The sequence below is a fragment of the Streptosporangium sp. NPDC006930 genome, from assembly GCF_040635605.1.
In the GTDB taxonomy this organism is placed as follows: domain Bacteria; phylum Actinomycetota; class Actinomycetes; order Streptosporangiales; family Streptosporangiaceae; genus Streptosporangium.
The window spans coordinates 113,595-171,265 of record NZ_JBEYID010000001.1 but is presented as its reverse complement, the minus strand read 5'-3'; the positions used below and the strand labels follow the sequence as shown (position 1 = coordinate 171,265).

Here is a 57,671-nt window from a genome sequence, read left to right as displayed (position 1 = left end):
GTCCTCATCCGCCAAGCCTGTTTGCCCGTACTACACCGCTATGACAATCCGCACTGCGCGGAGTAACTCCTCACTGCTGTTGAGATTAAGCGTCAGAGAGGTAACGAGCAAGCAAAGACCCGCTGTCAAGCTGCTTCGAACTAGTCGAGCGGATAGCCCGAATCATCCGCGAATGATGATGTTTCCGCGCCCTCGTCCTCCAGAACTTCGCGGATGACACGAAACGCCAGGCCGGGACCGTATCCCTTCCGGGCGAGCATGCCGGCCAGCCTGCGAGTCCTGACCGCGGGCTCCAGGCTTCGGGTCGAGGAGAGCTTGCGCCGAACGAGGCGACGGGCGGTTTCCGCCTCCTCCTCGGGATCGAGCTGATCCACCGCCTCCTTCACGGTCTCCTCTTCCACCCCGCGGTGGCGGAGCTCCGAGGCGAGGGCCTTTCTGGCGAGGCCCCGCCCGGCGTGGCGCGAACTCACCCATGCCGCGGCGAACGCCTCGTCGTCAATGAGCCCGACCTCGGAGAAGCGGTCCAGCACGGCGTCCGCCGCCTCCTGGGGCACCTCACGCTTGCGCAGCGCCTCCGCGAGCTGGGCTCGGGTGCGCGGCGCCATGGTCAGCAGCCGCAGACAGATGCCTCGCGCCACCGCCTGCGGGTCGGCCTCGGACTTCCGGCTCTTCCCAGCCCACTCGGCCGATCCGTCGGACCCGTCTGGTCCGTCGGGTTCCTTGGGAAGGAAGCCCGGGGTAGCCCTCTCTGAGCGCCGCCCGCCACGCCGGGAGGCACGTTTCCTCCGGCCTCGGGGTGCGTCGCCCGCGGGTTCCGCGGTCTCCTCGCGGAACCCTTCCTCGGAAGCGGACGAGCCGAAGTCGCGCCCACGCCCCCTCGGTGAGGCCGCCCGAGGTTCGTCGGGCCAGGCACCCCAGTCCCTCGGCCCGGCCTCGTCGGCCGGACCGGAGTCAGGTCCAGTCGTCATCGATCAGCCCGGACTCAGGCGTCACCCGGCTTGGGAGTGGCGGCCTTGGAACCGCGACCGGACGCGGCGGAAGCCGCGGCACCGGACGCACGACCGGACGCGGCGGCCGGGGCCGAAGCCGCAGGGGCGGGCGGCGGGGCGGCCGGGCTGTCAAGGCGCGGGCCGACGCCCAGCTTCTCCTTGATCTTCTTCTCGATCTCGTTCGCCATGTCCGGGTGGCTCTTGAGGAAGTTTCGCGCGTTCTCCTTGCCCTGGCCGAGCTGGTCACCCTCGTAGGTGTACCAGGCGCCGGACTTGCGGACGAAACCGTGCTCGACGCCCATGTCGATCAAGCCACCCTCGCGGGAGATGCCGACGCCGTAGAGGATGTCGAAGTCGGCCACCCGGAAGGGCGGGGCCATCTTGTTCTTGACGACCTTCACCCTGGTGCGGTTGCCGACCGCCTCCGTGCCGTCCTTCAGCGTCTCGATGCGGCGGATGTCGAGACGGACCGAGGCGTAGAACTTCAGCGCCTTTCCACCGGTCGTGGTCTCGGGCGAACCGAACATCACGCCGATCTTCTCGCGGAGCTGGTTGATGAAGATCGCGGTGGTGCCGGTGTTGTTGAGCGCACCGGCGACCTTGCGCAGCGCCTGGGACATCAGGCGGGCCTGGAGACCGACGTGGCTGTCACCCATCTCACCCTCGATCTCGGCCTTGGGCACCAGTGCGGCGACCGAGTCGATGACCAGCAGGTCGACGGCGCCGGACCGGATCAGCATGTCGGCGATCTCCAGCGCCTGCTCACCGGTGTCGGGCTGGGAGACGAGCAGCGCGTCGGTGTCGACGCCCAGCTTCTGGGCGTACTCCGGGTCGAGCGCGTGCTCGGCGTCGATGAACGCGGCGATGCCGCCGCCGCGCTGGGCGTTGGCCACCGCGTGCAGGGCGACCGTGGTCTTGCCCGAGGACTCGGGACCGTAGACCTCGACGATGCGGCCGCGCGGAAAACCGCCGATGCCGAGGGCCACGTCGAGCGCGATGGAGCCGGTGGGAATCACCTCGATGGGAGCCCGGGTCTCGTCGCCCAGGCGCATGATCGAGCCCTTGCCGAACTGACGCTCGATCTGAGCGAGTGCGGTCTCAAGCGCCTTCTCGCGGTCGTTAGCTGCCATGGGAGCCCCCTGAAGGGTCGCGGGTTGGATCGGTTGCCAGAAAGCTACGGGGTGCCGCCGACAATTTCGGGAGGGCACGCCAGGAGTGGTGGCCTGTTCAATATAGCCGAACGACTGTTCGATCGCCGCCCGTTGGCACCACGGGTTGCGGGAGTCGCGAAGCATCGCGGAGGTCACCCGCGCACGACCGGGCACGGACGGACACGAGCGGGCGCGGACGGCGGAGCCGCCTGTGAGGTGTGCGCGACGCCAGGCGCGACAGGCGCCATCGGGCACGAATGGATGCGAAAATACATGAACAGCCGGTAACTGACACAGAACGCCACAAGTTGGCGCAACCAGGCACGGGCGGCGGGGCCGCCGACGAGGCGTGTGGTGCCAGGTGTCGTGGGCACCGGCAGCGGGAGAACCGCCCCGCAGGGCACGGCACCCATCCGAAAGGCGACATTTCCAAGAATTACCTTGAGCCTGTTGTAACCGGGCTGACCTGGGGTGATCCTGAGGGGAAACGACCCGAGGTGCCCAACGTGCCCAACGCGTTCACACAGCAACGCCTAGCCCATCTCGACTCCCTCGCCGCCGAACTGCGACAACGAGGGATGGTGAGCCGCACCCTCGGCGGCGCCGCCCCCGTGCTGTGGGTGTGGCATCCCGACAGTCACCGGCAGACGATCGTCTTCGCCACACCGGTCAAGGACGGCTGGCTGTTTCTGTGGGCACCGGACGGTGAGGAGAGCGCCGACGATCCCGCGCACGCGGCCGAGGTGGTGGAGAGGCTCCTCGTCCCGCTTCCCGAATCCTGACCGGCTCTCAGCGGAGCCTGGGCGAGACGTCGGTCACCCCGCACACGGCGTGCCAGACCTCCTTCGCCCCCACGCCGTCGGCCAGTGCCTGGATCACGGTCCGGCCGCCGAGATCGGCGATGACGTAGTCGTTGGCCCATGAATCGGCGTACTGGTCACCGAAGTGTGACTTCATCCGCTTCCAGAATTCCGACAGGCGCATACCCCAAGTATGGGTCCACTCCGGGGTACGGGAGCCCGTTCCGAGACGCCGCCGAACCGCGAACCACCCGGTCTCCCGGTTTCCCGTCCAGGTCCGACGGGACCGGGACAGGAGACGTACGGGGGAAGGGCCGTCACCGGTGAGAGCGCGGGCGGCCAAGGTCGGGGGTGAGGAGGCGGAGTCGTCAGAGCACGCGGGAGCCGTACATCTCTCCGAGGGGGTCCGCGAGCAGCTCCAGGCGGGCGCCATCGGGGTCGGCGAAGTAGATGGACGCGCCACTCTCGACCTGGTGCGGAACTCCCGCCGCCTCCAGCTTGCCCCGCAAACGCTCCCACGTGGAGGGATCGACGGAGATGGCGATGTGGTGGAGCCCGCCGAGAACCTCTTTGTAGGGGCCGAGGTCCAGGCCGGGGAAGTCGAAGAAGGCGAGGAGGTTGCCGTTGCCGATGTCGAAGAAGAAGTGGTTCGACCCTCGGTAGTCACGGTTCTCGAAGATCTCCGTGAGCGGGAACTCCAGGAGGTCCTGGTAGAACGCGATCGTCGTCTCGACGTCGGAGGAGATCAGCGCGAAGTGGTGCAGCCCCCTCGCGCTGCTCGGCGGACGGTGCTCCCTGAGGTGCTCCGCCTTGATCCGCTCGCGTGTCGCCTCGATGGCCTGATGGTCGATGCTCACCGTTAGCTCACCACTCAATGCGTCGTGTGTTCGTCAAAGTCGTGTCCGTGACGGCAGGGAGCCAACCTATCCCGGACGGCATGTCATGGCCGCAGGGCGTCGGGAACACCCCCGGGGGCGTGATCTCCCTCGCTCCGGCCGCGAGGCCGGTTCGTGTGTCCGCAGGTGACGCGCGGTCTGTCCACTCCCGCCCGCCGGTCGGCGGTGGCGGGTTCTGTCGGTGGGGCCGTGCAGTATGGGCGGTGACCCGGTTGGCCGGCCGGACCGGGAGCTAGGGGGCGGCGATGAGCGAGACAACGGGCGCGGGCGGAGCGCTCGATCACTTCACCCGGATGACCCGAGACTGGTTCACCGGGGCGTTCTCCGCGCCGACCGCCGCGCAGGAGGGGGCATGGGCGGCGATCGCCCGGGGTGACAACACCCTGGTGGTCGCGCCCACCGGCTCCGGCAAGACGCTCGCCGCCTTCCTGTGGTCACTCGACCGGCTCGCCTCCGACCCTCCCCCCGACGCCGAGATCTCCGGTGCGGGTCGGGCGGGCGGTGCGGGCGTGCGGAGCGGGCGGGGGCGTTCTCGCGGGGACGGCGAGCCGGCGAGGCGGTGCCGGGTCCTGTACGTGTCGCCGCTCAAGGCTCTCGCCGTCGACGTCGAGCGCAACCTCCGGGCCCCGCTCGCCGGCCTGAGGCAGACCGCGCGGCGGCTCGGTCTGCCGGTGCCGGAGATCTCGGTGGCGATCCGGTCGGGCGACACCTCCCCCGAGGAGCGGCGCCGGTTCGCGACCAGGCCGTCCGACATCCTGATCACCACCCCCGAGTCGCTGTTCCTGCTGCTCACCAGCCAGGCCCGCGAGGCGTTACGCGACGTGGAGACGGTCGTCGTCGACGAGGTGCACGCGGTGGCGGCCACCAAGCGCGGCGCGCACCTCGCCCTCAGCCTGGAGCGGCTCGACGCCCTCCTGCCCAGGCCCGCCCAGCGGATCGGCCTGTCCGCGACCGTGCGCCCGGTGAGCGAGGTCGCCGCCTTCCTGGGTGGGTCGCGCCCGGCGACAGTGGTCCAGCCGCCCTCCGACAAGGAGATCGCGGTCGAGGTGGTCGTTCCGATCGAGGACATGACAGAGCTCGACACGCCTCCCCCCTCCCCCGCCCCCGACGACGACCGCTGGCTGACGGAGACCCCGGCCAGGCGGTCGATCTGGCCGCATGTGGAGGAGCGGCTGTTCGAGCTGATCGGCGACCACGCTTCCACGATCGTGTTCGCCAACTCCCGGCGGCTCGCGGAGAGACTGTGCACCCGCCTCAACGAGCTGGCGTGGGAGCGACGGGACGACGGCGGGGAGCGGGCGGCGGCGGAGGGCGCGGGAGCGGAGCCGGTGCACTGGGCCGAGGGGTTCCCCGCGCCACCGGCCTCCATCTCCACCCCCGCGGCGATGATGGCGCAGGCAGGTGCGGCCAAGGGGGTCGTCCCGGAGATCGTGAGAGCCCACCACGGTTCGGTGTCGAAGGAGGAGCGCTCCCAGATCGAGGAGGCGCTCAAGTCCGGGCGGCTGCCCGCCGTGGTCGCGACCTCCAGCCTGGAGCTCGGCATCGACATGGGCGCGGTCGACCTGGTGGCGTGTGTCGGGGCACCGCCGAGCGTGGCGAGCGGCCTGCAGCGGATCGGCCGGGCCGGGCACCAGGTGGGAGCCGTCTCGCGCGGCGTGATCTTCCCCAAATACCGGGGGGACCTGGTCCAGACGGCGGTGGTGGCCGAGCGGATGAGGAGCGGGGAGATCGAGGATCTGCGCTACCCGCGCAACCCCCTCGACGTGCTCGCCCAGCAGATCGTCGCGATGACCGCGCTGGACGAGTGGACGGTCGACGAGCTGGAGGAGGTCGTGCGGCGGGCCGCCCCCTACCGGACGCTGCCCAGGAGCGCGCTGGAGGCGACGCTCGACATGCTCGCCGGGCGATACCCGAGCGAGGAGTTCGCCGAGCTGCGGCCGCGCATCGTCTGGGACCGGGTGACCGGTACCCTGCGGGGCCGTCCCGGAGCCCAGCGGCTCGCGGTCACCAACGGCGGCACGATCCCCGACCGGGGGTTGTTCGGCGTGTTCCTGGTCGGTGAGAAGTCCTCCCGGGTGGGCGAGCTGGACGAGGAGATGGTCTACGAGTCGCGGGCCGGGGACGTGTTCGTGCTGGGCGCGACCTCCTGGCGGATCGAGGAGATCACGGCCGATCGGGTGCTGGTCACGCCCGCCCCCGGCCAGCCGGGAAAGCTCCCGTTCTGGCACGGCGACACCGCGGGGCGGCCCGCGGAGCTGGGGAGGGCCATCGGCGCGTTCCTCCGCGAGATGTCGGCGGCGGGTGCGGACACCGAGGTGGGAGGCGGGGGCACCCGGAGCACGGGGGCGGGAGAGGCGAAGGCGGAAGACGGAGCGGCGGAGACGAGAAGCGCCGGAGCGGGAGACACGGGAGGGACGGGGAAGGCCGGAGCGGTAGGCACGGGGGCGGGAGAGAAGAAAGCGAAAGCGGGGGGCGGAAAGACGGGTAAGGCTGAAGCGGGCGACACGGCGCGGGAGGCCGCCCTGGAGAGGATCAGGGCGGCGGGACTGGACGAGTTCGCCGCGGCCAACCTGCTCTCCTACCTGGCCGAGCAGCGGCAGGCGACCGGCTACGTGCCGGACGACAGGACGTTGCTTGTCGAGCGCTTCCACGACGAGCTGGGCGACTGGCGGGTGGTGGTGCACTCCCCGTACGGTGCCCGGGTGCACGCGCCGTGGGCGCTGGCGATCGGGCGACGGCTGCGGGAGCGCTACGGCGTCGACGTGCAGGCCGTGCACTCCGACGACGGGATCGTGCTGCGCGTTCCCGACACGCTCTCCGACCCTCCCTCCGATGTCGCGATCTTCGACGCGGACGAGATCGAGCGGATCGTCACCGAGGAGCTGGGCGGCTCGGCGCTGTTCGCGGCGCGGTTCCGCGAGTGCGCGGGAAGATCCCTGCTGCTGCCGCGCCGCGTGCCGGGCAGGCGGTCACCGCTCTGGCAGCAGCGGCAGCGCGCCTCGCACCTGCTGAGCGTGGCGGGCCGCTACGGGTCGTTCCCGGTGGTGCTGGAGACGATGCGCGAGTGCCTCCAGGATGTGTTCGACGTGCCGGGGCTGGTCCGGCTGATGCGTGACATCGAGGCGCGGCGGGTCCGGCTGGTGGAGGTCGAGACCGGCCAGGCGTCGCCGTTCGCGGCGTCGCTGCTGTTCAACTACATCGGCGCGTTCATGTACGAGGGCGACGCCCCGCTGGCCGAGCGACGCGCCCAGGCGCTCGCGCTCGACACGAGCCTGCTGGCCGAGTTGCTCGGCCAGGCGGACCTGCGCGAGTTGCTCGACCTCGATGTGATCACCGACACCGAGCGGGAGCTGGCCCGGCTGGACAGGCCGCTGCGCGACGCCGAGGACCTGGCCGACCTGCTTCGCTCCCACGGCCCCCTCGTGGCCGAGGACGTCAGCGTGCGCGAGGGCGACCCCGCGTGGCTGACCGCGCTGGAGGGCTCCCGGCGGGCCATCAGGGTGCGGGTGGCGGGGCAGGAGCGGTGGGCGGCGATCGAGGACGCCGCCCGGCTGCGCGACGCGCTCGGCGTGCCGCTGCCCGTGGGGGTGCCGCACGCGTTCCTGGAGCCGGTCGACGACCCGCTGGGCGACCTGCTCGCCCGGCACGCCCGTACGCGCACCCCCTTCCTCGCGAGCACCGCCGCGGCCAGGTTCGGCCTCGGTGTCGCGGTCGTCACCGACGCGCTGCGCCGCCTGGCCGCCTCGGGGCGGGTGGTGAGCGGGGAGTTCAGGCCGGGTGGCCGCGGTGAGGAGTGGTGTGACGCGGGGGTGCTGCGGATGCTACGCCGCCGGTCCCTCGCCAGGCTCCGCAAGGAGGTGGAGCCGGTCTCCTCGGAGACCTTGGCCGCCTTCGCGCCCGCCTGGCACGGCATCAGCGGCTCTCCCCCACAGGGCAGGCCGCCGATCGACGCGCTGGTGGGCGCAATCGAGCAGTTACAGGGTGCGGCGGTGCCCGCGTCGGCGTTGGAGACGCTCATCCTGCCCTCGCGGGTGCCCGGATACGACCCGTCGCTCCTGGACGAGCTGACCGCCTCGGGCGAGGTGGTCTGGGTGGGGCAGGGGTCCCTGCCCGGCGGTGACGGCTGGGTGTCGCTCTACTTCGCCGACACCGCGCCGCTGCTGATGCCCGGTCCCGCCGACATCACCCTGACGCCGGTGCACGAGGCGGTGCTGGAGGTTCTGGGCGGCGGGGGCGCGCTGTTCTTCCGCGAGCTGGGCAGCCGGGTCGGCGCGCTCCTGACCGGTTCCGTCCCGGATGACCGTGCCCTGTCCGCCGCCGTGTGGGATCTGGTGTGGTCGGGCCGGATCACCGGCGACACGCTCGCGCCGCTGCGGGCCGTCCTCGGAACGGGACGTCCCGCGCACCGCCCGGCCCCGACCAGGCGCCGTCGGGCGGTGCTGCCGACGAGGAGCGGCCCGCCCACCGTGAGCGGGCGCTGGTGGGCACTGCCCGCCCTCGCGGAGGACGCCACCCAGCGCGCCCACGCCCAGGCCGAGGTGCTGCTGGAGCGGCACGGCGTGGTGACCAGGGGGGCAGTGACCGCCGAGCGGCTGCCGGGCGGGTTCGCCGCCGTCTACCAGGTGCTTCGCGCCTTCGAGGAGAGCGGCCGATGCCGCAGGGGTTACTTCGTGGAAGGGCTGGGCGGCGCCCAGTTCGCCCTTCCCGGCGCCGTCGACCGGATGCGCTCCACATCCCTCTCCCCCACCCGGCCGGACACGGCGCCGGCGCCCGATCCGTGGAGCACACGGAAGCCGGAGAGGGCGGAGGGAGGCACCCGGCGGGCGGTGGTGCTGGCGGCCGCCGACCCGGCCAATCCGTACGGCGCGGCCCTGCCATGGCCCGCCCGTCCCGGGGAGGTGTCCCACAAGCCGGGCAGGAAGGCCGGGTCCCTGGTGGTGCTCGTCGACGGGCGCCTCGTCCTCTACGTCGAGCGCGGCGGCAAGAGCCTGCTCTCCTTCTCGGGTGACGATCGTCTCCAGCCCGCCGTCGACGCCCTCGCGCTCGCGGTGCGCGACGGCGCCCTGGGCAAGCTCACCGTCGAGCGGGCGGACGGCACCGCCGTCAACGACTCCCCCCTGGGCGCGGCCCTGGAGTCCGCCGGGTTCCACCCGACCCCGAGAGGGCTGCGCCTGCGGGCGTAGTCCGCCGTGACCTGTCGTCCGGTCCCACCCCACGTCGACGCGCGTGTCCCACGACCTGTCATCCGGTCCCGCCCGTGTCGGCGTGTGTGCTCGGCGAGGTGATTGCAGTCGCCCACCACTGGTTCGCAACCGGAGGTTGGGACATTGGCCACGTTGTCAGATCGAAAGGGGAAACAACGATGGCCAAGGCCAAGCCTGAGCTGTCCGCGCTGTCTGAGCTGTCCGGGATCGGCACCGAGCTGGAGGAGAGCCAGCTCGCGCAGGTCAACGGTGGTTACTACTGGGATTTCTACCACTGGGAGGACTTCGCCCCCGGTGGCTGGGCGTACTGACGCCGCGCGTGTAGCCGGACAGACATGAGAGACGGGGCGTGGTCGTCGACCGCGCCCCGTCCGTGTTCTTTCACCCGTTCCTTCCGGCCCCTCCGAAAGAGGGCCGGGGTTCCGCCGCTCAGGACGGGGTCATCGTCTTCCTGATCAGTTTTGGGAGTAAGCCATCCGGCGGACTCCCGGTGGTAGCCGCCGACAGGTGAGCACTCTGTGTTCCCGGACCTTGAGTCCTGATGAAAGGCCGCGCCTCTGCCGGCCGGCCGGGAGAAGTGATCGCTTTCAGCGTGGAGACCCCGCCTTCGGGCGTGGGGAGGACGTCATCTCCGAATCGAGATCACCTCGGCGGTCGGCTCGTCGCGCTCGCGTTCCTGACGCTCGCGCTCCTGGCGCCTCTGGATGGCCTGGAAGCCGACCAGATCGTCCGGGAGCGCGTCGGGGACGTCGGTGTCGAACCTGGACAGCGTGCGGGTCCGCATCGCGACCAGCGCCGTGACCACGATGGCGACGGCGAACAGCACGTACATCAGGCCGACGCCCCGGCCCTCGCCGGTGCCGAGCACGAGACCGACCGTGTCGGCCAGCGGCCCTCCGGGGAGCATCAGTGGTTCGAACAGCTCGCTGCCGTACGGGGCGACCAGGCCGAAGCCGACCGGCAGGGTGGACCAGGCGACGAGCGTGTTGAGCGCGATGACACGACCGTGGAAGCGTTGCGGCACCTTGACCTGGATGATCGTCGCGTAGACGCCGTTGAGCATGGTCAGCCAGAACGACATGCCGAAGGCGCCGATCCCGATCAGGATCAGGTTCTGCTGCAGACCGGTGACCAGGCAGAAGACGCCCAGTACGAGGGTGGAGAGCATGACGCCGCGCAGCCGCTGCCGTCGCGGGCCTCCCCAGACGGTCATGGTCAGGCCACCGAGGAAGACGCCGAGACCACCGAAGAAGGAGATCCGGCCGACGTCGTCCAGAGTGGCGAAGCCCAGGACGAGCGGTGAGATGAGCAGGAACAGCGGGGAGAGGAAGATGTTCAGCACCGCGAAGAAGAACAGCATGCCGCGGAAGCCCCGGTTGCCCCAGGAGAACTTCCAGCCCTCGACCATCTCGGCGACCAGCGACTCCCTGCGCTTCCACGCCATCGTCTTCGGGAAGCGGACGAAGAGCAGCACCCCGATCGCGAAGATGTACGCGGCGACATCCAGGACGAGGATGCCCTCCAGCCCGATCGCGGCCATCAGGCCGACCGCGGCCAGCGGGACGACCAGCTGGGCGGTACCGGTGACCATCTGGACCACGCCGTTGGCGTGGCCGAGGAAGCGTTTGGGGACCAGTTGCGGGATGGCGGAGTTGTAGGCGAGACGCTGGAAGGTCAGCGCGATCGACAGCAGCACCAGGAGCGGGTAGATGTGCCAGATCTGCAGGTTGCCGGTCCACAGCAGGATGCCCAGTGTCAGCTGGGTGCCGAACGCGCCGATGTCTCCGGCGATCATGATCTTGCGCCGGTCGTGGCGGTCGACGAGGGCTCCGGCCAGGGGGGAGACCAGCATGCCGGGAACCAGCGCGAGGACGGAGAAGAGGGCGAACCTGGCGAGCGAGTCGGTGGTGATGTAGATCCACAGCGGGATGGCGAACTCGGTGAGCGACGATCCGACGATCGAGACGAGCTGCCCGGCCGCCACGACGGCGAACCGCTTCATGCTGGGCGGAGGTCCCGAGCGCGCCGGGGTGCCCGTCGCGAGCGGGTCTGTCGTTCCCGGTGGCGCGCCGCCCGTGCCGGAGCCGGGAAGAACGGACGTGGCGGAGTCAGGACCGGCTGGAGCGGACGCGGCCGGTCCGGCACCGGTGATCGCGGGTGCCATCGTCGCAGGAGCCACTTCGGCAAGGTCGTCCTGGGTGGAGACGCCGCCGAGCCACCAGGTGGACCGGTCGGTGCGGGCCAGCTTGGCCGTGTCACCCGAGGCGATGGCCCGGTGGGTGCCGGTGACGATGGCGGCAAGCTCTTCCGCCCGATATTTCAGGAAAAAGTGTCCGGCCTCATCGAGGACGACCACGGCCGTCGAGCCCGTCAGGAGGTGCCACTCGCGGTAGCGCTCCTGATAGAACTCGGTGGCCGGGTCGCGGTCGCCCGCCACGGAGATGATCGGCGCCTTGAGCGGCTCGACACCCTCCTCGAAGAGGCGGGTGAAGTAGCGCTCCGCCTCCTTGGTGCCCTTGCGACGGTTGTCGATCATCAGCTTGAGCTGGTCGCGTTCCAGGTCCTCCACGTCGAGACCCGCGGCCTGCAGGGCGTTGGCCCAGACCTGGTCGCTGCGGAGGCGGTCGGTCAGGTTCGACAGCTTGGCCAGCATCGAGGTGGGGCGGGCGAAGGGGAAGATGCCACCGAGGTAGATCGCCTCGACCTGGCGGCCCGCGGCCTCCAGGCGGCGGGCGATCTCCACGGTCAGCATGACGCCGAGCCCGCAGTGCCCGTACAGCGCGAGAGGCCCGCGCACGTCCTTGAGGATCTCCTCCACGCAGCCCTGCGCGACCTCCGCCACCGGCCGGGTCTCCTCGATCAGCCCCATCTCCTGGCCGGGGACGGCGACCGCGTGCAGCGCCCAGTTCTGGGGCAACCTGTCGGCCAGCGGCTGGTAGATGGCGGCGCTGCCACCGCCGTACGGCACGCAGACCAGGGTCGAGGTGGCCGCGCGGGCCGGGGTGAGCCGGTGCAGGAGCATGCGCGGGCCGTCGTCGGCCGTCTCGACGAGCCGCGCCAGCTCGCGGACGGTCCGGTGCTTGAACAGGTCCAGGATCGTGACCTGGCGCCCGCCTTCGGGAATGGCTTTCCGAAGGCGGGCGACCACCTGTGCGGCGAGCAGCGAATGACCGCCCAGGTCGAAGAAGTCGTCCAGCACACCGACCTGTACCAGTCCGAGAACCTTTGCCCACACTTCGGCGATCGCCTCTTCGAGAGGCGTCTGTGGCGGGACGAATCCGGCTTCCTGGTCGGGCCGCGCCTCGTCGGGTTCGGGCAGCCTGGCCCGGTCGACCTTGCCGTGCGACTTCAGGGGCAGCTCGTCCAGCCAGACGAACCGCCCGGGGATCATGTACTCGGGGAGCCGCTCACCGAGCCGCGCCCGCAGCTCGCTGACGCTGATCTGGTCTCCGGCGACCTCGCCGACCACGTACGCGACCAGCCGGTCCCCGCGCAGGTCGACGACGGCGTGGGCGACCCCCGGCTGGTCGGCGAGCACAGACTCGATCTCCGGCAGTTCCACCCGGTAACCCCTGACCTTGACCTGCAGGTCGCGGCGGCCGAGGAAGCACAGGTCGCCCGAGGGCAGCCACCGGCCGAGGTCGCCGGTCCTGTACATGCGGGCGCCGGGCCCGCCGTACGGGTCGGGCAGGAATCTCTCGGCCGTCAGGCCGGGCCGCCCGAGGTATCCGCGGGCGAGCCGGTCGCCGCCGAGGTAGATCTCGCCGGTCATGCCGGGCGGGACCAGTCGCAGGTGCTCGTCGAGCACGTAGACCGCGGCCCCGGGCAGCGGCCTGCCGATCGGCAGGTTCAGTGCCCGCTCGTGCTCGTCGGTGACGGCGTGGGTGGAGATGCCGACCGTCGCCTCGGTAGGGCCGTAGTGGTTGACCACCGTGGTGTGCGCGGTCAGCTCGCGGGCCCAGCTCCACCGGGAGGCCTCGCCGCCGAGGACGAGGAGCTTGCGCGGGAGCAGCTGGGCGGGGTCGTCCACCGCGGCGAGCAGCGAGGCGAGGTGGGAGGGGGTCATCTTCAGGTAGTCGGTGCCGCTCAACAGCCCGGCGAGCTCCTCGGCGGGAGCCTGCGGGTCGGCCAGGTGCAGCTCTCCGCCGGTCATGAGCGACAGGTAGAAGATCGTCACCCCGAAGTCGAACGAGAGCGACTGCAGCAGGGTGTAGACCCCGCCGGGTTCGACCTCGAAGCGCTCCTCGACCCCGGCGAGATAGTTGAGCACCTGCCGGTGCTGCACCCCGACGCCCTTCGGCCGCCCGGTGGTCCCCGACGTGTAGATCACGTACGCGAGGTGGTCGGGCGACACCTCCGGTGGTTCGAACCCGGTCTCCTCAAGCGCCTCGGAGTCCAGGCGGATCGTCGGCGCGCCGGCGATGCCGGGAAGCAGGTCGCTCAGGGCGGAGGTGGTCAGGACGGCGACGGCTCCGGCGTCGGCGAGCATGTACGCCAGCCGGTCGCGGGGCTGCTTGGGGTCGAGGGGCACGTAGGCGCCACCGGCCTTCAGCACGCCGATGACGGCCGCCGCCAGGTCGGTGGACTGTTCGAGGAAGACGCCCACCCTGGTGTCGGGGCCCACGCCGTGGTGGTTCCTCAGCAGGGCGGCGATCCTGGTGGAACGCTCGTCGAGCTCGGCGTACGTCAGCGAGCCGCCCGCCGTCGACGCCGTACCCGGACCGGAGCCGCCGCGCGTCGCGGGCACCGTGGTCGAGACGGGTGAGCCCTCGTGGACCACGGCCGTCGCGCCGGGCGTGAGCGCGGCCCGCGCGGTGACGAGGTCGTGCAGCAGGTCGTGACCGGACGACCGGAGAGCGGGACCCGAGCCGAAGCCCAGGATCCTCTCCCGCTCCTCGTCGGAGAGCAGCGACAGCTCCCCCACCCGCGTGTCCGGGTCCGCCACGATCGAGCGCAGCAGCGTCTCGAAGCGCGCCGCCAGCAGCTCCACGGTCTCCGGGTCGAAGAGGGCGGTGCTGTAGGCGAGGTGGCCGACCAGCCCGTCCGGGCTCTCGAACAGGTAGAGGCCGAGGTCGAAGCGGGTCGTCCTCGCCGGGAGCGTGAGGTAGGAGACGCGCCCGTCCTCCTCGCCCGCCTTGAAGTTCTGCAGCGCGAACGTGACCTGCGCGAGCGGCGATCGGCTCACGTCACGGACCACGTTCAGTTCGTTGACCAGCTGGTCGAACGGGAGCTCCTGGTGCGCGTAGGCGTCCAGGGCGGTCTCACGCGTCCGGGCGAGGAAGGTGGTGAACGACGGGTCGTCGGCCAGGTCCGCGCGCAGGACCAGGGTGTTGACGAACATGCCGACGACCCCGTCCAGCTCGGGCAGCCCGCGCCCGGCGACCGGGGAGCCGACCGCGAAGTCCGTCTGCCCCGAGTAGCGGGCCAGCAGGACCTGGAAGGCGGCGAGCAGCGTCATGTACGGCGTGGCGCCGGCCTCGGCGCCCAGCTCGGCGAGCCGCCTGGTGAGGTCGGCGTCCACCCGGACGTCGAGGGCGGCTCCCTCGTGGCGCTGCTCGGCGGGGCGGGGCCTGTCGGTGGGCAGCTCGATCGCGGGCAGCCCGGCGAGCCGGTCGCGCCAGTGGTCGATCTCGCGGCGGTGGTCACGGCCTCGCTGCCAGAGGGCGTAGTCGCCGTAGCCGACCGGCGCGGGCGGCGGGGTACCGCCGTCGTGCAGGACGAGCAGCTCGCGGATGAGCAGGTCGCTGGACCAGCCGTCGATGACGGTGTGGTGGGCGGCGATGAGAAGGACGTGGTCGTCGGGCGCGATCCTCACCAGCACGGTGCGGAAGAGCGGGCCGTGTTCCAGGTCGAACGGGACGGCGAGGTCGGCGTCGAGCAGCTCGATCGCGGCCTCCACGCCGTCCGCCTCGACGACGCGCAGCGCGGCCGGACCCGGCTCGTCGATGACGAGTTCCGGGGTGCCGTCGTCGGTGGTGAGAAACCGCGTCCGCAGGGCCTCGTGGCGCGCGACGAGCTCGTCCAGCGCCCGGCGCAGCGCGTCTTCGTCCAGCTCACCGCGCAGACGCACCGCGACGGGGACGGTGTAGGTGGTGGTGCCCGGCCGGTACTGCTCGAGGAACCACAGGCGTTCCTGGGCGTGGGACAGGGGCGGGACGGTTCCGGAGGCGCGGCGGGCGATGGTGGCCCGTGACTCCCCGCGGCTCTTGAGCCGCCTGGCGAGCAGCGCCTTCTTGGCGTCCGACAGTGTTGTCTCGGTCACGCTTGTAACTCCATCCGGAGGGCCGCGAGGAAGAGCGCGGCGTCCCGTCCGTTGATCAGTCGATGGTCGTAGGCGAGGCCGATGTTGGCGACGGTTCTCATGGTCACCGTGCCGTCCTCGGCGAGTCGCGGTTCGGGCTGCGGCGAGGTGATCGCGAGAGCGCAGACCGTACCGGGGAAGATGAAGGGGATCGCGAGGATGACGTCGGCGTCGGTGTGCAGGGTGACGGCGATGTTGGCACCGGTGAGGTCCTTCTCGCGGAAGTCCCCCTCGGTGGCGGCGAGCCGGTAGCGCATGAGCGCGTCGGCGATGGCCTTGAGCGAGCCGGTGTCGTGGACGACCGGCACGTACAGGCCCTCTCCCATGTCGAAGGTGACGCCGACGCGCGGGGCGTCGGCCGGATGTACCCGGTCACCGTCGACCGAGGCGAAGAACAGCGGGAACGCCGGGTGCAGCGCGGCCACGGCCTGGACGAACAGCTCCGCCGGCCCGACCGGCCTGCGTACCTCCCTGCTCAGCCCTCTCGCCCGCTCCAGCAGCGGGCCCACCTCGAACTTCACGACGGTGTACGCGGCGGGGATGGTCGCGTGCGAGGTGGTGACGGCACGCGCGACGGCACGTTGCACCCGCGAGAGGCGGTGCGCGCCCGTGTCCGCGGCCGGTTCCCGCGCGTCCTTCCGCTCCTTCCGCGCGTCTTCGTGCACGCCTTCGTGCACGCCTTCGTGCACGCCTTCGTGCACGCCTTCGTGCACGTCGGAGGCCGTCTGCCCGGTACGGCGGTGGACCAGGGCCTCCACGTCGGTCCTGCGGATGACGGCGAGGCCCAGGGACGCGACCTCGGCGTGGGAGACGCCGAGTTCCTCCATCGCCACACGTGCGGGAGCGGTGACGACCGGCTCGGCCACCAGCGCGTCCCGCTGCCGCGCCGCGTCCTCGGAGACCACCGGGCCGGGCACGTCGGTGACCGGGGCGGGCACGTCGGTGACCGGGGCGGGCACGTCGGTGACCGGGGCGGGCACGTCGGTGACCGGGGCGGGCTGCGGGACCGCCTCGGCGGTGATACGGGCGAGGAGCGCGCCCGGAGCGATCCAGCTGTCAAGGGCGGCGACGTGGTGCAGGTAGCCGCTCTCCCCCGCCTCCAGTTCGTCGGCCGCCTTGGAGGTCTCCAGTACGGCGATCGGCTCTCCCGCGACGACGGGCTTTCCGTTCCCGACGAGCCACTCGACGACCAGGTATTCGGTGTCGTTGTTGTTGAGTTTGGGAACGTGGATGTCAGCCACGCAGAGCCTCCCGTACGGCGTTGTGGATCGTGGACTCCCCGGCCAGGACCTCGTTCTCCAGGTGCGCGGCGGTGGGGATCACGGAGTCCCGCGAGTGGACGAGGCGGACGGGTCCTCGCAGGCGGTCCCAGAGACGGGCGTGCAGGAGGTGGGCGACCTCGCTGCCCCAGGTGCCCCCGGCGGTGCTCTCCTCCGCGACCAGGACGACGTCCCCGAGGTGGGGCAGCAGCGTGTCGACGTCCAGCGGGTAGAGCCGGGAGGGGACGAGCAGCCGGGTGGAGATCTCCTCCTCCACCATCAGGGAGCGCATCGCGCCCAGCACCCGGTGGACCATTCCACCGGGAGCGATGACCACGCAGTCGGGACGGTCACCCGCGTCGCGGATGTCCACCACGGCCAGGTCTCCGTCGCGGCGCATCAGGAACAGCGGGTCCACCCGTTCCATCTGCCGGGTGTAGAGGACCTTGTCCTCGAAGAACACGCACGGCTCGCCCCGTTCCAGCATCGCCGCGAACACCGCGCGGTTGTCATGGAAAGGGGACATCTCGTACAGCGACAGTCCCGGCATGCCGACGAAGTGCTTCTGCAGGCTCTGGCTGTGCGTGGGACCGTAGCCCCGGCCACCACCGGTGGGGCAGCGCACCACCATTCGCAGCGGCAGCCGCCTGCCGTACATCGACACCGACTTGCCGGCGAAGTTGCACAGCTGGTCGAAGGCGAGCGCCACGAAGTCGCCGAACATGATCTCGGCCACGGCCGTGTTACCGGCGAGCGCCAGTCCCGCCGCGACGCCGGTGAGCGCGCCCTCGCTGATCGGGGTGCCGATCACCCGCTCGGGAAAGCGGGTGGAGAGCCCCTTGGTGATTTTGAAGGCGCCGCCGTACGGGTCGAGGATGTCCTCGCCGAGCACGTAGGCGGTGTGGTCGTCGTCCAGCAACCCGTGCAGGGCCGCGTTGAGGTTCTCCGCTACGCGCACGATCCCTCCCAGCGGGAGAGGGGGCGCGCGGCCACCTCGTCGGCGACGGCCTCGACCTCGGCCTTGACGACGCCGTCGAGCCGGTGGAAGTGCTCGGGGTGGTCGTGGGCGTAGCGGGCGTACCAGTCGTTCTCCCTGGCGGCCCGTACGACGTCGGCCGGGCGGATGTCGTCGCCCTTGCTGTGCGGCCCGAGGCGGTGGGTGACGAACTCGACCACCAGAGGCTGTCCCTCGCGCACCCGCGCGATCTCGCGTTCCAGCGAGAGGCGGATCTCGTTGACGTCGGTGGAGACGACCAGCCGGTGCGCGATGCCGAAGGCCGCCGCCCGGCCGGCCACCGTACCGGCCATCTGCGAGGCGGTCGGAGTGGACTGGGCGATGCCGTTGTTCTCCACCACGACGAGCAGCGGGAGCCGCCAGAGCGCGGCGAGGTTCAGCGCCTCGTAGACCGCACCCTCGCCCCAGGTGCCGTCGCCGATGTGGACGCAGGCGAGGGTGCCGGGCTCGGAGCGCTTGAGGTGCAGCGCGACACCGGCGGCGACCGGCATGCTCTCACCCTGCACGCCGGTGGACATGTAGCGGTCGCGGTGGATGTGCTGGCTGCCGCCGACACCCTCGCAGACCGCGCCCTCCCTGCCCATGATCTCGGCGAGCAGGCCGTGCGGGTCGCGGAATCTGGACAGGTAGTGGCCGTGTCCCCGGTGGTTGCTGAAGACGTGGTCGGCCGGGCCGAGCAGGGATCGCAGCGCGACCGGGACGTACTCCTGGCCGAGGCAGGTGTGCGTGGTGCCGTTGAGGTCGCCCCTGTCGTACAGCTCCAGGAGCTTGAGCTCGAAGTGCCTCACCAACAGCAGAAGCTCCAGGTCGTCGTCGGCGAGGCGGGAGAGACGGAGGCCGTCGAGGATCTCAGTCATCGCCGAGGGAGTCCACGATGCCGGCGATTGTCGGGTTGTCGAAGAAGTCGTCGAGGGAGACCTCGATGTCCAGGCGCTTGCGCATGCGGGCGATGATCTGCGTGATGGTGAGGGAGTGGCCCCCCAGATCGAAGATGTCGTCGTCATCGGCGATCGGCGATATGCCGAGCACCTCTTCCCAGATCTCGCGTACCTGGTCGTTCAGCGTGGTGACGGAACCCATCTCGTCCTCCAGAATTTCGTGCAGTGTCAGGTTGGGGTTGTGCGTGGCGCGTTCCAGAAGGAGACGCAGGTCGTCGGCGACCCTGGCGGCGTCGGGCACCGTCTCGGGGTCGTGGCGCAGGCTGATCTCCAGCCCGCCGGGGCCGTCCACGCACTGCAGGTGCAGCGCGCCGCGTACCGCGTGGTTGAAGACGGTCCACTCCACCGACGCGTCGAGCCCGGTGAACACCGGGTCCGCGTCGCGGCGGGTGCGGTAGCTGACGGAGACGGGGACGAGCGCGGCGTGCGGTCTGAGGCGGGGCATCGCCCGGGAGAGCGGCACCTGGCGGAAGCGGTAGATCTCCCTCAGTTCGGTGCGCAGCGCGGTGGCGAACTCGCGGAAGGTCGCCTCGGGGGACGGACTGGAGGCGACCGGGAGTTCGTTGACGAACAGGCCGATGTGTCCCGCGGCCTCGGGGGGCCTGGTCGACAGGTCGACGGCGGTGGTGACCGCGGTGTTGCCGTAGCCGAGAAGCAGGGTGTGCAGCCCGGCGAGCAGCACCTCGAACCGGGTCAGGACGGGGGCGGCGGAGAGGTCCCGCGACGGGTCCGACTCGATCGACGGGTTCACTGTGAACCGCAGCACCCGGCCCTGGGCCGCTCGCCGGGATCTCAGCGCGCGGCCGAGAACGACGGTCTCGCCGGGATCGCGCCAGCGGGGCTTCCAGAACTCGCGCGCGGCGGGAAGCAGGGCGGCCACCCGGTCGCGCTCGGCCCGGCCGTGGTCGATTTCCGGCAGCGGGGGCGGCGGCTCGCCGTTGTAGAAGGCGGCCAGATCGCGCACCAGGACGTCCTTCGACTGCCCGTCGAAGATCAGGTGGTGGGCGACGAAAAGAAGGAGGTTTCGTCCGGGGCCGATCTCGAACAGGGTGAACCTGGCCAGCGGCCCCCTCTCCAGGTCGAACGCGCGCAGGATCTCCTCCCCCACCGCCTCCCGCACGGCCCGTCCGTACCGCTCGCCGTCCTCACCGCTCTCACCGTCGTGGGAAGGCGAATGCGGCGAGGTCGAAAGGTCGCGCGTGTCCCGCGCCGCCCCTGTGGCGACGTCGGCGGAAGAGGAGATCGTCACCCGGCGTACGGGAACCTCGGCTCCCGGCACCAGCCGCAGCTCGTTGTCCACCTCCGTCACCACATCGCCCAGCATCGGATGCCGGGCGACCACCGCCGCGCAGGCCGCCAGGAGCGCGCCGGTGTCCAGATCGCCGCATAGGTGGACGAGTATCGGCATGTGATAGGCGGCGCCCCCGCCCACGGCCTGCTCGGTCACCCACATCCCCTGCTGGGTGAACGTGACCTCCGGCATACCCGCGGACGCGTTCCCCCGCGATGTCTCCGAGGTGTCCTCCACCTCGTTCCGCGAGGCGCTCTCGGATGGAAGAACGGCCATCACTCGCTCCCCATCGTCCGGCGCAGGGCCTTCTTGTCGACCTTGCCGCCGGCGTTGCGCGGCAGGGCGTCGACCGTGATGACGTGCGCGGGCAACTCGTGCGGGGCGAGGCGGTCCTTGAGAAAGATCCGCAGATCCTCGGGCGCGAGGGCCTCTTCGGTGACGAGGGCCACCGCGACGACGGTTCCGAGCACGGGGTGGGGAACCCCGAACGCGGCGGCCTCGATCACGGCGGGGTGCCGGTAGACGACCTCCTCGATATGGATCGTGGAGACCTTGAAGGCCCCGGACTTCACCACGTCGCTCTCGCGGTCGACGAGGTAGAGGTAGCCTTCGGCGTCGATGTAGCCGAGGTCGCCCATCCGCACCCAGCCGTCGCGGAAGGTCCCGCTCTCGGGGTCGCCGTAGTAGGCGCGCGGCGCCGCGGGGGATCGCATCCAGACCTCCCCGGTCTCTCCCGCCTCCAGTGGCTCCCCCTCCACGGTGGCGATCCTGACCCGTCCCCCGGCGATGGCGCGGCCGACGCTTCCCGGCCGGTCCGGGTCGAACATCATCACCGTCTGAGCCGGGGCCGCCTCGGTCGAGGTGTAGTAGTTGGTGATCGTCGCTCTGGGGAAGGCCGTGGTCAGCGCCTGGGCGACGGCCGAGGGCAGCGGCGCGGCGGCCGAGCCGAGCAGCAGCACGCTGGACAGGTCGTGCCGTTCGGCCACCTTCGCGTTGATCAGCTCGATGGCCATCGCGGGGACGAGGAAGACCGTTCCCGCGCGGTAGGACTCGATCAGCGAGGCGAAACGGGCCGGGGTGAAGCGCGGCAGCGTCACGACGGCCGGATGGGCGTCGAGCGCGTTGATCAGCATCGCCTGTCCGGCGTTGGTCCCGATCGGGAAGGCGTGGACCAGATGCCGGGAGTGCGCGAACGGGCGGCGTTTGGCACCGCAGCCGTAGGCCAGATTGGCATGGGTCGCCGAGACCCCCTTGGGACGGCCGGTCGTACCGGAGGTGTAGAGGATCTGGGCGAGATCTCCGGGCTCCGGAGGCGCGATATCGGCCTTCTCATAGGAGGTTTCGACGTTCAGACCGTCGACCGTGGCGCTCCAGCCGACCTCGGGCACCGCGAGACCCGAGGCGTGGACGACGCCGGTCGCGCGGCAGTTCTCCAGCATGAGACGCAGGTCATCGAGGGCGAGGCGGTCGGAGAGCGGTACGCCCACCGCCCCTGCCGCCAGAACCCCGCAGAACGCCACGGCGTAGTCCGCCCAGTCCGCGGCCCCGAACACCAGACCCACCCGGTCGCCTCGGGTGACGCCCCGTGCGACCAGGCTGTTCGCGAGCGCGGTGGACCGCTCGTGCCACTCGCGATAGGTGAGCTGAGCCGAGCCGTGCACGATCAGCGCGACCCCCTCGGGGTCAGCGAGGGCTCGGTCCATGAGCAACCGGGGGACGGTCAGGTTCACCAAGTGAACCTCCCATTAAAGATCGGATGTATGCGCGTTCGATGTGTGCGAGCACCGAAGGCACAACAGGAAAGAATCTTTACTATTTAAAATCGAGCGCTAGTCTTACATGATCGTAAGGCTCAAACAAGACTTTGGGGAGGGGGTTCACAAAGGAACTGAACACACGCGAAAGTGACCCTTGCGCCCTTAGGGCGAAGGTGTAACACTGACGACCGCGGAGCTAACTGAAAGGTTTCTTTCCAGAAAGAGACCTTTCCCGATGCCCACTTAACTGGTCAAATAGGCACAGAGTGGGTCTTTTGCGTACCAACCTCCAACGCGATTGCGTGAACTAACGGGCCCGTGGCCGACAAAGGAGCCCTTTGTGTTCCCACCGAAGACCGTTCCAACCGGTCAAACAGGGATGGAATACCCCCTGTCGTACGGTCAGCAGCGGCTTTGGTTTCTCCACCAACTCGATCCCAGCGACTCGGCCTACAACACATCCTATGTTTACAGGTTGAAAGGTCACCTTGACAAGATCGCTTTGGCGGCCGCCTTCACTGCCGTGGCGGCACGGCACGAGAGCCTGAGGACCCGGTTCCGTGAAGTGGCCGGGGAGGCCGTCGCGATCGTCGAGCCGCCGTCGCCGGTGACGGTCGAGCGGCTCACCGTCACCGGCGAGCAGGAAGCCGCGGCCCTGGTCTCGACGCTCACCAACACGGCCTTCGACCTGGCCGCCGCGCCGCCGTTCCGCGTCTCGCTGATCGAACTCGGACCCGCCGACCACGTGCTCTGTGTCGTCCTGCACCACATCAACGGCGACGGCTGGTCGCTGAGCGTGCTCCGCTCCGAGGTCGCCACCCACTACGGGAGCCGGGGCAGCGCCCCGCTGCCCGAGCTGCCCCTGCAGTACGGCGAGTACGCGCGCGCCCAACGTCCCGAGGACTCCGAACTGCGCTGGTGGACCGAGCGGCTGGCCGGGGTGCCTCCCCTGGAGCTCCCCGCGGATCGCCCGCGTCCGGCCCGGCGGACCGGCGCGGGCGCCCAGGTCGACTTCCGGATCGCCCCCGACGTGGCCGCCTCGATCGGCGGCCTCGCCCGCCGCGCCCGGTGCACACCGTTCATGGTGCTGCTCTCCGCCTACCAGGTCCTGATGCACCGGCACACCGGCCAGAGCGACTTCTGCGTGGGCACCCCCTCGGCCGGTCGCGGCAGCACCGAACTGGAGACCATGATCGGTTTCCTCTCCACCACCCTCGCCCTGCGCTGCGACGTCTCCGGCGACCCCACCTTCGAAGAGCTGCTCAGGCGCACTCGCAGGGTCGTGCTGGACGGGCTCTCGCGGCAGGACGTCCCCTTCGAGCGCCTCGTGGCCGATCTCGACGTGGAACGGGACCTGAGCCGCACTCCCCTGTTCCAGACCCTGTTCGCCTTCCACACCCACGGCGAGCCGGACGAGCCGCTGCCCGGCCTCGACGCCACGTACTTCCCCAACGGCTGGGCCCGCGCCCGGCTCGACCTCTCGGTGGACCTCTACCGCGGCGAGGACGGCGCCCTGAACGGCACCGCCATCTACAGCACCGACCTGTTCGACCGCGAGACCGTGGAACGGACCATCGCCCGCTTCCAGGAGCTGCTCACGGCCGTCGTGGCGGATCCCGGAGCTCCGGTGAGCTCGCTGCGGATGCTGCCGGACGCCGAGCTCGACCTGCTGGAGGAGTGGAACGACACCGCGGCCGAACTGCCGGAGGTCACACTCGTCGACCTGCTGCTCGAACAGGTCGCGGCGACCCCCGACGCGGTCGCGGTACGCGCCACGCCCGCCCCCACCGCGACGCCGGCCGGGACCACCCCGGTCACCGCGGACGAACCGGTGAGCGAGGGCGCGCCGGTGGACGGAACCGGCGCGCGGGAACTGACGTACGCGGAGCTGGCCGGGCGGGCGGCCGAGCTGGCCGGGCGGCTGAGCGCGGCCGGGATCGGCCGCGGCTCGCTCGTCGCGGTCCGGATGGAGCGCGGCGCCGACATGCTCGTCGCCCTGCTGGGCGTGGCGATGAGCGGCGCGGCCTACCTTCCCGTCGACCCCGACTACCCCGAGGCCCGCGTCTCCTACGTGATCGAGGACTCCGCGGCGGCGCTCGTCCTGACCGGCCTCGACGACCTCCCCCCGGTGACAGGCGAGGCGACCGGCACGGTGGTTCCCGCGGCACCCGCCCGGCCGCTTCCCGACGACACCGCGTACGTGCTCTACACCTCGGGATCCACCGGCCGGCCGAAAGGCGTCGTGGTACCCCACCGCGCACTGACCAACTTCCTGCTGGCCATGCGTGACCTGGTACGGTCCTCGCCGCAGGACGTGTGGCTCGCACTGACCTCGCTGTCGTTCGACATCTCCGCCCTGGAGCTCTACCTGCCGCTGGTGACGGGAGGACGGGTGGTCGTCGCCGACGCGGAGACGGCCCGCGACGGGGTGCGGCTCGCCCGGCTCGTGAGGGACGAGGGCGTGACCCACGTCCAGGCGACGCCCTCGGGATGGCGCGTCCTGCTCACCGGGGACCTGCCGCGCGTGGTGGGCCTGACCGGCGGCGAGCCGCTCGCCCCCCGGCTCGCCCGCGAGCTGCGTCCCCGGGTCGACCGGCTCGTCAACGTCTACGGGCCGACCGAGACCACCATCTGGTCCACGGCCTGGGACATCCCCGAGGACCCCGGCGAGATCGTCATCGGCCGCCCGATCGCCAACACCGTCGTCCACGTCGTCGACCCCGGCGGCGGGCCGTGCCCGATCGGAGTGGCCGGAGAGCTGCTCATCGGCGGCGAGGGGGTCGCGACCGGTTACCTCGGCCGTCCCGCCCTGACCGCGGAGCGCTTCGTTCCCGGCCCCGGCGGTTCGCGGCACTATCGAACGGGAGACCGCGTCCGCCTGCGTAACGACGGCACCCTGGAGTTTCTCGGCCGGACCGACAACCAGGTCAAGCTGCGGGGTCACCGTATCGAGCTGGGCGAGATCGAGGCCGTGCTCGACGCCTGCCCCGGCGTGCGGCAGGCGGTCGTCGTGGTGCGCGGAGACCGCCTGGTCGCCTTCGCCGTACCCGCCGCCCTCTCCGAGTCGGAAACGGGCGGCGCGGAAACGGGTCGTGCACGAACGGGCGGGTCCGGAGCAGGTCACGTGGGAACGGACGGCACGGACGGCACGGACGGCACGGAAACGGGCCGCGCGCAGAGCGTGGGAGCGCTCGGCGGGCTTCGGGAGCACGCCGCGCGCGAGCTGCCCGGCTACATGGTGCCCAGCGTGTTCGTCGAGGTGGAGACGCTGCCGCTCACCCCCAACGGGAAGGTCGACCGCAACGCGCTCCCCGACGTGGACGCCGCGCCCTCGCCGGACGCCATCGCCCCCCGCACCCCGGGCGAACGGATGGTCGCGCAGGTCTTCGCCGAGGTGCTCGGGACCGCGGAGGTCGGGGCGTACGACGACTTCTTCACCCTCGGCGGCCACTCGCTGCTGGCCACCATGGTCACCGCGCGGCTGACAGCGCTGTCAGGGATGGAAGTGCCCGTCCGGGAGGTGTTCCTGCGGCCGACGGTCGCCGCGCTGGCGGACCTGATCGCCACCGCGTCCGTGGCAGAACTGATCGCCACCGCGTCCGTGGCAGAACTGATCGCCACCGCGTCCGTGGCAGAACTGATCGCCACCGCGTCCGGTGACAAGAGCGACGGGCCGCGACCTCGGCCGGAGGGAACCGTCCCGCCGCTCTCCTTCGGCCAGGAGCGGCTCTGGTTCCTCAACCGGCTCGACCCCGATGACGCGTCGTACAACATGTGCCTGGTCAGGCGGCTGCGCGGGCCGCTGGACCGGAACGCGCTCGCCGACGCCCTCACCGGGACGGTCGCGAGGCACGAGAGCCTGCGCACCCGCTTTCCCGAGGTGGACGGGGTGCCGGTCGTGGTCGTCGACCCGCCGGGGCCGGTGGCTGTCGAGGAGACGGACGCGGTGGGCGAGGCCGGGGCGTTGGAGCTGGTCGCGACCCTGACCAACGCGCCCTTCGAGCTGGGCGCCAGGCCGCCGCTGCGGGTCACCCTGATCAGGATCGCCGAGGACGACCACGTCCTGTGCGTCGTGCTGCACCACATCCTCGGCGACGGCTGGTCGCTCAACCTCATCTTCGACGAGGTGTCGCGCCTGTACTCCGGCGCCACCGCCCTGCCGCCGGTCCCGCTCCAGTTCGGCGACGTCGCCCTCTGGCAGCGCGGACGCGACCTCGGCGACCTGCTCGGCTACTGGCGGGACAGGCTCGCCGACCCCACCCCGCTGGACCTGCCGGTCGACCGGCCGCGTACCGCGGGTGCCGCCAGGCGCGGCGACGTGGCGCACGTCCGGCTGGACGCGGCGGAGGCCGCCGCCCTCGCCCGGCTGGGCAGGGAGCACGGCGCGACCATGTTCATGGTCCTGCTCGCCGCCTACCAGGTCCTGCTGTCGCGGCACACCGGGCACAGTGACATCCTGGTCGGTACGGCCACCGCGGGCCGGGACCGGGTCCAGCTCGAACCGGTCGTCGGCTACCTCAGCGACACCCTGGTCATGCGCGGCGACCTGTCGGGCGACCCCACCTTCGCCCAGCTGCTCCGCGAGACCCAGATCGGCGTCCTGGACGCCTTCTCCCACCAGGGCGTGCCGTTCGAGGAGCTGGTGGCGGCCCTGAGGGTCGAGCGCGACCTCACCCGAACGCCGCTGTTCCAGACCATGCTCATCCTGCACACGCAGGACGTCGGCCGGCCCCGCGACGCCTTCGCGGGGCTGACCACGACGGGGTTCGAGCACGGCATGCGGCAGGCCAAGCTCGAACTGATGCTGGAGGCCTGGCAGGACGAGCACGAGCTCACGCTCAACTTCGTCTACGACGCCGAACTGTTCGACCGGTCCACGATCGAGGCGATGGCCGCGCGGTTCCGCCTGCTGCTCACCGCGCTGCCGGAGGCGTCCGGCGACCGGGTCTCCGAGCTGCCGCTGCGCACCGGGGACGACGACGCCCTGCTGCGGCGCCTCTCGCGGGGACCCGCGCGATCACCCGCGCTCCCGGTGCCCGACCTGTTCGCGGCGACCGTACGGGACACGCCGGGCGCGACGGCGATCGGATGCAGGGGCACCACGCTCGGCTACGCCGACCTGGACGCCCGCGCGGACGAGCTCGCGGCGCTGCTGCGGGGGCGGGGGGTCGTGCCCGGCGACGTGGTCGGCGTCTGCCTGGACAGGTCGTCCGATGCCGTCGCGGCCCTGCTCGCCGTCTGGCGGGCGGGGGCGGCCTACCTGCCGCTCGATCCGGACCATCCCGCCGAGCGGCTCGCCTTCATGTTGGACGACAGCGCCGCCTCCCTCGTCCTCACCTCGGCGGATCTGGGCGATCGCCTGCCTCAGGGAACGCCACGCGCGCACACGAACGAGCGCCCTCCTGCCCTGGGCAACGTCCCGACGAGCGTCCCCGCGCCCGGCTCGGCCGCTTACGTGATCTACACCTCCGGGTCCACGGGAACGCCCAAGGGGGTCGTGGTCTCGCACCACAACCTGGCCGCCCGCGTCGCGTGGATGCGCGAGGCGTACGAGCTGGGCCCCGAAGACCGGGTCGTCCAGTTCGCCTCGCTGAGCTTCGACACCCACGCCGAGGAGATCTACCCGGCGCTGGCCGCCGGGGCCCGGCTGGAGTTGCTGCCCGAGGGCGGCGTCACCCTGCCCGACCACCTCGACCAGGTCACCGTGCTCGACCTGCCCACGGCGTACTGGCACGCGCTGGTCGACGACATCGGTGAGATCTCCTGGCCGCCGACCCTGCGTCTGGTGATCCTCGGCGGCGAGCAGGTGCACGAGGCGGCCGTGACCCGCTGGCGGGAACGCTTCGGCGACAGGGTGCGGCTGGTCAACACCTACGGCCCGACCGAGGCGACGATCATCGCCACCGCCGCCGAACTGGACGGCTCCCCCGGACGCCCGCCCATCGGCGTCCCGATCGCCGACACCTCGGTCCTGCTTCTGGACGGCTCCGGCGAGGCCGTGCCGCCGGGAGCGCCGGGTGAGCTGTGCGTCGGCGGGGCCGGGGTGGCCGTCGGCTACCTGGGCAGGCCGGACCTCACGGCCGAGCGCTTCCCCACCCTCGGCGCCCCCGGTGATCCCGGCGTTCCCGGCGCCCTCGGCGGAGAGCGGATCTACCGGACCGGCGACCTGGCGCGTTGGCGGTCCGACGGGCGGCTGGAGTTCCTGGGTCGCCTCGACGACCAGGTCAAGGTACGCGGCTTCCGGATCGAACTCGGCGAGGTCGAGGCGCGGCTGCTCGCCCACCCGGGCGTCGGCCAGGCCGCGGTGGCGGTCCGCGGGGAGACGCTGGTCGGCTACGTCGTCGGCACGGCCACGGGAGACGAGCTGGCCGGATACCTGGCGGCGACGTTGCCCGCCTACATGGTCCCGGCCGCCTGGGTGAGTCTCGCCGTTCTGCCGCTGACCGCGAACGGCAAGCTCGACCGGGCCGCACTGCCCGCGCCCGAGGCCGGCTCCCGGACGAGGACCGCCCCGCGCGGTGACGCCGAGGAACTGGTGGCCGAGATCTTCGGCGAGGTGCTGGGCGTCGAGGAGGTCGGCGCCTTCGACGACTTCTTCGCGCTGGGCGGACACTCGCTGCTCGCCACCCGCGCCGTCGCCAGACTCCGCGCCGCCGTCGAGGTGGAGGTGCCGATCCGCACCCTGTTCGCCAGAAGCACCGTGGCCGACCTCGCGGCGGCGGTGGAGGAGCTGCTCGTCGCCGAGCTGGCTGAAATGTCCGACGAGGAGGCCGAGCGCCTCATGGAAAACGGGAGCTGAGATGGGTCACCGCGTCGTGGTCAACCACGAGGAGCAGTACTCGATCTGGCCGGACGGCCGGGACCTTCCCGACGGCTGGCGAGAGGAGGGCGTCTCCGGTACCAAGGAGGAGTGCCTCGCCCACATCGACCGCGTCTGGACCGACCTGCGCCCGCTCAGCGCGAGAAGTTCATGAAAAGTCCGGAAATATTCGACGGCTGGATCCGGATCCCGGCGAGCGGCGCCGGAGACCGCAGGAGAGGGGCTCGCAATGGTTAGGGAACGGCTGGCGGCGATGGTCGCCTCGGCGTCCGACGGAGCGGTCACGGCCGGGGAGGCACTCGCCGCCACGGTCCCGCTGTCCGCGCTGGGGGTCACCTCCCTGGCGCAGATGCGGCTGATCGACGCGGTGGAAACCGAGTTCGGGGTCGAGATCGACCTGTCCGGCGACGGGTTCGACCTGCTCGACGACCTCGACGCGCTGGAACGCCACATCAACGAGGCGCGACGCGCGCGTTCCTGAACCCATCTCCGAACGGGGGAGACACATGGACATCCGGTTCTCGGGGAGCCGCTCGGGGATGGCACCGCTGACCTGGGGGCAGCGGGCCATCTGGGACACGATCCGAAAGACGGCACCGGACGACCACTACTTCAACTTCGGCCGCGTACTCGCCGTCCCCAGGAGAGCCAGGCCGCTCACCGTGGCGGGAGCGGCCGAGGTGCTGCGCACCCTGGTGGAACGACACGAGTCCCTGCGCACCAGGCTCGGCGAGGCGCCGCACGGGAACGCGACGCACGCGAGCGGTACGACACCGTACGGAAAGGCGGCCCACGCGAGCGACACGACGCCCTACGAAGACGGCTCCCGCGGAAACGACGGCGCGGAGCCGTGGCAGGTGCTCATCGCCGGCGGTTCCATCCCGGTCACCGTGTCGGAGGGCGACCCCGAGCGGCTGCGGGACGCGCTGGCGAAGACCGCGTTCGACTACGGCGGCGAGTGGCCGCTCAGGATCGGGCTCGTCGTCGACCGCGACGAGGTCACCCACATCGTGCTCGTCTTCTGTCACCTGGCGGCCGACGGCCTCGGTGCCGAGGTGGCGATCACGGACCTGCGGCTGCTCATGCTGCGCGGCTCCGTACCAGGCCCGACCCCGCCCTCACCGCTGGAGCTGGCCCGCTGGCAGAGCTCGCAGCACGGTCTGAAGGTCGCGGCGGTGGCCGCGGAACACTGGGAGAGCGAGTACCGGCGCATCCCCCCGACCATGTTCGAGCGGCGGACGGACGGCGCCCCCGAGGATCCCCCGATCTGGCGGGCACAGCTGGTCTCACGGGCGATGGACCTGGCCGTACAGCGGATCGCCGCCGTGCGCGGCGCGGCCACCTCGACCGTCCTGCTCGCCGCCGCGTCCGCGCTGGCCGGAAGGGTGACCGGCCACGACCTGGGCGTGATGCTGCCGATCGTGAGCAACCGCTTCCGCGGCGACACCGTCAACGCGGTCACCACGCTCTCCCAGGAGGGCCTGTTCGTGCTGGACCTGCGCGAGGGCGGCTTCACCGAGCTGCTGCGCGCGGCCAAGCCCGCCGCGCTGCGCGCCTACCGGTCCGCCTACCACGACCCGGACGACCGGGACCGGCTCACCGAGCGGGCCGGCCGGGAGCGGGGGGTGCGGATCCACCCGTACTGCTGCTTCAACGACATGCGCTTCACCGACCGGGTGGACGCCTCCCCCGACGAGCGAAGCGTGCGGCGGGCGCTGGACGAGACGACCCTCACCTGGCCGCTCAGCCAGGAACGGCTCAACTGCCGCTTCTGCCTGCACGTGACCGACGAGCCCGGCGGGTTGGGCGTCTCGCTCACCGCCGACACCGGCTGTCTCCCCCGCCCCGCCATGGAACGCTACCTGCTCGACCTGGAGTCCTTGCTGGTCGAGGCCGCGTTCCGCGAGGTGCTGGAGCCGGTCGGTTGACGATCCACGCCTACGCCGAGTCGACGTCCTGCCTCCAGGGCGGCGCGCTCCGCTTCCACCTCGCCCGCGCCTCCCGCGCCCCGCTGCGCGGCTCGGTGCTGGTCGAGGACGTGGCCACCGACCTGGCCGTACTCGACGGGGAGTTCACCGGGCCGCTGTGGACGCTGGAGGTCTCCCCCGGCTGGCGCAGCTCGCTCTACCGGGCGATCTTCAGCGCCGACGAGGAGCGCAGCGAGGTCTACTTCGTCGTACGGGCCGCCCGTCCCCGCTCACCGATCCTGCTGTCGATCCCGTTCCCGACCTGGCAGGCCTACAACCGGGCGGGCATCCCCGGCGAGTCCGTCTACTGGACCGAGCAGCCGACCCGCGCCGCCCGTGTCTCCTTCGACCGGCCGGGCGGCGGGCCGCCGCCCGAGCGCTGGGAGGAGGGCATGATCCGCTGGCTGGGCCCCGCCGGGTACGACGCCGACTACTGCTCGGCCCTGGACCTGCACTCCGGGCGCGAGCTGCTCTCCGGCTACCGGCTGCTGATGATCAACGGGCACGACGAGTACTGGTCGGCGGGGATGCGCGACAGCGTCGAGGAGTTCGTCCGCCGGGGCGGCAACATGGCCGTCTTCTCCGGCAACACCTGCTGGTGGCAGTTCCGGCTGGAGGACGAGGGACGCACCATGGTCTGCTACCGCGACGCGGTCGCCGACCCGATGGCCGCGATGGATCCCGCCCTCACCACGGTCGAGTGGTCGAGCGCGCCGGTGAACCGCCCCGAGAACGGCCTGACCGGGGTGAGCTTCCGGCGCGGCGCCGGGACGTGGGGCCCGTACATGCGACTCATGCACGAGGAGTCCTACACCGTCCGCTTCCCCGGACACTGGGTGTTCGAGGGCACCAAGCTGGGTGAGGGCGACACGTTCGGCAAGGGCGCCATCGGCTACGAGACGGACGCCTGCGACTTCGTCGAGGAGGACGGCGTGCCGGTGGCCACCGGACGCGACGGCACCCCGCCGTCCTTCGTCATCCTCGCCACCGCCGACCTGCGCCACTGGCACCGGTACGGCCAGGGCGGCATGGCGACGATGGGCGTCTTCGGCCTCGGCGCCGGGACGGTCTTCACCGCCTCCACCGTGAACTGGGGCAACACCCTGCACGACCCGGTCGTGGACCGGATCACCCGCAACGTGCTGGACCGGCTCTCGGTGCGCGCGGACGGCTGGGAGACCATCGGCGCCGCGGACGAGATCCGGGCGCTGACCGTGTTCGACTCCCTGCTGTACGGTGCCACCCCGGACGGCTCGCTGCTCACCCGCGAGGTCTCGGGCCAGAACCTGCGCTGGCGTCCCGCGGGCACCGCCCCCGCCCTCGTCGCCCTCGCCACCCCCAGAGAGGCCACCGCCGTCCACCCGATCGGCCTGTACGGTCTCACCGCCGACGACCGGCTCGTCTACCGCGACCCCGAGCACGGCTGGATCACTCTCGCCGACGGGCCCGGTGGCGGGGTCGGCCTGGGCATGGTGAACGGCGAACTGTTCGCCGCCGCCGCGGAGGGCCTGTGGCTGCTCGACCCGGAGACCTCCGCCTGGAGCCTGGTCGAGGCCGGTTCAGGCGCCGTGGCCCTGACCGCGATGAACGGCCGGCTGTACGTGGCGGACGCGGATGACAGGATCCGCACGCGGCTGCCGGTGGCGACCCCGGCCGGCTGGACCGACCTGTGCGACGCGGGCGGCTGCACCGTGCTGACCGGGCACGCGGGCACCCTGATCGGCACCGCCCGCGACCGTCCCCTGCTCCGGCGCGCGAACCTCCTGAAGAAGGCGGCGCCCACCCCGTGACCGCGAGGCACCGCTGCCCGGCGGTTGTCGTACGAGGTCAGATGGAGACCGGGCCGTAGAGGGCGGCCGGGGAGCCGGTGGTGAGGGCCCAGTAGCGGTCGCCGTAGGACCAGTGCCACCACTCGGTGGGGTAGTTGACCAGTCCTGCCGCCTCCAGGGCGGTGCCGAGGAGCTTGCGGTGGTGGCGGGCCTCGGGGGACAGCCCGGGGGCGTCGGTGTAGCAGGCGCCGTCGCTCTGCTCGGGGGTGGCGTTGAGCGGGGTGCCCATGTCGAGCTCGGTTCCGTCCTCGGTGGACAGGGTGAGGTCGACCGCCGCTCCCGCGGTGTGCGGGGCGATCTCGACGGGCGAGACGTAGCGGCTCGCCGCGGCTCGCAGCTCTGCGGGCGACATTTCCGGATACAGCGTCCTGAGCTCCGCCGAGTAGCCGTCGAAGATCTCCTTCTGCGTCGCCGGTGGCCGGTACCCCTCCACCACCAGCAGCCGGTATCCCTCCGGCAGCTGCGCCTGGGCCTCCTCCAGCCGGGTGAGCAGCCCGAGCCTGAGGTGGGCGAAGGCTCCCGCGGGGTCGGCGAGCCGCCCGTCCGTCCGCAGCCGCCCCCGGACGTCTACCAACCGCTCTCCTGACTCCTCGACGGGGATCGAGACGACTCGGGCATCGGAGATCAGAACGATGTCGCGCATGGCCGTAATTCTTCCCCAAGCACCACCGTGCGCGGACCCGCCCACGAGGGGGCGGACCGGGGAGCGGGCCGGACAGCGGATCACACGGCGGAGCGGAGAGTGGACGAGGTCGCGCGAGACGTCAGACCGTGTCCGAGAACACCTGCTCACGGGCCTGGTGCAGCGCCGACACCAGGGCGCCGCGCAGCACGGGGTTCCCCCTGACCCGGGAGACCATGACCCTGGGCCGGCTCGGGCAGAACCGGGCCACCGCGTCCTGCACCCTGTCGGCGAGCGCGTCTCCCCCGGCCCTGCCGACGTCGCCGCTGAGCACGATGAGCCCGGGGTCCAGGACCACCGCGACGGCGGCGACGCCGACGGCGAGCCGCCCGGCCAGCTCGTCCAGGAACGCCTCGGCACCCTGGGCGACGGCCGTACGGACGTGCTCTCCGACGGAATCGGCGTCGGGGTCGGCCCCGGAGGTGAAGCCGATGCCGTGGGCGCTCGCGAGCCCGGCCACGGCGTCACCGCCGACCAGACGCTGGAACGAGCCCGACTGGGGCTCGCTCACGTCGGTGGGGAGCGGTTCGCCGGGAACGGGGAGCCAGCCGATCTCGCCCGCGCCGCCGGTGAAGCCACGGTGCAGCCGTCCGCCCAGCATGACGCCGAGTCCCTGTCCGACCCCCGCCCAGACGAGCACGAAGTCGTCGACGCCCAGCGCCGCCCCGTACGCGCGTTCGGCCAGCGCGGCCAGGTTCACGTCGTTCTCTATCGTCACCGGGACGCCGAGGTCGCGGCGGAGTTCGGCGAGCACGCCGTTGTGCCAGGAGGGCAGGTCGAAGGAGAAGCGCACGTCACCGGTGCCGGGGTCGACGACGCCCCGGGTGCCGATCACGAAGGCGCGCAACCGGTCGACGCCGATGCCCGCCGCCTCGCACGCCTGGCCGAGCGCGCTCCGCACGAGCCGTACCGGGTCGTCGTGCCCGCTGGGATCCGCGGCGACCTCGGCGACGAGGGTGCCGGTGATGTCGGCGACCCCGGCGCTGATCCTGCCGGGCAGCACGTCAAGCCCGGCCACGTACGCGCAGGAGGGCACCACCCCGTAGAGGGCGGCGTTGGGTCCGCGTCCGCCCGCCTGCTCGCCGACCACCGCGACGAGGCCGCGATCTTGGAGTCTGGAAAGCAGCTGACCGGCGGTCACCTTGGAGAGCCCGGTATATTCTCCCAGCTCGGCCCGGGTGAGAGGGCCGCTGGACAGTAGGAGTTCCAGCGCTGCGCGGTCGTTGAGCTGGCGCAGCAGCCGGGGGGTCCCCGGGCGTGTGGGCAAGGTCGTCCTCCCCGTCACGATCCGCTAACGATCGTTTCTTTTAAGAAAGTTTCTTGTTAGTTTAACCCTAGTCAGCCCGCAGGCAAGCGATCGGAGCCGCGGGTTGCGGCAGTCCCGACAGCTCCCAGTGAGTGCAGAGGGTCACGGGGACCCCGGCTATAACAGATGAGCGCAAACCCCGGCGAAAGCCTGAAAGGGAGAACTCCAGTGAAGTTCGCGAGAATCGCCACCACGACGGCCACCACGGCCGCCCTCGCCCTGGGTCTCGCCGCGTGTGGCAGCAGCGAGCCTGCCGCTCCGGCCGCCGGCTCCGACGCGACGGCCCCCGCCGCGTCCGGCCCCAAGTTCGCAGGTCAGACGCTGACCGTCTGGCGCCTCGGCGCTCCGGACGAGAAGCAGGACAAGCTGATGGCCGACCTGAACGCCAAGTTCAAGGAGACCACCGGCGCAGACGTCAAGGTCCAGTGGGTTCCCTGGCCCGACGCGCAGGCCAAGTGGACCGCCGCCCTCGCCGGCGGCGAGGGTCCCGACGTCACCGAGTTCGGCAACGACCAGGTCGCCGCCTGGGTCGCGCAGGACGCGCTGACCGACATCACCGACGTCGTCAAGAGCGCGCCCGACTTCCAGCAGATCCCGCAGAACCTGTGGGGCTACGAGACGGTGGACGGCAAGATCTACGCCGCCCCGTGGGGTGGTGGCACCCGCGCCGTCCTCTACCGCAAGGACTGGTTCGAGGACCTGAAGATCGAGGTCCCCAAGACCTGGGAGGACCTCGTCGCGGCGGGCAAGAAGATCGTCGCCGAGAAGGGCAAGGACGTCGACGGCTTCGCCTTCAACGGCGGTTCCGACGCCAACATGTCGCTCTCGCCGTTCGTCTGGTCTGCCGGTGGCGACTTCGCCGCCTTCGAGGGCGGCAAGTGGGTCGGCAAGCTGACCGAGCCCGGCTTCAAGGAGGGCTTCCAGTACTACACCGACCTGGTGACCAAGCACGGCGTCTCGCGCAAGTCCGCCCTCACCCAGAACTCGGTGGACATCGCGACCCGCTTCGCCAACAGCAAGGTCGGCATGTACGTGACCGGCGGCTGGGACATCACCACCATCAAGGAGCAGAGCGGCGGCAAGGTCGACGACTCGAAGATGGCCTTCTTCTCGCTCCCGGCCAAGGACGGCAGCGGCCCGGCCCCGGCCTTCCAGGGCGGCAACGACATCGCCATCTGGAAGGACACCAAGAACGCCGAGCTGTCCGCCGAGTACGTCAAGCTCGCCGCCGGCAAGGAGTTCGGCACCCGCTACGCCAAGGAGGGCGGCCTGCTGCCGCTCTACCCCGAGGCTCTGGCCGAGTACGCGGCCGACCCGGTGCAGGCGCCGTTCGCCGAGACCTTCAAGGTCGCCAAGGGCTTCCCGAACGACACCAACTGGGCCGAGGCGAACGACACCAAGGCGGTCCTGCAGAGCGCGGCCCGCTCGGTCATCGAGGGTAAGAAGGACGTCGACACCGCGCTGACCGACGCCAACAAGGAACTCGAAGAGATCCTGAACCAGTAACCATGGCGAACACCTCAACCATCGCCCGGGACGGGGGCTCCCCCTCCGTCCCGGCGCGGGGGCACCGAGGCACCACGCCCCCGCGCGGGTCCAGAGGTCTGCCCGCCTGGGCCGTCCCCTACACGCTGCTCGTCCCCGGCCTGATCGTCATCGCCGGCCTGCTGCTCTACCCGCTGTACCAGATGGTCGTCATGTCCTTCCAGAACGTGGGACTGCGGCAGATCCGGGGGGTACCGGCCGAGTTCGTCGGCGTCGAGAACTACCAGAAGCTGGTCGAGTCCGAGCTGTTCTGGACATCGCTCCGCAACACCGTCGTCTTCGCCGTCGTCACGGTGGCGTGCACCCTGATCCTCGGCACGCTGGTCGGCCTGCTCCTGCACAAGCTGGGCAAGAAGATGTCGACCTTCCTGATCGTCGGCATCATGGCCGCCTGGGCCACCCCGCAGATCGCCACCGCGATCATCTGGCGCTGGCTGTTCGACGCCGAATCCGGCGTGATCAACTGGGTGCTCAACGCGCTGCCCGACTGGTTCTCCTCCCTGCTGTTCGGTCGCTCCGACTGGACCGGCGAGCCGTGGCTCAACGACGCGTTCACCATCTACGTCGTGCTGATCATCGCGGTGGTCTGGGCGTCGTTCCCGTTCATCGCGGTCTCGGTGCTGGCCGGGCTGAAGAGCATCTCCCAGGAGCTGTACGAGGCCGCCAGGGTGGACGGCGCCTCCGCCTGGCGGATCTTCTGGAGGATCACCTTCCCGCTGTTGAAGCCGGTCTTCGCGGTGCTGACGGTGCTCTCGGTGATCTGGGACTTCAAGGTCTTCACCCAGCTGTTCGTGCTGGCGGGCGGCACGTCCAACCGGGAGGCGTTCAACCTGTCGCTGTTCGCCTTCACCCAGGCATTCAGCGCGCCGCCCAAGATGGGCATGGGCGCGGCGATCGCCGTGGTGCTGACGCTGATCCTGCTCGTCATCACCTTCTTCTACGTCCGCCAGATCGTGAAGACGGAGGACGTACGATGACCACCTACGACACACGGGCACCCCGGCGCCGGCGGCCCGCGTCCGGGACGCAGAGCGGTCTCAAGCGGCGCAGGACGCTCGGCAAGGTCGGCCTGAACACCATGGCCGTCCTGGTGTTCCTGTTCGCGGTGTTCCCCGTCTACTGGATGGTGAGCACGGCCTTCAAGAGCAGCGAGCAGATCTTCACGACGGACTTCATCCCGTTCCCCACCGATCCCACGCTCGAACACGTGAAGCGGGTCTTCACCGAGGGCGTCGCGGGCCACTCCATCTGGCGCTACCTGCTCAACAGCTCCATCGTCGCCATCGGCACCGTGCTCGTCGGCGCGGTGTTCGCCCTGCTGGCGGCGACCGCGGTGGCCCGCTTCCGCTTCCGCGGACGCACCTCGTTCCTCATCCTGCTGCTCATCGTGCAGATGGTCCCCGGCGAGGCGCTGCTCATCCCGCTGTTCCTGATGGTCAGGCGGGCCGGGCTGTACGACCAGCTCCTCGGCCTCGTCGTGGTGAACGTCGCCATGACGCTGCCGTTCGCCATCTGGATGCTGCGGACCTTCGTCGCGGCAGTGCCCAAGGAGCTGGAGGAGGCCGCCTGGATCGACGGCGCGAGCCGGTTCGCCACCTTCTGGAGGGTGTTGTTCCCGCTGGTGGCCCCCGGGCTGGTGGCGACCAGCATCTTCTCGTTCATCACCGCGTGGAACGAGTTCGTCTTCGCGCTGACGCTCATCGGCGACCAGAGCAGCTTCACCATGCCCGTGGCGCTGCGCTACTTCGTCAGCCAGCGGTCGGTGGACTGGGGCGGCATCATGGCCGCCTCCACGCTGATGACCATCCCGGTCATCGTCTTCTTCCTCCTGGTGCAGCGGCGGATGGTCTCCGGGCTCGTCGCGGGCGCCGTCAAGGGCTGACCCCATCGGTGCTGGTACGGCCCGCACCCACAAGGCGCGGGCCGTACCAGCCCTGCCCGTTTTCTTGTTGTTCACTTCCATGTCCGACACCCCCCACATCTCAGGTAAGGAACACCTACCGCCATGTCTGAGTTCATCGCGGATCGCGGCGACCAGGGGCTGCGTCGTCTCGCCGCCGGCACGCTGCTCGCCGCGTTCCAGGGCACCGAGGCACCCGAGTGGGTCCTGCGGGAGCTGGAGAACGGTCTTGGCGGCGTCACGCTCTTCGGCTTCAACGTCGCCGACGCCGCCCAGCTGTCCGCTCTCACCTCCCGTCTGCGCGTGTCCGCCGATCCGGTCATATCGCTGGACGAGGAGGGGGGTGACGTCACCCGGCTCGCCTACCACGTCGGCAGCCCGTACCCCGGCAACGCCGCCCTCGGCGCCGTGGACGACGTCGAGCTCACCCGGCGGGTCTACCGGTCCATCGGCGACGAACTGGCCCGCTGCGGCATCAACCTGGACATGGCGCCGTCCGCGGACGTCAACACCGCCGCCGACAATCCGGTGATCGGTACCCGCTCGTTCGGGTCACAGACCGCGCTCGTCGCCCGGCACACCGTCGCCGCGGTCCACGGCCTGCAGGCGGCCGGAGTGGCCGCCTGTGTGAAGCACTTTCCCGGCCACGGTGCGACCCGGCAGGACTCCCACCTGGAGGTCCCGCTCGTCGACGCCTCCGTGGAGTTGCTGCGCGAGCGCGAGCTCGCCCCCTTCCGCGCCGCGATCGAGGCCGGGACCAGATCCATCATGACCGCGCACGTACGCGTCCCCGCCGTCACCGGCGCGCTTCCCGCGACGCTCTCCCCCGCCGCCCTCACCGGCCTGCTCCGCGGCGAGATGGGCTACGAAGGCGTGATCATCACCGACGCCCTCGACATGAGGGCCGTCACCGCCGCCTACGGTCTCGCCGGGGGCTCGGTGCTCTCCCTCGCCGCCGGAGCCGACCTGCTCTGCCTCGGCCCGATTCCCACGGAGAGCGACGTCCGCCTCATCGTGGACGAGATCGTCGCGGCCGTCCGCGACGGGCGGCTTCCCGTGGCCCGCCTGGAGGCGGCGGCCGAGCGGGTCGCCGCCCTGCGCGCCTGGTTCGGCACGCCACGCACCGGCGAGGCCGAGCTGGACGTGATCGGCCTCACCGCCGCCCGTCGCGCGGTCAGCCTCACCGGCTCCGCCCCGCCCCCGGTCGACCCGCTGGTGGTCGAGGTGGACACCCCGCCGACCATCGCGGTCGGCGACGTACCGTGGGGCTTCACACCACTGCTGCCGCAGGCGGAGGTGCTGCGGGTCAAGCCGGAGATGGCCGACGTGGCGGACATCCTGGAGCGCGCCTCGGGCCGCTCCCTGATCGTCGTCGTCAAGGACGCCCATCGCTACGAGGTCAGCCAGTCGGTGGTCTCCGCGCTGCTGGCCGCCCGCCCCGACGCCACGGTGGTCGAGATGGGCCTGCCGATCTGGCGACCCGAAGGTGTCACCTACCTGGCCACCTACGGCGCCGCCCGCGCCAACGCCCAGGCCGCCGCCGAGCTCCTCGGCGTCTGACGGCACCGGCCCCCTCGCCTAGGGGGTGATCGCCCCTTCCCCCACGGAGGGTTACCTCACCTTCCCGAGGTCCGGGACGAGCGGGTCGGACGCGGGAGGCTTCTCTTCAAGCGTGGCGTCGGCTGACTCCCCGGGCATGGAATCGGCTGATGCCACCAGATCCGCGACCTTCGCACGGGGGTGCCCGGAGACGGCGCGCAGCAGCGCGCGCAGGTGCCCCGCGATCACGGACACATCGTCGTGGCCGATCGCGGTGGGGTTGAAGCGCAGGCCGAGGGTGAGGCTCGACCCGGCGTCCACGGCCTGGACGTGCAGCGCGCCATGGGCGGCCCCGTTGAAGACGGTCCACTCCACGCCCGCCCCGACACCGGGAAACTCGGGAACGGCCGTCCTTCTGCGGTAGCTGAGCAGCACCGGTGAGGAGGGCGGCTCGGGAGGCGCGTGCCGAAACCGGTACATGGCGCGGAGCTCGGCCCGGACCGTGCGCAGATAGTCCGGAAGACCCTCTTCGAGGCCGGGGTGCGGAACGAACGGCACCCTCGCCACGAACGGCCCGACGCGGTCGCGCGTCTCGCGCGTGCGGGTGCCGAGGTCGAGGGCGAGCGGTGACGCGGAGGTACCGTAGCGGCGCAGCAGCACGCCCACGGCCGCGAGCAGCAGCTCGAACCTGGTCGCGCCGAGCTCTGTGGCGGCCTCGGTGAGGGCCCCGGACTCCGCGCCGCCGAGGACCATCTCGACGATCTCTCCGGGACCGGTGCCGCGTGGGACGGCGCGCAGCCCGGGCAGGGTCGGTTCCGCGGGCTCGCGGTCGCGCTCCCTCCAGAACTCCTCGGCGCCGTCGGGCGTCGCCGGAGAGGCCTCGCGGTCCACCTCCGAGCCGCCGCGCCGTCCCGTCCGCGCGGACGGGACGGCCTGCGCCGAGCCGTACGACGGCGAGACCGGCGAGGAATGCGGCGTCGGCCCCGGCAGGGTCGCTCGTGAGAAGTAGGCGTCGGCGAGGTCGCGGACCAGGACGTCCTTGGAGGCCGCGTCGAACACTCGCCCGTGCGCGGCGAAGAGCAGCCTGACGCGCTCGGGACCCACCGTGACCAGCGTGAACCTGGCGAGCGGGCCGCGTTCCAGGTCGAACGGGCGTGTGGCCTCCGCCGCGGCGAGCTCGGGGTAGCGCTCCGGGGTCGACTCCGCGCGGGTGACCCTGACGTGTCCGAGCACCGGGTGCTTGCCGGCCACGTCGGCGCACGCCTCCATCAGCGCGAGGACGTCGACGGGACCGTTCAGGTGGAGCGCCAGCGGAACTCCCCGCAGGTCGAAAGGACTGTGCGACATCCTGTCCGTCTCCCTCGGGGGTGGCTCACCTCGGGCAGGCGCCGGGGCCTCCTCGCCCCTGGCATGCGATCTCGATGCTGAATTATTAGGAAAGTTTCTTGTTTATTTAACCAACCAGAATGGTACACACGTGACACGCCTGAGACAAGCGACCTGCCACGAAGCGGTCGGGGACGTCGGGGACGACCGTTCGCGATGCCGAAAGAGCGGACCGGACGGCTCGAGCCCCGAACGGCCGGACTCGCCGGCACGGGGCTCGGGGATCTCGGGCAAGGGAATCCAGCTCCAGGAACCGGGACCTCAGGAACTCCCGGCCAAGGACTCCCGCTCCAGGAACCGGACCTCAGGAACTCTCGGCCGATGACTCGCCGAGGACTCCATGCCCGGCGACAGGACCTCGGAGCCCCGAGGAATCAGGAGGATCAGGAGAATCAGGAGGTGAAGATCTCTTCCCTCGCCTGTTCCAGTGCGGCGATGACGGCCCCGCGCAACACCGGGTTGCCCTCCACCTCGCTCGCCACCACCTGCGGCCTGACCGGACAGCTCCTCGCCACCGCCTCCTCGATCCTGGAGGTGAGCTCGTCGCCTCCGGCCCTGCTCACCTCCCCCGCGAGCACCACGAGCCCGGGGTCGAGCACGACGCACACCGAGGCCACCCCCAGCGCCAGCCGCCCGGCGATGTCGTTGATCAGGAGCTCCCCCCGCTCCCCCGCCGCGACCGCCGCCGCGACGCACTCGGCGGCGCTCTCCCCCTCGAAGCCGTACGTCGCGGCGAGCTCGGCGACCGCCTCGGCGCTGACCAGGGACTGCAGGCCTCCGGCGAGCGACGGCAACCTGCCCGGCACGGCCCGCACGTCCTCGGCCAGCGGCACCCCGGGCACCGGCAGGTAGCCGATCTCGCCCGCGCTGCCGGAACGACCCCGGTGCAGCCGGCCGCCGAGTACGACACCGAGACCGATGCCGCGTCCCACCCACAGGAGCACGAAGTCGTCGACCTCGCGGGCGGCACCGAGGGTGCGTTCGGCGATGGCGACGAGGTTCACGTCGTTCTCTATCCTGACGTCGCGGCGCAGGTCACGGGCGAGCGCCTCGTGGATGCCCTCGTGCCAGCCCGGCAGGTCGAAGGAGAACCGCACGTCGCCGGTGCGGGGGTCGACCACGCCGGGGGTGCCGATGACGACCGAGCGCAGTTTGGAGAGCGCGACCTTGGCCGACCGACACGCCTTGACCACCGCGCTGTGCACGAGGGCCACCGGATCGTCGTGTCCTTTCGGTGCCACCTGCACCTCGGCGATGATCTCCCCGTGAATATCGGCGATGGCGGTCGTGACGAATTCCGGGCCGACGTCCAGACCTGCCACATAGGCCGAGGAGGAAATAATCCCATAAAGGGCGGCATTGGGCCCCCGGCCTCCCGCCTGCTCCCCCGCCACCTCCACCAGCCCGCGCCCTTCCAGGCGGGCGAGTGTCTGCGACGCCGTCACCTTGGAAAGGCCCGTGAGCTCGCCGATCTGCCCCCGCGTCAGCGGTCCGGAAGCGAGCAGCAACTCCAGGGCGGCCCTGTCGTTGATCTCCCTCAGTAGCCTGGGCACGCCAGGACGTCGCTCCATACGCATGCTCTCTTGCTCGCCGCTTCCTCTTTTGCTCGTCGCTTCCCCGTCGCGATTACCTTCAATCAGGAATAAGAACTCTATTCTTAATAAGGCTTCCTGACAGTTTAGCCCTGCCCTCGCCCCGCGAGGGCTGCTGAGGACACCCCGGCACCGCCCCCCTCCCGCCCATCGCCGTTTCGCCACACCTCTCCCACACCCGCCGCCGCGATGCCCGCAGGACGAGGGCCCGCGACGCCTGCCCGCTGCGTGGAACGCTCCCAAAAAGCGGCAAAGATTCTTTCCGGCAAGCCCTCGCGGCCGGGGGCGAGGCAGGCTTCGACATGGACGCCATCGCCACGGTCCGGTCCGGTCCGGAGCCGGGGCGGAGGCGTCCAAGCTTCCGACATTACGAATATATCGGGAATTTCGCCTATCGGGCGCGATCTGGAACGGAGCACACCGCCCCCTACCGAGTGAGCCGCGGTGCGGTGGTACGACTGGGCCCACGAGAGCCCCCAAAGACGCCTCATCCTCATGGCACACACCCCGGACACACCTCTGACCTGCAACATCACTTCCGGAACCCCGAGGAGATCCCCACCGCCCGCCTCGCTCCGCCGCCGGGCCGTACCCCCGCGACGGCACCTCACCACCGTGTCGCGCACCCGCCGGGACACACCGGCGCGGCGCCCTACGTGCCCGTCGTCACCGAGAGCGACGGGGGTGATTTCACCTCCTTCGGCCCCTCGCGCGTAAGGAACCAATAGCAGGCGGGATAATCGGCTACATGCGCCTATCCGCTCGTGTCGACTATGCCCTCCGTGCCGCCGCCGAACTCGCCGCCGCGGGTGACGGCCCTACCACGGTGGGTGAGCTGGCCAAAGAGCAGGACATGCCTCCTAAGTATCTTGAGAACATCCTGCTTCAGATGCGCCGCGCCGGACTGGTTCGCGGCCAGCGCGGCCCCGAGGGGGGCTACGTACTGGCTCGCCCGCCCGCCGAGATCAGCCTCGCCGATGTGATCCGCGCCGTTGACGGCCCGCTCGCCAATGTCAGAGGGGAGCGGCCCGAGCACGTCGGATACCGGGGTCCCGCCGAATCGCTGCAGCAGGTCTGGATCGCGCTGCGCGCCAGCGAACGGGCGATCCTGGAGGAGGTCACGCTGGAGAACGTGGCCACCGGCGCCCTCCCCGAGCGGGTCCGCAGCCTGTCCGCGGACCCCGCGGCCTGGGACTGATCGTGCCGGGGTGGCCGCCCACAGGGTTCCGGCCGGCCGTGTCCTTCCGGAACCGGCCTCCCGTCCGAGACCGGCCCGTCTCACGAAACCTCGTCCCACGCGGCCGGCCCACCACCCGAGACGGGTCCGGTTCGCGGGTTGCGTCCGTCCCACTCGACCGGCTCGCCTCACGGGAGCGGCCCACGTCTCGGGGTGGGCGCCGTGCCCGAGGGTGACGTCGTCCGCCGCTCCGCAGTGCGGCTCGGCCGGGCGCTCGACGGACGGCTGCTCACCCGCTCGGACTTCCGCGTGCCCCGCCACTCCACCGCCGACCTGACCGGACGCGCGGTGCTGGAGACCGTCTCGCGCGGCAAGCATCTGCTCACCAGGGTCGAGGGCGGGCTCACCGTCCACACCCACCTGCGGATGGAGGGCTACTGGCAGATCTCACCCGCGGGACGTGGGCTGCCCGGTGGCGATGTCGTCCGCCTGGTGCTCGCCAACGCGAAATGGCAGGCGGCGGGGATACGACTGGGCATGGTCGATCTGGTGGCGACCGAGCGGGAAGGGCTGCTCGTCGGGCACCTCGGACCCGATCTGCTCGGGGAGGACTGGGACGAGGCCGAAGCCGTACGGCGGCTGGCACGGCGGCCTGAAACGAGCATCGGGGTCGCGCTGCTCGATCAACGCAACCTGGCGGGAATCGGCACCATCTATCGCGCCGAGACGCTTTTTCTCGCCGGAGTGTCGCCGTGGCGACCCGTAGGGGCCATTGAGGATCTGGGGGCGATCGTGTCGATCGCACGGCGATTGCTGAACGCCAACAGGGAACGCCCGAGCAGGACAACGACGGGCGACCTCCGTCCGGGACGGAGCACCTGGGTCTACGGCAGGGCCGGGCGGCCTTGCCTGCGCTGCGGACGCCGGATCAGTCGTGGGGAGATGGGCGAACAGCCGCAGGAACGGCTGATCGTCTGGTGCCGTCACTGCCAGCCGGAAGAACCGACCAGCTAGGCGGCGACCATGTCGTTGACCTCGGGGAACACGGAATCAGGCACGGTTTCGGGAATCGGCAGACGCTCCCGCTCGGGAACATCGTTCGCCAGGACCGGAGCATGCTGCAGCTCGGCCAGGGCAAATTGATCGGAAACCTCACGGAGAACCTGTGAAAGCGGCACGCCCAAGGCACCGCAGATCGACGCGAGCAGCTCCGAAGAGGCCTCCTTTTGACCGCGCTCCACCTCGGACAGATATCCGAGAGAAACCCGAGCCAATGTGGACACCTCACGAAGGGTGCGACTCTGGCGCACCCTAAGCCGCCGCAGCACGTCACCGAGCAGCTGACGCAGCAGGACCATCTGTCGCTCCCTCCCCGGCGCGGGCGTCTTCACGACACTCCGCGCTATCGGTTCGTGCCGCCCGTTCTTCGAACGCGACCCTTGGTACATACTCCTCGCCGTCATCATCGCTTGACCTTTACCTCACTCACAGTTCCACCGTACCTGTATCCACCGACAACGCGGCAGACCATGTGGAGCATGTTCGCTGGGGACGTAACGCGGTAATCATCCTGAATGTTCCCTCACGTTCGCCTCCAGCACACCTCGGAGGAGGTCTACGGCCTCATTCACGGTCGCCTCCCGGATCTGATCGCGCGTCCCGGAGAGCCGCGGATCTCGGTGCCATACCCGCCCTTCCGGACCGCTAACAGCGAGATGCACAGTGCCCACCGGTTTACCATCCTGCGGCTCCGGGCCGGCCACCCCGGTGACCGCCAGACCGTACGTGGAACCAACGAGAAGGCGTACCCCTTCGGCCATGGCGGCGGCGACCCCCGGGTGTACCGCCCCCTCGCGGGCGAGCAGATCCGCGGGAACGTTCAGCAGCCGGTGCTTGAGTTCGGTGGCGTAGGAGACGACCCCGCCCAGGAAGGCCGCCGAAGCCCCGGGAGGACCGGTGAGGGCCGCGCAGATCAGCCCGGCGGTCAGCGACTCGGCCACCGCCACCGTCTCGCCCCTGCGGACGAGAAGGGAGAGGATCTCGGTGGTCGCGAGCGGGCGTTGACTCATACGGCCCACCTCACAGACTCGGCGCCCGTCTTCATCTGGCTCGCGCCCGCTTCGCGACCTGCCGCAGCTTGATCGCCCGGATCACGTAGTCGAGGCCGGTGACGACGGTGACGAGAGCCGCCGCGCCCATCACGACCCAGCGGATCGGGTCGGGCACACCCGGCCAGATGTAGGAGACGATCGCGGCGATCTGCAGGACGGTCTTCACCTTCCCGCCGTAACTGGCCGGGATGACACCGTGCCGGATGACCGCGAACCTCAACGTGGTGACACCCAACTCCCTGCCCAGGATCACGGCGGTGACCCACCAGGGCAGCTCTCCCAGGATGGAGAGACTGATCAGGGCTGCGCCGATGAGGGCCTTGTCGGCGATCGGGTCGGCGATCTTCCCGAAGTCGGTGATCAGGCCGTAACGGCGGGCCAGTTCGCCGTCGAGCAGGTCGGTGAGCGAGGCCACCAGAAAGACCACCAGCGCCGCGGCCCGCCAGCCGGTTCCGGGGAAGAAGAGGCAGGCCGCGAAGAACGGAACCATCGCCAGTCGTATCACCGTCACGACGTTGGCGATGTTCCAGGCGCTCACCTTGGGGCGCGCGGATGCCGCTGTCGAGTCGGTGCCGGTCTCTGGCGTGTTGGTCATACGCTCTCCCGGCCCGGCGGCGCACTCATGGGGCCGCCTTGATGCGGGCGATCAGGTCGACCCCCTCCGAGTCGACCACGACGGCCCGGACGATCTGGCCCGGCACCAGCCCGATGCCCTGGACCGTTACGGACCCGTCCACCTCGGGCCCCTGGTGGGCGGCACGGCCCTCGTAACCGCCGTCGCCCAGGTCCTCTTCGATCAGGACGTCGACCTCGGTCCCGATCCGCTCCTCGGCCCGCTGAGCCATGAGCTCCTCGGCCAGCTCGGTGAGGGCGGACACCCGGGCGTCGACGATCTCCTGGTCGAGCTTGCCGGGGAGCGAGGCCGCCTCGGTGCCGTCCTCGTCGGAGTAGCCGAAGACGCCGATGACGTCGAGCCTGGCCTCCTCCAGGAAGCCCACCAGCTCCCCGAACTCCTCCTCGGTCTCGCCGGGGAAACCCACGATGAAGTTGGAGCGCACACCCGCCTCGGGCGCGTGGGCACGAATCGACTCCAGGAGGTCCAGGAAACGCCGGGGGTCACCGAAGCGGCGCATCCGGCGCAGCACCGGGCCACTCGCGTGCTGGAAGGACAGGTCGAAGTAGGGGGCCACGCCCTCGGTCGAGGCGATGATCTCCAGCAGTCCGGGGCGGAGCTCTGCGGGCTGCAGATAGCTGACGCGCACCCGCTCGACGCCCTCGGTCGCGGCGATGGAGGGCAGGAGCTTCTCCAGCGCCCTCAGGTCGCCCAGATCCTTGCCGTAGGAGGTGGAGTTCTCGCTGACCAGCACCAGCTCCTTCACGCCCTGCTCGGCCAGCCAGGCGGCCTCGCCGAGGAGCTCCTCGGCGCCGCGCGAGACGTAGGCTCCGCGGAAGGCGGGGATGGCGCAGAACGTACAGCGCCGGTCGCAGCCGGAGGCGAGTTTCAGTGAGGCCACCGGGCCGTCACCCAGGCGCTTGCGGAGCGGCCGGGGGCCGCTCGCGGGGGCCAGGCCCTCGGGCAGCTCGCCGTGGCCGGGAATACCGGTCCTGGGGGCCGCGGCGCGTTCCACCGGGGAGATGGGCAGCAGGGTCCTGCGGTCGCGGGGACTGTGCGGGACGAGCGGCCTGCCCTCCAGCACATCGTCGAGACGCGTGCCGATGTCGGTGTAGTCGTCGAAGGAGATGACGGCCGCGGCCTCGGGCAGCGCGTCGGCGAGCTGGTCGCCGTATCGCTCCGCCATGCAGCCCGCGGCGACCACCTTGGCCCCGGAGTCGGCCGCGGCGAGCAGCGTGTCGATGGAGTCCTTTTTCGCCGAGTCGATGAAGCCGCACGTGTTGACGACGACGACGTCGGGATCGTCGTCGCCCAGCTGCCAACCGGCAGCCTCAAGGCGAGCGGCGAGTTCCTCGGAGTCGACCTCGTTGCGTGCGCAACCAAGCGTGATCAGCGATGCGGTTCGGCGGGATGACATGGTGAACACTACGGTATCGGGAGTTGGCCACTACCCGATGCACCTCCCCCCATTGAGGCCCCCATTGAGGCCCCCATCCGGACCCCCGTTCAGGCAACGCCCCACCCCGGGCACGCCGCCGTCGCGGGCGGCCCCGGAGCCCTGCGACCTCCCCGGACGCGCGGTGCGTGAGGCGTTCCACATCGGCCTGACCTAGCGCTTCTTGGCTGCGGGGGCCTCGTAGGAGCGGTTGACGACCTGTCCTCGACGGCCGGGTGCGCCCACGTCCTTACCGTTCACCTTCAGTGAGACGGCTCCTCCGTCGCCGAAAGTGACCCTTATGCCGGCCTTCGCCTTCCAGGTCGAGGTCTTGCCCGCCGCGAGCGTCCCCGAGAAGATCCTCCGGCCGCCCGCGTCCTGCACGTCGAGCCAGGAGGTGCGCTTCGCCTTGACCTGGAGGACGACCATGTCGCGCCGCTTCTCCTCGGCCAGCGACGCCGCCCGGCGCGGTGAGTCGGGGCCCGAGCCCGCCGAGGGCGGCGGCACGGCGGGCACCGGCATGGGACGGAGATCCGCCACGGGAGTGTCTCCCCCGCCCATGGTCCGCACCACACCGAAGATGACCACGATGCCCAGCGCCACCGCCATCGCCGTCGTCCAGTTGGGCGAGCGGCGCTCGCGGATCTTCAGGGGCATGTCGGCCTGGAAGACGCTGGAGGCCCGCACCGGCAGCGGCACGCCCCCGTGCTGCTCGTCGTAGCGGTGCACCAGCGTCTCGGGATCGAGGTCGACGACCTTGGCGATGTTTCTTATATGGCCTCGCGCGTAGAAATCTCCCCCGCATTGGGAGAAGTCGTTCCTCTCGATTGCCTGGATGAGAACCTCGCGAATGCGTGTCCGCGCGCTCAACTGCCCGACGGTCATCCCCATCGACCGCCTGGCATCCGCCAGATCGCTTCCAATGCCCATGGCGCACGCCTCCCAGCCCCCGACGTTGCGTAGCGATACCTATTCAATCAGTAACCGGGCGGGAGGTGTGCGGCGGGGGTGCCCTTCCCGTACGGTGCCGTCATCCCCGCGCGGGCCAGCCATAAAAGGCGATATCCCCCCGATATGGGCTGACGCCTTCGATACAGGTCGTCCAGAGCACGCGACACCCCCGGCAGGAGCCCGGCCGGAGCACACGACGCCCCCGATACGGACACCCCCGACCGTGCTCCTCCGCGTTCCCTCCCCGTCCCTGTGCGGCGCCGTCAGCCCCCGCGCAGGTCGACCAGAAGGCCGGGGAGATCGTCGGGTTTGACCATGACCTCCCTCGCCTTCGACCCCTCGCTGGGCCCGACGACGTTCCTGCTCTCCAGCAGATCCATCAGGCGACCCGCCTTGGCGAAGCCGACCCTGAGCTTGCGCTGAAGCATCGAGGTCGAGCCGAACTGGGTGGTCACGATGAGCTCGGCCGCCTGGACCAGCAGGTCGAGGTCGTCGCCGATGTCCTCGTCGATCTCCTTCTTCGCGGTCGCCACGACGGACACGTCCTCGCGGTACTCGACCGTCATCTGGGCCTTGCAGTGCCCGACGATCTCGCCGATCTCCTTCTCGGAGACGAAGGCGTTCTGCAGCCGCATGGGCTTGCTCGCGCCCATCGGCAGGAAGAGCGAGTCGCCCTGCCCGACGAGCTTCTCGGCACCCGGCTGGTCCAGGATGACCCGGGAGTCGGCCAGCGAGGAGGTGGCGAAGGCGAGCCGGGAGGGCACGTTGGCCTTGATCAGGCCGGTGACCACGTCCACGCTGGGGCGCTGGGTGGCGATGACCAGGTGGATGCCCGCGGCGCGGGCCAGCTGGGTGATGCGGACGATGGAGTCCTCGACGTCGCGCGGGGCGACCATCATCAGGTCGGCGAGCTCGTCGACGATCACCAGTAGGTACGGGTAGGGCTGGTAGACGCGCTCGCTGCCCGGCGGCGCCACCAGCTTGCCGGTGCGGACCGCCTTGTTGAAGTCGTCGACGTGCCGGAAGCCGCTGGCGGCGAGGTCGTCGTAGCGGCGGTCCATCTCACCGACGACCCACTCCAGCGCCTCCGCGGCCTTCTTGGGGTTGGTGATGATCGGCGTGATGAGGTGCGGGATGCCCTCGTAGACGCTGAGCTCGACCCGCTTTGGGTCGACCAGGACCATGCGGACCTCGTCGGGGGTGGCGCGCATCAGGATCGAGGTGATCAGTCCGTTCACGCAGACCGACTTGCCCGCGCCGGTGGCGCCCGCGATGAGCAGGTGCGGCATCTTGGCCAGGTTGGCCACTATCGTGCGCCCCTCGACGTCCTTGCCGAGCCCGACGATCATCGGGTGGTGGTCGGCCTGGGCCACCGGGGAACGCAGGATGTCGCCCAGCGAGACGAGGTCCTTGTCGGTGTTGGGGATCTCGACCCCGATCGCCGACTTCCCGGGGATCGGAGAAAGGATCCGGACATCGGCCGACTTGACCGCGTACGCGATGTTCTTGGTGAGCGCGGTGACCTTCTCGACCTTGACCGCCGGGCCGAGCTCGATCTCGTAGCGCGTCACCGTCGGCCCCCGGGTGAAGCCGATCACCTGGGCGTCGATGGCGAACTGCTCCATCACGCTGGTCAGCGCGTTGACGACGACGGTGTTGGCCTTCGTCTGCGGCTTGGGCGCGGTGCCGGGGCGCAGGAGCTGCGGCTCGGGCAGGGTGTACGGGCCGGCCTGGGAGGACAGGACGAGCTGCTCGACCTTGCGCGGGGCCGGGGACGGCTCGGGGGGCGCGGCCCTGACCACCGCCTCCGCCGCATCGTCCTCCACCAGGCCGGGCACGATCTCCGGGGAGTGTTCCGGGGACCCGCCGGGCGTATCGGCGACCAGGGGCGTGTCGTAGGGCTTGACGTGGTCGCCGAGCTCGTCGCCCTCGGACTCCGGCTTCTTACGGGTGGAGGGCTTCTTCCTGGACACGCGCGGCGCGGGGGGCACATCCCGGTTGAAGAGCATGTGCCGGATCTCTGCCAGCCGCTCGGGGACCCGGTGCACCGGCGTCGCGGTGATCACCAGGATGCCGAAGCCCGACAGGATCAGCAGCAGCGGGATGGTGATGAAGGACGGCAGGATGCTCGCCGGGGGCGCGGAGACGATGAAGCCGACCATGCCTCCGGCGGCCGACACCTTGTCCATGCCGTCGGAGTCTCCCCCGGACGGGTACGGGGTGTTGTGGACCACGTGCACGACGCCTAGCACGCCGATGGTCAGGGCGGACCAGCCGATGATCATCCGGCCGGTGTCGGCGTTCTGGTCGGGGTGGCGTAGCAGCCGCCAGGCCAGCAGCACGAGCAGGATCGGGATCACCCAGGTCAGCGAGCCGAAGACGCCGCGCATGACGCCGTCGACCACGGTGGAGACCGTGCCGGTGTTCTTCCGCCAGGTCATGGCGGCGAGCACGACCGCCCCGGCGAACACCGCCAGGCCGAGCCCGTCGCGGCGGTGGACGGGGTCGAGCTCACGCGCGTTCTGCCCCAGGGCCCGCGCGGCGCTGCCGATGCCCCCCGCCAGGAGCATCCAGATGCCCATGAACAGCTTGCCGATCATGATGAGCACCCAGCTGATCGGGTCGTGCTGGGGCGAGGGCCTGCGGGCCTGAGTCGCGCTCCTCTTCCGGGCGGCGGGCGGCCGTCTGGCGGAGGCCGTACGGGCCTGGGAGGTGCCCGAACGACCGGAGGACCCCTTCCCGGGGGGCTTTCCTGAGGATCCTTTAGACGTACGGGTGGCCATGCTAGGGAGGTTAACGAGACGGGTGGTGGATTGCGCGCCGACTCGCCGGAGCGGCTGACCCTCGACCGCATTTCGCAAGATCGGTTGATACTTCACAAAAAGTGGTGAAGAGCAACGAATGTCCGAAAGCGTCTTCCATGCCCCGGCAGGGCCCGTACGGCGGCCGGTGAGGCCGCCGTACGGTGCGGAGTCAGACCTCGACCACCACGGGAATGATCATCGGGCGACGGCGGTAGGTGTCGCTCACCCAGCGCCCCACGGTCCTGCGGACCACGCGGCGGACCTGCTGGATGTCCACCACCCCGTCGGCCGCGTTCTCCTGCAGCGCCCTCTCGACCTGCGGCAGGATGTCGTCGAACATGGCCGGGTCGATGCCGGATCCCCTGGCGTGGATCTCCGGGCCCCCGGCGAGCTTGCCGGTGGCGGTGTCGACCACGATGACGATGGAGATGAAGCCCTCCTCGCCCAGGATGCGGCGATCCTTCAGCGCGAAGTCGGTGACGTCGCCCACCGAGGTGCCGTCCACGTAGACGTAACCGGCGGGAACCGCGCCCACGATCTTGGCCCGGCCGTCGATCAGGTCCACCACGACGCCGTCCTCGGCGATCACGATGTGGTCGTCGGGAACCCCGGTCAGCGCTGCGAGCTTGGCGTGTGCCCGCAGGTGACGCCATTCACCGTGCACCGGCATGAAGTTGGACGGCCGCGTCAGGTTGAGCACGTACAGCAGCTCGCCCGCGGCGGCGTGCCCGGAGACGTGCACCTTAGCGTTGCCCTTGTGCACCACGCGGGCGCCCCAACGGGACAGCCCGTTGATCACGTTGTTCACCGCGGTCTCGTTGCCCGGCACCAGCGAGGAGGCCAGGAGAACCGTGTCGCCTTCGGCGATCCGGATCGGGTGGTCGCGGTTGGCCATGCGTGACAGCGCCGCCATCGGCTCACCCTGGGACCCGGTGCAGATCAGCACCACGTCCTCCGGCGGACGGCCCTCGATCTCCTTGGCGTCGACGATCAGACCGGGCGAGACCCTCAGGTAGCCCAGGTCGCGGGCGACGCCCATGTTGCGCACCATCGAACGGCCGACCAGCGCGACCTTGCGGCCGTGCTTCTCCGCCGCGTCGATGACCTGCTGGACGCGGTGGATGTGGGAGGCGAAGCTCGCCACGATCACACGCTTGCTCGCGGTGCGGACAACCTCGTCGATGACCGGCGCGATCTCCCGCTCACTGGTGACGAAACCCGGCACCTCGGCGTTGGTCGAGTCGGACATCAGCAGGTCGACGCCCTCGGCGCCGAGCCTGGCGAACCCGCCCAGGTCGGTCAGCCGCCCGTCGCTGGGCAGCTGGTCCATCCGGAAGTCGCCGGTGTGCAGGACGATGCCCGCGGGCGTCCTGATCGCGACGGCGAGCGCGTCGGGAATGGAGTGGTTGACGGCGAGGAACTCGCACTCGAACGGCCCGAACCTGTGCCGCTCGCCTTCCACGACCTCACGTTTGGTCGGCTGGATGCGGTGCTCGGTGAGCTTGGCCTCGATCAGCGCCAGCGTCAGCTTCGATCCCACGATCGGGATGTCGCGGCGCTCGCGCAGCAGATAGGGCACGGCACCGATGTGGTCCTCGTGCGCGTGGGTCAGGACCACGGCCTCGACGTCGTCCAGGCGGTCCCGGATGTATTCGAAGTCGGGCAGGATCAGGTCGATGCCGGGCTGGTCGGGCTCGGGGAATAGCACCCCGCAGTCGACGATCAGCAACCGGCCTTCGTACTCGAACACGGCCATGTTGCGGCCGATCTCGCCGAGCCCGCCCAGCGCGACGATGCGCAGGGCACCGTCGACCAGCGCGGGCGGCAGCCCGAGTTCGGGATGGGGGTGACTCATCCGGCCACACCTCTCTCAGAGGTCTCACATGCGACGGAAGCCCTCGTGGGCAGCAGGACCACTCCCTCGCCGAGCACTCCGTCCCCCAGCGGACCCTTGTGTCTTCTCTCTCGCAAACTCTCGTTCCTCCCGAATGCGGCCGGTGAGGGCCGCAGTGTCTTATCTCATGTCACGACTTCGTCGGGCAGCTTCACACCGCCCGCGATCAAGTCTTCGCGCAACCTGGCGAGTTGCTCCCCTGTCGCCTCCACCAGGGGTGGCCGCATCGGCCCCGCGGGCCGTCCGACCAGAGAGAGCGCCGCCTTCGCCATGATCGCGCCACCGGCCTGCATCATGATCCCGGAGACCACGGGAAGCAGCCTGCGGTGGACGGCGAGCGCGCCCGCGACATCCCCCGAGCGGTACGCCTCGATCATCGCGGCGATCTCCGCGCCCGCGACGTGGCCGATCACGCTGACGCACCCCACGGCTCCCACCGACAGCCACGGCAGGTTGAGCGTGTCGTCACCCGAGTAGTAGGCGAGGCCGGTGGACGCGATGACCTGCGTCCCCTCGAACAGATCGGCCTTGGCGTCCTTCACCGCGACGATCCGCTCGTGCCGGGCGAGCCTGGCGAGTGTCTCGCTCAGGATCGGCACGCCGCTCCGGCCGGGAATGTCGTAGAGCATGGCCGGCAGGGCCGTCGCGTCGGCCACGGTGGCGAAGTGGCGGTAGATCCCCTCCTGGGGAGGCTTGCTGTAGTAGGGCGTCACCAGCAGGAGACCGTGGGCCCCGGCGCGCTCGGCGGACCTGGCAAGCTCCACGCTGTGGTGGGTGTCGTTGGTCCCGGCTCCGGCGACGACCATGGCGCGATCACCGACCGCCTCGACGACGGCGCGCAGGAGGCGCTCCTTCTCGTCGTCGGTGGTCGTCGGGGACTCCCCCGTCGTACCGCTCACGACGATGCCGTCGTTACGCTGCTCGTCCACCAGGTAGGTGGCGAGGCGACCCGCTGTCTCGTAGTCGACCGCTCCGTCACTTGTGAACGGCGTGACCATGGCGGTCAGCATGCGGCCGAAGGGGGCGTCGGAGGTTCCAGTTGGCGCTGCCATAGACCGAACGCTACCCGGATCCGTTGAAACGGTGGACCCCGCCACCCCGCCTAACCTCCGTCCACCGATGGGCCCAAGAGCGAACATCCCCCCGAGGTGCCCGCTGCACACCGTACACGTGGATATACGCCGTCGCGGCGACGGACCCCGTCAACCGCACCCCTCACCCATTTACAGACAAATAGGGCTTTTGTCCGCTTTGGTGGCGACACTGACTTCCCCGAACGAGAAAGAGGCCGCCGATATGTGCTCGGGGGTACACACATCGACGACCTCTACCGTTGAATCGGCGGTCCTTACGCGGGCGTTACAAGGTCTCTGAGATATTTTTGGATCCTTCTGGGGATAACGGTAAAGTTGGAGCTCCAAATCGGAGCCATTACCCTGCGTCGCGTATCGAATACGGCAGGATGGGGCAACGCCCCAGACCCCAGGGATGGACACGTGGCAAGCTCCGATCCTGTCTACCTGCGCGTCGTCGCCGACATCCGGCGCCAGATCGTCGACGGCTCCCTTCCCCCCGGCGCCTCGATCCCCTCTCGCGCCCAGCTGACCAGGAAATACGGCGTGGGCGAGACGGCCGCCCGGCACGCGCTGCGCGTGCTCGCCGCCGAGGGCCTCATCGTCGGCCGCGTCGGCTCGGGCCACTACGTACGGGAGCAGCCGGTGCTGCTCCCCCTGCACCGATGGCGTTTCCATGACCACCCCACCCCCTTCGGCGCCGACATCCAGTCGCAGGGCACCCGGGCCACCTGGGACTGGCGGGCCGAGCCCGCCGACGCCACCCCCGACATCGCCCACCGCCTGCGGCTGGACGAATCGGCCCCGGTCACCCGCACCCACTACGTCTTCCGCGGCGACGGCAAGCCGATCCAGCTCGCCACCTCCTACGAGCCCGCCGAGTTCGGTGAGATCACGGAGGAGAGCCCCCGAAGCCTGATCGCCCGCCTGTCGGCGATCGGCGTCAAGGTCACCGAGATCGTCGAGCAGGTCTACACCCGCGTCCCGCAACCGGCCGAGAGCGACGCCCTCGCCCTGCCCGCGGGCGTCCAGGTCCTGCACGTCGAACGCACCCACTGGGCGGGGGACCGACCGGTGGAGACGAGCGACATCGTCATCCCCGGCGACCGCTTCCGCCTCGTGTACACCCACCCCCTGCACCCCTGACCGCCGCGTCCGCCGCGACGGGAGGGCACCGGGCCCATGAAGGTCAGAGGCGTGGGCGGGAGCGGAGGACTTCGATCGCGCGGTCGGCGTGCGCCTCCATGGAGGTCTCGCTGTGGATCACTTCCAGGAGGCGGTGGTCCACGTCGATGACGAAGGTCATCCGACGGGTGAGAAACGGTCCCACCGCGACGGTACGGCGGGCGCCGAGGCGACGGGCGACGGCGCCTTCGGGGTCGGAGAGCAGGGGAAAGTCCAGCTGGTTGGCCTTGGCGAACCTCGCCTGCCGCTCGACCCGGTCGCGGCTGATCCCGATCCTGGTCGCTCCCTCGGCGGCGAACTCGGCGGCCATGTCGCGGAAGTGGCAGCTCTCGAGCGTGCACCCGGAGGTCATCGCCGCCGGATAGAAGAAGAGCACCACCGGCCCCTTGGCCAGAAACTCGCTGAGCCGCCTCGGCGTGCCCGTCTCGTCGAGGAGTTCGAAGTCCTCGACCACATCTCCTACCGCGAGGCCCATGCCCACGAGTCATCTCCTTAGGTTCACCGGAGGATCTCCGCTCACCTCGGCCGTCGTGATCGGCGAGACTGAGAGTCGGAGTCCCAACCTCATTTCTAAGCGATTCACCGTCCGAGCGACAGTCCCACAGCCGACCCACCGTGGAATATCCGTTCTTCCCGTCCGGAAACCGGAAAGCGGCGAATCATCACCGGCTCCCCCGGCCGTTCCCCCGGGCCGGCCGTCCCCGGAGCCCGTACGGGTGCGCGACGGCGAGTGCGAGGAGTGTGAAGGCCGGGGCGATCACGGCGGCCCAGGGGGGCGCGAAGCGCAGGAGCAGGGACGCGCAGAGGGCGCCGAGGACGAGGGCGACGATGACGGCGGCCCGGCGCCGGTTGTCGGTGGACCGGCCCGACACCGAGGTCTCGAACAGCGAGGTGAGGGTGCCCGTGACGAACGTGGTCGTGACGCCGGCCAGGCCGACCCGGCGGGCCGCCGCGGCCTGCATGCCCATGGCGCAGGATCCCGCCCCGATCAGCGCGAGGATCACGGCCGGGCCGGGCGCGCCCCCGCTGAGCGTCCAGCCGGCGAGAAGGGCGATCTGGAGGGCCAGGTCGGCCCACAGGGGCCTGATGACGGCCGACGGCCACAACGCGTTCCCCCCGTGACGTCCCGGCATCCTGAAGCCGATGAGAAGCCCCACGCTGAACCCCACGCAGGCGAGTCCGGAACGCAGCGCGTGAAGCACCCACTCCTCGCGGCCGGCGAGGGCGAAGAGGATGAGGTTGCCGGTCATGTTCGCGGTGAAGACGCCACCGAGCCCGAGGAAGGCGACCGCGTCCATCGCCCCCGCCGCCAGCGTCAGCAGCACGAGAGCGGCATGGCCGCGCCGCCGCACGGACCTCGTCTCACTGTGACAGCCTAGTTTCACTTTTTTGCGGCTGTGCGTCACGTCCTTCGAGGACCTCTCAGGAGCGGGCCCGCTGCGTCAGGGCGACGCACGCGAGGACGGCCAGCGCCGCCGCGATGGTGACCGGGCCGAAGAGTTCGCCGAGCAGCAGCCAGGCCCACAGCAGCGTCAGCAGCGGCTGGGCGAGCTGGGTCTGCCCGGCGCGGGCGATGCCGCCCATGGCCAGGCCCGCGTACCAGGGGATGAAGCCGAGGAACATCGAGACCAGGCCGACGTACGCGAACCCGGCGAGTGAGGCGGTGGTGGGCCGCGAATCGGTGGCCAGCGCGAGCGCGACGGTGATCGGCACGGTCAGCGGTGCGGCGAGGACGAGGGTGTGGGAGATCACCCTCCAGCCGGGGGTGTCACGGGCCAGGCGCCCACCCTCGGTGTAGCCGACGGCGGCCGACAGCAGCGCGCCGACGAGCAGCAGGTCGGCTCCGGTGATGTGACCGCCGCCCATGCTGAGGGTGAAGACGGTGATCGACACGGCCCCGAGGCCGCAGGACACCCAGAACAGCGCCTTGGGCCGCTCCCCCGCCCGCAGCACCGCGCAGGCGGCGGTGGCGGCGGGCAGCAGCCCGATCACCACGGCGGCGTGCGAGGTGGAGGCCCCGGCGTGAAGCGCGAGACCGCTGAAAAGAGGGAAGCCGAACACCACGCCCGCCACGATGACGCCGTACGACCGGAGCTGGGACCTGGGCGGCAGCAACGGCACTCTCGCCGCGAGCAGGAACACGGCGGCCGCGACCGCGGCGACGACGGCCCGGCCGACGGCCACCAGGTAGGGGTCGAAACCCTCCATCGCGAAGACCGTCGCCGGGAACGAGCCCGAGAAGGCCAGCACCCCGAGCCCTG

The 57,671-nt window shown here is 70.6% G+C and carries 40 protein-coding genes (1 of these 40 only partly in view); 15 read left to right on the top strand and 25 right to left on the bottom strand.

Going from position 1 to position 57,671, the window contains the following annotated elements; translation table 11 throughout:
- Positions 1-140 precede the first annotated feature (140 nt).
- On the bottom strand, positions 141-968 hold the full coding sequence (gene recX / locus ABZ664_RS00715) for a recombination regulator RecX (RefSeq protein WP_362501242.1): 828 nt from the start codon (positions 966-968) through the stop codon (positions 141-143).
- 14 nt (positions 969-982) lie between these two features.
- Positions 983-2,119, bottom strand: a complete 1,137-nt coding sequence (recA, locus tag ABZ664_RS00710; protein WP_362501240.1) for a recombinase RecA — start codon at positions 2,117-2,119, stop codon at positions 983-985.
- A gap of 527 nt (positions 2,120-2,646) precedes the next feature.
- Between recA and ABZ664_RS00705 the strand changes: the two genes are divergently transcribed.
- Positions 2,647-2,922, top strand: a complete 276-nt coding sequence (locus ABZ664_RS00705) for a hypothetical protein (RefSeq protein WP_362501238.1) — start codon at positions 2,647-2,649, stop codon at positions 2,920-2,922.
- A gap of 7 nt (positions 2,923-2,929) precedes the next feature.
- Here ABZ664_RS00705 and ABZ664_RS00700 read toward each other — a convergent pair whose 3' ends face one another.
- Together ABZ664_RS00700 and ABZ664_RS00695 are read right to left on the bottom strand one after the other, a co-directional pair.
- Complete coding sequence (locus tag ABZ664_RS00700; protein ID WP_362501236.1) at positions 2,930-3,124, bottom strand: DUF3046 domain-containing protein; 195 nt, start codon at positions 3,122-3,124, stop codon at positions 2,930-2,932.
- A gap of 184 nt (positions 3,125-3,308) precedes the next feature.
- Positions 3,309-3,797 carry a VOC family protein gene (locus ABZ664_RS00695; protein WP_350944643.1) on the bottom strand — a complete coding sequence of 163 codons (489 nt, stop codon included), beginning with the start codon at positions 3,795-3,797 and terminating at the stop codon, positions 3,309-3,311.
- A 284-nt stretch (positions 3,798-4,081) separates the two neighbouring features.
- Here ABZ664_RS00695 and ABZ664_RS00690 point away from each other — a divergent pair, with 284 nt between their 5' ends.
- Together ABZ664_RS00690 and ABZ664_RS00685 are read left to right on the top strand one after the other, a co-directional pair.
- The gene (locus ABZ664_RS00690) at positions 4,082-9,019 is read left to right on the top strand and encodes an ATP-dependent helicase (RefSeq protein WP_362501233.1); all 4,938 of its coding nucleotides are present in this window, start codon (positions 4,082-4,084) and stop codon (positions 9,017-9,019) included.
- A 179-nt stretch (positions 9,020-9,198) separates the two neighbouring features.
- On the top strand, positions 9,199-9,351 hold the full coding sequence (locus ABZ664_RS00685) for a hypothetical protein (protein WP_362501231.1): 153 nt from the start codon (positions 9,199-9,201) through the stop codon (positions 9,349-9,351).
- Positions 9,352-9,665: 314 nt separating this feature from the next.
- Here the strand turns inward: ABZ664_RS00685 and ABZ664_RS00680 are convergent, their stop codons facing one another.
- The 6 genes from ABZ664_RS00680 to ABZ664_RS00655 are packed head-to-tail and all read right to left on the bottom strand — an operon-like array spanning position 9,666 to position 21,574.
- Positions 9,666-15,302, bottom strand: coding sequence for an amino acid adenylation domain-containing protein (locus tag ABZ664_RS00680; RefSeq protein WP_362501229.1), 5,637 nt, complete (start codon positions 15,300-15,302; stop codon positions 9,666-9,668).
- The gene (locus ABZ664_RS00675) at positions 15,299-16,582 is read right to left on the bottom strand and encodes a 2-oxo acid dehydrogenase subunit E2 (protein WP_362501227.1); all 1,284 of its coding nucleotides are present in this window, start codon (positions 16,580-16,582) and stop codon (positions 15,299-15,301) included. The genes ABZ664_RS00680 and ABZ664_RS00675 overlap by 4 nt, the downstream gene beginning before the upstream one ends.
- Positions 16,575-17,558 (bottom strand): transketolase C-terminal domain-containing protein, encoded by a 984-nt coding sequence (locus ABZ664_RS00670; protein WP_362501225.1) that lies wholly within the window; start codon positions 17,556-17,558, stop codon positions 16,575-16,577. The genes ABZ664_RS00675 and ABZ664_RS00670 overlap by 8 nt, the downstream gene beginning before the upstream one ends.
- Positions 17,549-18,472 carry a thiamine pyrophosphate-dependent dehydrogenase E1 component subunit alpha gene (locus tag ABZ664_RS00665; protein WP_362501223.1) on the bottom strand — a complete coding sequence of 308 codons (924 nt, stop codon included), beginning with the start codon at positions 18,470-18,472 and terminating at the stop codon, positions 17,549-17,551. The genes ABZ664_RS00670 and ABZ664_RS00665 overlap by 10 nt, the downstream gene beginning before the upstream one ends.
- Positions 18,465-20,120, bottom strand: a complete 1,656-nt coding sequence (locus ABZ664_RS00660; protein WP_362501221.1) for a condensation domain-containing protein — start codon at positions 20,118-20,120, stop codon at positions 18,465-18,467. The genes ABZ664_RS00665 and ABZ664_RS00660 overlap by 8 nt, the downstream gene beginning before the upstream one ends.
- The gene (locus ABZ664_RS00655) at positions 20,120-21,574 is read right to left on the bottom strand and encodes a class I adenylate-forming enzyme family protein (protein WP_362501219.1); all 1,455 of its coding nucleotides are present in this window, start codon (positions 21,572-21,574) and stop codon (positions 20,120-20,122) included. The genes ABZ664_RS00660 and ABZ664_RS00655 overlap by 1 nt, the downstream gene beginning before the upstream one ends.
- Positions 21,575-21,980: 406 nt before the next feature.
- Between ABZ664_RS00655 and ABZ664_RS00650 the strand changes: the two genes are divergently transcribed.
- The 5 genes from ABZ664_RS00650 (at position 21,981) to ABZ664_RS00630 (ending at position 32,178) form a co-directional block, all read left to right on the top strand.
- Positions 21,981-28,400, top strand: a complete 6,420-nt coding sequence (locus ABZ664_RS00650) for an amino acid adenylation domain-containing protein (RefSeq protein ID WP_362501217.1) — start codon at positions 21,981-21,983, stop codon at positions 28,398-28,400.
- A gap of 1 nt (position 28,401) precedes the next feature.
- The gene (locus ABZ664_RS00645; RefSeq protein ID WP_362501215.1) at positions 28,402-28,575 is read left to right on the top strand and encodes an MbtH family protein; all 174 of its coding nucleotides are present in this window, start codon (positions 28,402-28,404) and stop codon (positions 28,573-28,575) included.
- Positions 28,576-28,650: 75 nt separating this feature from the next.
- Positions 28,651-28,902 carry an acyl carrier protein gene (locus ABZ664_RS00640; RefSeq protein WP_362501213.1) on the top strand — a complete coding sequence of 84 codons (252 nt, stop codon included), beginning with the start codon at positions 28,651-28,653 and terminating at the stop codon, positions 28,900-28,902.
- Between the two features lie 25 nt (positions 28,903-28,927).
- Positions 28,928-30,349 (top strand): hypothetical protein, encoded by a 1,422-nt coding sequence (locus ABZ664_RS00635; protein WP_362501211.1) that lies wholly within the window; start codon positions 28,928-28,930, stop codon positions 30,347-30,349.
- The gene (locus tag ABZ664_RS00630) at positions 30,346-32,178 is read left to right on the top strand and encodes a N,N-dimethylformamidase beta subunit family domain-containing protein (RefSeq protein WP_362501209.1); all 1,833 of its coding nucleotides are present in this window, start codon (positions 30,346-30,348) and stop codon (positions 32,176-32,178) included. The genes ABZ664_RS00635 and ABZ664_RS00630 overlap by 4 nt, the downstream gene beginning before the upstream one ends.
- 37 nt (positions 32,179-32,215) lie before the next feature.
- Here the strand turns inward: ABZ664_RS00630 and ABZ664_RS00625 are convergent, their stop codons facing one another.
- Positions 32,216-32,860, bottom strand: a complete 645-nt coding sequence (locus tag ABZ664_RS00625; RefSeq protein WP_362501207.1) for a M15 family metallopeptidase — start codon at positions 32,858-32,860, stop codon at positions 32,216-32,218.
- Positions 32,861-32,981: 121 nt separating this feature from the next.
- Positions 32,982-34,166, bottom strand: coding sequence for an ROK family transcriptional regulator (locus ABZ664_RS00620; RefSeq protein WP_362501205.1), 1,185 nt, complete (start codon positions 34,164-34,166; stop codon positions 32,982-32,984).
- A 207-nt stretch (positions 34,167-34,373) separates the two neighbouring features.
- Between ABZ664_RS00620 and ABZ664_RS00615 the strand changes: the two genes are divergently transcribed.
- From ABZ664_RS00615 to ABZ664_RS00600, 4 genes are all read left to right on the top strand, one after another.
- Complete coding sequence (locus ABZ664_RS00615) at positions 34,374-35,711, top strand: extracellular solute-binding protein (RefSeq protein ID WP_362501203.1); 1,338 nt, start codon at positions 34,374-34,376, stop codon at positions 35,709-35,711.
- Between the two features lie 2 nt (positions 35,712-35,713).
- Positions 35,714-36,727 carry a sugar ABC transporter permease gene (locus ABZ664_RS00610; protein ID WP_362501201.1) on the top strand — a complete coding sequence of 338 codons (1,014 nt, stop codon included), beginning with the start codon at positions 35,714-35,716 and terminating at the stop codon, positions 36,725-36,727.
- Positions 36,724-37,632 carry a carbohydrate ABC transporter permease gene (locus tag ABZ664_RS00605; RefSeq protein WP_362501199.1) on the top strand — a complete coding sequence of 303 codons (909 nt, stop codon included), beginning with the start codon at positions 36,724-36,726 and terminating at the stop codon, positions 37,630-37,632. Before ABZ664_RS00610 ends, ABZ664_RS00605 begins: the two co-directional genes overlap by 4 nt.
- A gap of 123 nt (positions 37,633-37,755) precedes the next feature.
- Positions 37,756-39,210, top strand: a complete 1,455-nt coding sequence (locus ABZ664_RS00600) for a glycoside hydrolase family 3 protein (protein WP_362501197.1) — start codon at positions 37,756-37,758, stop codon at positions 39,208-39,210.
- 51 nt (positions 39,211-39,261) lie between these two features.
- Here the strand turns inward: ABZ664_RS00600 and ABZ664_RS00595 are convergent, their stop codons facing one another.
- Positions 39,262-40,536, bottom strand: coding sequence for a condensation domain-containing protein (locus tag ABZ664_RS00595; RefSeq protein WP_362501195.1), 1,275 nt, complete (start codon positions 40,534-40,536; stop codon positions 39,262-39,264).
- Positions 40,537-40,967: 431 nt separating this feature from the next.
- Positions 40,968-42,146, bottom strand: a complete 1,179-nt coding sequence (locus tag ABZ664_RS00590) for an ROK family transcriptional regulator (RefSeq protein ID WP_362501193.1) — start codon at positions 42,144-42,146, stop codon at positions 40,968-40,970.
- A 769-nt stretch (positions 42,147-42,915) separates the two neighbouring features.
- Between ABZ664_RS00590 and ABZ664_RS00585 the strand changes: the two genes are divergently transcribed.
- Together ABZ664_RS00585 and ABZ664_RS00580 are read left to right on the top strand one after the other, a co-directional pair.
- Positions 42,916-43,365: an Rrf2 family transcriptional regulator gene (locus ABZ664_RS00585; RefSeq protein WP_326637143.1), complete on the top strand. Its 450-nt coding sequence runs from the start codon at positions 42,916-42,918 to the stop codon at positions 43,363-43,365.
- A gap of 201 nt (positions 43,366-43,566) precedes the next feature.
- Positions 43,567-44,358 carry a DNA-formamidopyrimidine glycosylase family protein gene (locus tag ABZ664_RS00580; protein ID WP_362501190.1) on the top strand — a complete coding sequence of 264 codons (792 nt, stop codon included), beginning with the start codon at positions 43,567-43,569 and terminating at the stop codon, positions 44,356-44,358.
- Here the strand turns inward: ABZ664_RS00580 and ABZ664_RS00575 are convergent.
- The 8 genes from ABZ664_RS00575 to dapA form a co-directional block, all read right to left on the bottom strand.
- On the bottom strand, positions 44,355-44,702 hold the full coding sequence (locus ABZ664_RS00575) for a helix-turn-helix transcriptional regulator (protein WP_350944677.1): 348 nt from the start codon (positions 44,700-44,702) through the stop codon (positions 44,355-44,357). The genes ABZ664_RS00580 and ABZ664_RS00575 overlap by 4 nt on opposite strands.
- 207 nt (positions 44,703-44,909) lie before the next feature.
- Entirely contained in the window at positions 44,910-45,413 is a 504-nt protein-coding gene (locus ABZ664_RS00570) for a nicotinamide-nucleotide amidohydrolase family protein (RefSeq protein ID WP_362501188.1), read from the bottom strand.
- Positions 45,414-45,444: 31 nt separating this feature from the next.
- Positions 45,445-46,050 carry a CDP-diacylglycerol--glycerol-3-phosphate 3-phosphatidyltransferase gene (pgsA, locus tag ABZ664_RS00565; protein WP_362501186.1) on the bottom strand — a complete coding sequence of 202 codons (606 nt, stop codon included), beginning with the start codon at positions 46,048-46,050 and terminating at the stop codon, positions 45,445-45,447.
- Positions 46,051-46,075: 25 nt separating this feature from the next.
- A complete protein-coding gene (gene rimO, locus ABZ664_RS00560; RefSeq protein WP_350944682.1) occupies positions 46,076-47,485 on the bottom strand; it encodes a 30S ribosomal protein S12 methylthiotransferase RimO in 1,410 nt (469 codons plus the stop codon).
- A gap of 192 nt (positions 47,486-47,677) precedes the next feature.
- Positions 47,678-48,433 carry a RodZ domain-containing protein gene (locus tag ABZ664_RS00555; protein ID WP_362501183.1) on the bottom strand — a complete coding sequence of 252 codons (756 nt, stop codon included), beginning with the start codon at positions 48,431-48,433 and terminating at the stop codon, positions 47,678-47,680.
- 284 nt (positions 48,434-48,717) lie between these two features.
- The gene (locus ABZ664_RS00550) at positions 48,718-51,237 is read right to left on the bottom strand and encodes a DNA translocase FtsK (protein ID WP_362501181.1); all 2,520 of its coding nucleotides are present in this window, start codon (positions 51,235-51,237) and stop codon (positions 48,718-48,720) included.
- A 190-nt stretch (positions 51,238-51,427) separates the two neighbouring features.
- Positions 51,428-53,113, bottom strand: a complete 1,686-nt coding sequence (locus ABZ664_RS00545; protein ID WP_362501179.1) for a ribonuclease J — start codon at positions 53,111-53,113, stop codon at positions 51,428-51,430.
- Between the two features lie 164 nt (positions 53,114-53,277).
- Complete coding sequence (gene dapA, locus ABZ664_RS00540; RefSeq protein ID WP_362501177.1) at positions 53,278-54,204, bottom strand: 4-hydroxy-tetrahydrodipicolinate synthase; 927 nt, start codon at positions 54,202-54,204, stop codon at positions 53,278-53,280.
- 444 nt (positions 54,205-54,648) lie between these two features.
- Here dapA and ABZ664_RS00535 point away from each other — a divergent pair, with 444 nt between their 5' ends.
- The gene (locus tag ABZ664_RS00535) at positions 54,649-55,371 is read left to right on the top strand and encodes a GntR family transcriptional regulator (protein WP_362501175.1); all 723 of its coding nucleotides are present in this window, start codon (positions 54,649-54,651) and stop codon (positions 55,369-55,371) included.
- Positions 55,372-55,414: 43 nt separating this feature from the next.
- Here ABZ664_RS00535 and ABZ664_RS00530 read toward each other — a convergent pair whose 3' ends face one another.
- The 3 genes from ABZ664_RS00530 to ABZ664_RS00520 form a co-directional block, all read right to left on the bottom strand.
- On the bottom strand, positions 55,415-55,885 hold the full coding sequence (locus ABZ664_RS00530; RefSeq protein WP_362502210.1) for a peroxiredoxin: 471 nt from the start codon (positions 55,883-55,885) through the stop codon (positions 55,415-55,417).
- Positions 55,886-56,072: 187 nt separating this feature from the next.
- Complete coding sequence (locus ABZ664_RS00525; RefSeq protein ID WP_362501173.1) at positions 56,073-56,735, bottom strand: YoaK family protein; 663 nt, start codon at positions 56,733-56,735, stop codon at positions 56,073-56,075.
- Positions 56,736-56,832: 97 nt separating this feature from the next.
- Positions 56,833-57,671, bottom strand: partial view of a DMT family transporter gene (locus ABZ664_RS00520; protein WP_362501171.1) — the 3' portion only. 148 nt of this gene lie beyond the right edge of the window; 839 of the gene's 987 nt are visible here — the last part of the coding sequence; the start codon falls outside the window, past its right edge; the stop codon is at positions 56,833-56,835.

What these genes read in the sequence shown, in the direction of transcription:
- ABZ664_RS00545 (WP_362501179.1), bottom strand. Translation starts at nt 53,113, where the DNA reads ATGAGTCACCCCCATCCCGAACTCGGGCTGCCGCCCGCGCTGGTCGAC.
- ABZ664_RS00660 (WP_362501221.1), bottom strand. Translation starts at nt 20,120, where the DNA reads ATGGCCGTTCTTCCATCCGAGAGCGCCTCGCGGAACGAGGTGGAGGAC.
- ABZ664_RS00550 (WP_362501181.1), bottom strand. Translation starts at nt 51,237, where the DNA reads ATGGCCACCCGTACGTCTAAAGGATCCTCAGGAAAGCCCCCCGGGAAG.
- ABZ664_RS00665 (WP_362501223.1), bottom strand. Translation starts at nt 18,472, where the DNA reads ATGACTGAGATCCTCGACGGCCTCCGTCTCTCCCGCCTCGCCGACGAC.
- rimO (WP_350944682.1), bottom strand. Translation starts at nt 47,485, where the DNA reads ATGTCATCCCGCCGAACCGCATCGCTGATCACGCTTGGTTGCGCACGC.
- ABZ664_RS00685 (WP_362501231.1), top strand. Translation starts at nt 9,199, where the DNA reads ATGGCCAAGGCCAAGCCTGAGCTGTCCGCGCTGTCTGAGCTGTCCGGG.
- ABZ664_RS00640 (WP_362501213.1), top strand. Translation starts at nt 28,651, where the DNA reads ATGGTTAGGGAACGGCTGGCGGCGATGGTCGCCTCGGCGTCCGACGGA.
- ABZ664_RS00635 (WP_362501211.1), top strand. Translation starts at nt 28,928, where the DNA reads ATGGACATCCGGTTCTCGGGGAGCCGCTCGGGGATGGCACCGCTGACC.
- ABZ664_RS00690 (WP_362501233.1), top strand. Translation starts at nt 4,082, where the DNA reads ATGAGCGAGACAACGGGCGCGGGCGGAGCGCTCGATCACTTCACCCGG.
- dapA (WP_362501177.1), bottom strand. Translation starts at nt 54,204, where the DNA reads ATGGCAGCGCCAACTGGAACCTCCGACGCCCCCTTCGGCCGCATGCTG.
- ABZ664_RS00610 (WP_362501201.1), top strand. Translation starts at nt 35,714, where the DNA reads ATGGCGAACACCTCAACCATCGCCCGGGACGGGGGCTCCCCCTCCGTC.
- ABZ664_RS00645 (WP_362501215.1), top strand. Translation starts at nt 28,402, where the DNA reads ATGGGTCACCGCGTCGTGGTCAACCACGAGGAGCAGTACTCGATCTGG.
- recX (WP_362501242.1), bottom strand. Translation starts at nt 968, where the DNA reads ATGACGACTGGACCTGACTCCGGTCCGGCCGACGAGGCCGGGCCGAGG.
- ABZ664_RS00650 (WP_362501217.1), top strand. Translation starts at nt 21,981, where the DNA reads ATGGAATACCCCCTGTCGTACGGTCAGCAGCGGCTTTGGTTTCTCCAC.
- ABZ664_RS00625 (WP_362501207.1), bottom strand. Translation starts at nt 32,860, where the DNA reads ATGCGCGACATCGTTCTGATCTCCGATGCCCGAGTCGTCTCGATCCCC.
- ABZ664_RS00575 (WP_350944677.1), bottom strand. Translation starts at nt 44,702, where the DNA reads ATGGTCCTGCTGCGTCAGCTGCTCGGTGACGTGCTGCGGCGGCTTAGG.
- pgsA (WP_362501186.1), bottom strand. Translation starts at nt 46,050, where the DNA reads ATGACCAACACGCCAGAGACCGGCACCGACTCGACAGCGGCATCCGCG.
- ABZ664_RS00570 (WP_362501188.1), bottom strand. Translation starts at nt 45,413, where the DNA reads ATGAGTCAACGCCCGCTCGCGACCACCGAGATCCTCTCCCTTCTCGTC.
- ABZ664_RS00605 (WP_362501199.1), top strand. Translation starts at nt 36,724, where the DNA reads ATGACCACCTACGACACACGGGCACCCCGGCGCCGGCGGCCCGCGTCC.
- ABZ664_RS00600 (WP_362501197.1), top strand. Translation starts at nt 37,756, where the DNA reads ATGTCTGAGTTCATCGCGGATCGCGGCGACCAGGGGCTGCGTCGTCTC.
- ABZ664_RS00595 (WP_362501195.1), bottom strand. Translation starts at nt 40,536, where the DNA reads ATGTCGCACAGTCCTTTCGACCTGCGGGGAGTTCCGCTGGCGCTCCAC.
- ABZ664_RS00585 (WP_326637143.1), top strand. Translation starts at nt 42,916, where the DNA reads ATGCGCCTATCCGCTCGTGTCGACTATGCCCTCCGTGCCGCCGCCGAA.
- ABZ664_RS00590 (WP_362501193.1), bottom strand. Translation starts at nt 42,146, where the DNA reads ATGGAGCGACGTCCTGGCGTGCCCAGGCTACTGAGGGAGATCAACGAC.
- ABZ664_RS00530 (WP_362502210.1), bottom strand. Translation starts at nt 55,885, where the DNA reads ATGGGCCTCGCGGTAGGAGATGTGGTCGAGGACTTCGAACTCCTCGAC.
- ABZ664_RS00700 (WP_362501236.1), bottom strand. Translation starts at nt 3,124, where the DNA reads ATGCGCCTGTCGGAATTCTGGAAGCGGATGAAGTCACACTTCGGTGAC.
- recA (WP_362501240.1), bottom strand. Translation starts at nt 2,119, where the DNA reads ATGGCAGCTAACGACCGCGAGAAGGCGCTTGAGACCGCACTCGCTCAG.
- ABZ664_RS00555 (WP_362501183.1), bottom strand. Translation starts at nt 48,433, where the DNA reads ATGGGCATTGGAAGCGATCTGGCGGATGCCAGGCGGTCGATGGGGATG.